This window comes from Microbacterium sp. (assembly GCF_047607465.1).
GTDB lineage: Bacteria > Actinomycetota > Actinomycetes > Actinomycetales > Microbacteriaceae > Microbacterium.
In genome coordinates this window covers 1-56022 of the sequence record NZ_JASGCY010000032.1, presented here as the reverse complement: position 1 = coordinate 56022, position 56022 = coordinate 1, and the positions used below count along the sequence as shown (strand labels likewise).

The following is a 56022-nucleotide window of genomic DNA, read 5'->3' as shown; positions in this document are numbered from 1 at the left end:
GCTACGCGAGCTCGACTGGAGCGAGGCTGCAGCCGACGCCCTGCGCGGCTGGCTCGAGTCCGACAGCGCCAAGGTGCTGCATGATGCCAAGCCCCAGGCGAAGGCGCTGCTGCGACTCGGCATCCGATTCGGCGGTCTCGCCTACGACACCAGCCTCGCGGGGTGGCTGCTGCGTCCGAGCTTCCCCGACAAGACCCTGGGCGACCTCGTCGAGCGCTACCTCGGCGAGAAACTCCCCGAAGCCGATCCCTCGCAGCTCGTGCCAGAGACCGAGGGCGCCACACCGTCGCAGGAGGCGTGGTTCGCCCTCCGGGTCGCCGCCGCTCTGCGTGAGGATCTCCCGGAGCCGGTCGCGAAGGTCCTCACCGACATCGAGCTTCCGACGCTGCTCACGCTCGCGGACATGGAGGTCGCGGGAGTCGCCGTCTCCCATGAGGTGCTCTCCGGGTTCTCCGGCGAGCTCGGCACGCGCGCGGAGGGCCTGGCGCAGGAGGCGTTCGCGCTCGTCGGACGCGAGTTCAACCTCGGCTCTCCGAAACAGTTGCAGGAAGTGCTCTTCGACGACCTCCAGCTCCCGAAGACACGCAAGACGAAGACGGGCTACTCCACCGATGCCGCGGTGCTCGCCGACCTTCAGGAGACGAACCCGCACCCCTTCCTGGGGCTCCTGCTCCAGCACCGCGAGGCGACGAAGCTGCGTCAGATCATCGAGTCGCTCGACACGGCGATCGGCGCGGATCATCGGGTGCACACGACCTACGTCCAGACCGGCAGCCAGACCGGCCGCCTGTCGAGCACCGACCCCAACCTGCAGAACATCCCCGTGCGCACCGAGGAGTCGCGCCGCATCCGCAGCGCGTTCCAGGTGGGAGAGGGCTACGAGTCGCTGCTGACAGCCGACTACTCGCAGATCGAGATGCGCATCATGGCGCACCTGTCCGGCGACGAGGGGCTCATCGAGGCGTTCCACAGCGGCGAGGACCTGCATCGCTTCGTCGGCGCGCGCGTCTTCGGAGTCGAGCCGGGCGATGTCACGGCGGCGATGCGCACGAAGGTGAAGGCGATGTCTTACGGCCTCGTCTACGGTCTCAGCGCGTTCGGCCTGTCCAAGCAGCTGCGCATCGAGCAGTCCGAGGCGAAGCAGCTGATGGTGGAGTACTTCGCCCGCTTCGGCGCCGTGCGCGACTATCTGCGCGCCTCGGTGCTCAAGGCCAAGGAGGTGGGCTACACCGAGACGATCTTCGGGCGCCGCCGGCCGTTCCCCGATCTCTCGAGTCCGAACCGCGTCCTCCGGGAGAACGCCGAGCGTGCCGCTCTCAACGCCCCGATCCAGGGCAGTGCCGCCGACATCATGAAGATCGCGCTGTTCCACATCCACGACGACCTGCGCGCCGAGGGCCTCGCATCGCGCGCGCTGCTGCAGATCCACGACGAACTCGTGGTCGAGGTCGCACCGGGGGAGTGGGAGCAGGCCGAGCGCATCGTCCGCACGCGCATGGGCGACGCCGCCGAGCTCTCTGTGCCGCTGGACGTGCAGGTCGGGCGAGGCGCCGACTGGAACGAGGCCGCGCACTGACGCGAGCGGGGTGCGCCGGTTAGTGTGTACGGATGACCAACAAGCCGCGCACCCCGTCAGCCATCGACCAGATCGCTGACGAGTGGGTCGACACGATCGCCGCGCTCGCACCGACCCTCGGCACCTACATCGGCCGCACCGAGGTGAACGACCGCTTCGGAGACCTCAGCCCCGCCGGCCACGACGAGATCGCCGCGGCCACCCGCTCCACCCTTGCCGCGCTATCGGCGCTCGAGCCGGTCGACGCGATCGATGCCGTCACGAAGGCCGATCTCTCAGCCGAACTGAGCCTCGATCTCGAGCTGCACGACGCGAACTGGCATCTGCGCGACCTCAACGTCATCGCCTCCGCCGCCCAGGACGTGCGCAGCGCCTTCGACCTCATGCCGACCGCGACCGTGGACGACTGGTCGGTGATCGCGACACGCCTCGGCGCCGTCCCCGAGGCGCTGCGGGGCTATGTCGAGACGCTCCGCGCCGGGATTGCTGCCGGTGTGACGCCGGCGCGCCGTCAGGTGACCGAGGTCGCCACGCAGATCACTCGCTACACGGCCGACGACGGCTTCTTCGCCGAATTCGTCGCCCAGGGCGTCCCCGATGACGGCAGCCTCCCTGCCTCGCTCGCGCGCTTCCTCTCCGACAACTCTGCGGCAGCGCGGGTCGCATACGACGGGTTGCGCCGGTTCCTCATCGAGGAACTCGCCCCCGCGGCCACGGAGACCGATGCGGTGGGCCGTGAGCTCTACGCGCTCAACGCCCGCCGCTTCCTCGGCGCCGTGATCGATCTTGACGAGACGTACGAGTGGGGCCGTGAAGAGCTCGCGCGCATGGTCTCGGAGCAGACGGCGATCGCGAACGAGATCCTCCCCGGAGCCACCGTCGAGGAGGCCGTCGCGCACCTCGAGGCCGATCCGGCGCGCAAGCTCGTCGGGACCGACGCTCTGCAGCGCTGGATGCAGGAGACGAGCGACCGGGCCGTCGCCGAGCTGGGTGCGTCGCACTTCGAGATCCCCGAGGAGATCCGCACCCTGGAGTGCATGATCGCCCCCACGCAGGAGGGCGGGATCTATTACACGGGCCCGACCGACGACTTCTCCCGCCCCGGCCGGATGTGGTGGTCGGTGCCGGAGGGAGTGACCGAGTTCGACACCTGGCGCGAGCTCACCACGGTGTATCACGAGGGCGTGCCTGGGCATCACCTCCAGATCGCGCAGGCCGTGTACAACCGTGCCGAGCTCAACTCCTGGCGGCGGCTGCTCGCCGGCACCTCGGGCCACGCCGAGGGATGGGCGCTGTATGCCGAACGCCTCATGCAGCAGCTCGGGTACCTCGACGACCCGGCCGACCGCCTGGGCATGCTCGACGGCCAGCGCATGCGCGCCGCCCGCGTCGTCCTGGACATCGGCGTCCACCTCGGCAAGCCGCGCCTGGACGGCGAGGGCACCTGGGACGCCGTCTACGCCCTCGACTTCATGCGCAAGAACGTCAACATGTCGGATCAGTTCGTGCAGTTCGAGGTGAACCGGTACCTCGGCTGGCCGGGCCAGGCGCCGTCGTACAAGGTGGGCCAGCGCATCTGGGAGCAGGTGCGCGACGCCTATCGCGACGAGCGCGGTGACGCCTTCGATATCAAGGAGTTCCACAAGCGCGCCCTCGATCTGGGCGGGGTGGGACTCGACACGCTCCGCACGGCCCTCACCCGGAAGTAGGGAATACCCGGCTCGGACGACTTCGGCGTGGGGGAGCACCATCTCCCGGTCCTCGCCGCATCGGCGCCCGCGACGGTGCACGCTGAGCGAGGTCGTGCGCGGTCTACGATGAGTCCATGGCCGACAGCGTCCTCCCGAGCCGAGCATCACTCGCACAGCGCATGGACGAACTGCCGTTCACAAGACGGCACCTGCGTCTGCTGTCGGGCTCGGGTCTCGGCTGGGCGCTGGATGCCATGGACGTCGGCCTCATCTCGTTCATCCTCGCCGCGCTCACTCAACAGTGGGGGCTCAGCAAGGGGGAGGCCGGATGGATCGCCTCCGTCGGCTTCATCGGCATGGCGCTGGGCGCGACCCTCGGCGGGCTGCTGGCCGATCGGCTCGGCAGACGGCAGGTCTTCGCGCTGACGCTGCTCGTGTACGGGCTCGCGACCGGGGCGAGCGCCCTCGTCGGTTCCATCGCCCTGCTGCTCGTGCTGCGCTTCATCGTCGGACTGGGCCTCGGGGCCGAGCTCCCCGTGGCCTCGACCTATGTCAGCGAGTTCGCACCGGCGCGCATAAGGGGTCGGCTCGTCGTCGTGCTCGAGGCCTTCTGGGCGGTCGGCTGGACGGCAGCGGCGATCATCGGCTACCTCGTCATCCCGGCATCCGACGACGGCTGGCGCTGGGCGTTCGCACTGGGCGCGATCCCCGCCGCTTACGCGCTCTTCGTGCGCTGGCGGATGCCGGAATCGCCGCGCTGGCTCGCCGTACGAGGACGGATCGCCGAGGCGGAGCGGATCGTGACCTCCCTCGAGCGGGATGCCGGGATCGTCGCGGGCCCGGCGATCAACAAGGAGCCGGCGCCGCGCACGATCACGGCGACGACGCGGGCGCGGGTCATGACCCTCTGGCATCCGGAGTTCCGGATGCGGACGCTGTGCCTGTGGATCGTGTGGCTCGGCGTGAACTTCGCCTACTACGGCGCGTTCATCTGGATCCCCAGCATTCTCGTCGACGCCGGGTTCGATCTCGTGCGCTCGTTCGGGTTCACACTGATCATCACGCTCGCCCAGCTGCCGGGCTACGCGGTGGCCGCCTGGCTCATCGAGGTGTGGGGGCGGCGGCTCACGCTGTCGGTCTTCCTGTTGGGCTCGGCCGTCGCCGCGCTCTTCTTCGGAACCGCGGACAGCGTCGGCGCCATCATCGCGTCCGGGATGACGCTGTCGTTCTTCAACCTCGGCGCGTGGGGCGCGCTGTACGCCGTGACGCCCGAGGTCTATCCGACATCGCTGCGGGCGACCGGCGCCGGGTGGGCAGCTGGCATCGGCCGCCTCGCGTCGATCGCGGCCCCGCTCGCCGTCCCGGTCCTCCTCGTCCAGGGCGGAGCTCCGCTCGTCTTCGTCCTCTTCGGGGTGTGCTTCGTGATCGCCGCTGTCGCCGCCTGGGGGCTCATCGACCGCAGGGGGCAGGTGCTCGATGACCGCTGAGCGCCGGAGGAGAGTCCAGTGACAGGCGTGCGCTTCGTGGCGATCGGCGATTCCTTCACCGAGGGCGTCGGCGATGAGCTTCCCGACGGCCGCGTGCGCGGGTGGGCCGACATCGCAGCGCAGGGGTGGGCGGATGCCGCGGGGCACTCCGTCCAGTATGCGAACCTCGCGATCCGCGGCAGGCTCGCCTGGCCGATCGTGGAGCAGCAGCTCGAGCCCGCCCTCGCCCTCGGCCCCACCCACCTGTCGTTCAACGGCGGCGGCAATGACGTGCTGCGGCCGTCGGCCGACGTCGAGCACATCGCCGACGCCTTCAGCCGCGTGCTACGGCGCTGCGACGAGGCCGGTGTGACGCTGATCGTGCTCTCCGGAGCCAACCCGAGCGGTCAGTTGCCCTTTGGCCGGGTCTTCCACAAGCGCGGCGACCTGCTCTCCGCTGCCGTGCTGCGCCGTCTCGAAAGCCGCCCCGACGTCATCCGCGCGCTGAACTGGCCCGATCGCGAGCTCGCCGCCCCGCAGTACTGGTCCGAGGACCGGCTGCACATGAACGCGGCGGGTCACCATCGGGTCGCGGCACGGGTGCTCCACGCCCTCGGATACGAGCCGCCTGCGTCGTGGTGGGCGTCGCGTGAGCACGGCGTCGCGCGCCCCGGGGGCCTCGCGTACTACCGGGAGTTCGTGGCCCCGTGGGTGAAGCGACGCGTGACCCGCACCTCGTCGGGGGACGGGCGCAGCGCGAAGCTCCCGGGCTGGGTCGAGCTGTCTCCGAGCGCAGCGTGACCGACGTCGAACTGGTCCCGGTATCGGCGGTCTAGTCGACGCCTGCGGCCCCCGTGAACGGCGCCCACGCGGTGATCTTCACCGAGGAGCCTCTGTTGATGTCCAGCACCACGGGCCATGATCCTCGTTCCATGCCGGGAAGCGCAGCCGCGTAGAGCGTGCGGGCGACGAGCGCGCCGTCGGTGGCGTTCGCGTCCCACGTGATCGTGGTGACCGCCTGCCCCTGCGCCGGCACGGTGATGAGCGCAGGCCCTGGGTCGTCTGCCATGAAGCCCGATCCGTGGGCGACGTCGACATCGAGGAGGTGCCCGTTCTGGTCTTCGAAGGCGATGTCGGCGTACCCTTCGATCACGCAGGGCTCCTCCGAGAAGTTCATGAGCGTGAAGGTCTGCATGCGGTGTCCGGTCGCGGCATCCGCTCCGCCGAGGAGCAGCGTCGCCCGGTCCGGAGTGCACCAATCGGGGTCGAGGTCGGGGGCGGCGACGCCGGGCGCTGTGAGCGGCACCGGATCGCCCTCGGCCCGAGGGTCGATGAAAGCGCCGGTGTCGTCGGTCCACCCCTGCAGGGCAGCGTCGTCGCGGGCGATCTGCGCCTGCCAGGCGTCGTTCCCCAGCACCGCCGCGGCGGTGAGGAGCAGCATCGCCAGGGCGACGGCGCCGAGCCGCAGCGCATCCCGCCGCGCGATGGGCGCACGATGCCGGCGGGCGGCGAACGCGGGGATCCACCCGATCACGAGACTCCAGAATGCGGCCTGCATCGTGGACTCGAAGGTCGCTGAGGCGAGCCCGCGGATGCCCGCGAGCTGCACGACGTCGACGACGCTCGCGGCGTCCATGGCGATGCCGGTGGCGGCGCCGGCGAGAACGACGGACATCCAGGTGACGAGGTAGGCGTTGCCGCGCGGCGCATAGCGGTCGGCGAGGAGCATGGTCACCGTCGTGATGACTGCCGCGGTGAGCAGCAGCGCGACGACCGACCAGACCACCGGCCAGCCGAGGAACCGGGCCTGCAGCGGTCCGATGCCGAACACACCGGCGAGCCGGGAGAGCAGGCGGTCGTTCGCGAAGGCGATGTAGAGGACGCCGGAGAGGAGCCAGAGCGCGGCAGCGGCGAGGCCGGCGAGCAGGCCGGGGGAGAGGTGCTTCATCGGCGCCTTCTTTCGGGTGAGAGTCCCATCCGGATGCGGGTGCTGCGGCGCTCGACGAGGATGAGGACGGTGCCGATCGCCCAGAGCGGGATCGGCGTGAGGAAGGCGATTCGGAAGGCGTCGAAGCTGTACGTCGCCGGCGATCCCGCGCCCTGGAGGTCGAGGGCGAGACCGATGAGGAAGATCGCGATCAGGGCCGCGATGAAGCCGCCAGCATTCGTGACGCCGGTGGCGGTGCTGAGGCGGTGCGAGGGGTTGTGGGTGCGGGCGTGGTCGAACGCGATCATGCTCGCAGGGCCTCCGGTGGCAAGGGCGATCGCCAGCAGATACAGCAGCCACAGCGGTGCGGGTCCTGGCAGGGCGATCACCGCGATCCAGGCGAGGAACTGCAGCGCGACCGACGGCAGCACGAGCGCGAAGGAGCGGCGGTAGGGGAGCCTGCGCGACAGGTCCCCGATGATCGGGCCGAGCACCATGCCGGCGATCACGTAGACGGAGATGATGCCTGCGGCGTGCGCGGTGTCGAGCCCCTGCGCGGCCGTGAGGAACGGCATCCCCCAGAGGATCACGAACGCGGTTCCCGCGAACGGCGAGGTGAAGTGCGACCAGAAGGCCAGACGCGTGCCGGGATGGGCCCAGGCGGCCCGGATGCCGATGCCCGTGTCGATCGCCGAGGAGACCACCCGCACGACGCCCGTGTCGGTGTTGACCGAGACGTCGGCATCGCGCTGGGCCGGTCGATTGCGGATGATGAGGAGGATGAAGATGCTGAAGAGCACTCCCATGCCGGCGATGCCGGCGAAGGTCAGCGTCCAGCTCGTCGCATGCAGAAGCGCCGCGAGGGGGACGAGGGCGATGAGCTGGCCGGTCGTGCCGACGATACCGGTGAGCTGCACCATCACCGGCCCGCGTTGCGCCGGGAACCAGGTGGCGACCAGACGCAGCACGGCAGGGAAGATCGCGGCGTCGCCCGCGCCGAGGAGCACCCGCGCCACGAGGGCGATGCCGATCCCGGGGGAGAAGGCCATGGTGAGCTGGCCGACGGCCATGAGCAGCATCCCCGCGGTCATCACCGGCCGGGAGCCGCAGCGGTCCAGGAGCACGCCGATCGGGATCTGCATGCCTCCGTAGACCGCGAGCTGGACGACGGCGAAGAGCGCGAGCGTGGAGGCGTCAGCGTGGAAGCGCTCGGCGGCGTCGACGCCGACGGCGCCGAGGGAGGTGCGGTTCGTGATCGCGAGGACGTAGCCGGCCACCCCGACGATCCAGATCGACCATGCGCGCCACCCCGGCCCTGGTGCGGGGGAGAGGGGAGCGTGCTGCACCATCCCACGCTACTGCCGATCGCGGTGGGTTCGGCGCATGCACGTCGAGGCCCGGCTCCTGAGCGGCGGCGACGACGAGATGTTCGCCGACTGCGGACACTATATACCGTTGCAGGCGCCCGGCCGCCTCGCGCAGCGGCTGCGGATGCTCGCCTCGTAACGGGGTACGTGGGGTATCCGATCGTCCGCTGCTCCTGCCCGAATCGCTGTGTTCAAGTGCTTCAGGCGTGCGGCGATTGGACCCTCGAGAGCCATTCATCGATGATCCGTAGGAACGTGTCTGGTTGTTCGATCCAGGGGTAGTGGCCGCAGTCTTCGATCATCGATAGGCGTGCGCCGAGGGTCGCGGCATAGTCCACGAGTGGCTGGATGCCGGTGAGACAGTCGCGGCTGCCACCGATGACGAGCGCCTGGGGGAGTCGGCGGCGCGGATGCGAGCCGTTGCATCGGCAGGGATGTCGTTGAACCACGCCAGCGCCGGCGCCAGGCTGACTTCACCGAGTGTCGCATGGGCCTCTTCGACGTGGGTCCAGTGGGCGTATGTCGCTGGAGCTTGTCGTCGGAATATCTCGCGGAATGCGTTCTCGGTAGTCGGATCGTCTCTCTCCAGTGAACGGAGCGCCTCAGTCACGGCGGGTACGGTCCTGTCCAGGACGAGGGAATCTCCGTCGTGATGGGTGCCGGTCAACCACGCCACGGGCGGCGTCACCAGAGCCATCGATCGGACACGATGCGGATAACGTGTCGCAACGGCGAGAGCGAGCCCGGTTCCCGCCGAGTGGGCGAGAAGGTCGATCTGGTGACGAGTCGTTTGACAGTCTGACATAATGTGCATTATCGGTTACAAGCGGAAGTCGCTCACGCCCACACGTTGACCCAGCGGCGTTCGGATGGGCGCAGCGCACGGCGGATGCGCGCATCGAACGTCGCGAGGACGCAATCGTTCGCGGCCGCCACGTTGACGAGCTGCAGGTCCGTGACGTGCTGACGGCCGCGCAGCACGTCGACACCGATCCGCCATTGCGTCGGCGACACGTCGTCGGCCAGCCAGCTCCAGCCCGGCGCCGCGCGAAACGCACGCACCTGCGCAACCGCATCGGTGCCATCGATACGCGCGCCGACGACGGCTTCGGTCATCAGCAACCGCACCAGTCCGGTTTCCGTGATCGGCGTCGTGCACCAGGACGACAGCTGCGCGAAATGCTCGTGAGCGATGTCGTGATGGACGTGCTGCGGCGAACTCAAGGCGACGAGCACGTTCACATCGAGAAGAGCGCGCCGCGTCATCCGTCATCTCGATGCAACGCGACGAGTTCATCGGTGATGACGTGCTGCCCAGCCGTCGGAAGCAGCGGAATCCCGTTCCGCACTCCTCGTGGCGCCGCCGCGCCGATCCCGGACCGCTCGCCCTCGATGGCGATGAGATCTGCGAGCAGCCGATCAGGGCTGATCCCCCGCTTCCGAGCATGCTCGATCAGAGCGGCGAGGGTCGTCGATCTGAGCCGACTCTCGAGCTCGCTGCTCTCCTCGTATCCGACAATCCGAGCCACGGGTTTCCCATGGTCGGTGACGGTGATCTCGGCGCCGTCATGGACACGATCGAGATACCGGCTCAGGCCGTTGCGCAATTCACGGACTCCGACGTTCATGCGATCCTCCAAATGTGGCGCTTTCTACATTGTAGCCACATTCATCGGTTGCTCACTCCTCGCCGAGGCTCCCCGGTCACCACCACCGCATCAGCGCACGCCCCCGACGTACGCCGCCAGGTGCTCCCCGGTCAGTGTCGACTTCGCCTTCACGAGGTCTGCCGGTGTGCCCTCGAAGACCACTCGGCCGCCGTCGTGACCGGCGCCCGGCCCGATGTCGATGAGCCAGTCGGCGTGCGCCATGACCGCCTGGTGATGCTCGATCACGATGACCGTCTTACCCGACTCGACGAGGCGGTCGCGGAGCCCGAGAATGTTTTGCACGTCCGCGAGATGGAGACCCGTGGTGGGCTCGTCGAGCACGTAGACATCGCCCTTCTCCCCCATCTGGATCGCCAGCTTCACCCGCTGCCGTTCGCCGCCGGACAGTGTGGACAGCGGCTGGCCCAGCGAGAGATAGCCGAGCCCGACGTCCTCCAGGCGTCCGAGGATCGCGGCCGCCGCGGGCAGCTTCGCCTCGCCGTCGGAGAAGAACGCGCGCGCCTCTGCGACGGGAAGGTCGAGGACCTCGGTGATGTCCTTTCCCGCGAGCTTGTACTCGAGCACTCCCGCTTGGAAGCGCTTGCCTCCGCAGTCCTCGCAGGGCGTCTCGATCGTGTCCATGAAACCGAGCTCGGTGATGATGACGCCGGCGCCCTTGCAGGTCGGGCAGGCGCCTTCGGAGTTCGCGCTGAACAGCGCCGGCTTCACCCCGTTCGCCTTCGCGAACGCCTTGCGGATCGGCTCGAGGAGCCCCGTGTAGGTGGCGGGGTTGCTGCGCCGCGAGCCCTTGATGGCGCCCTGATCGATGGCGACGACGCCGTCGAGATTCGACACCGACCCGTGGATCAGCGAGCTCTTGCCGGACCCGGCCACGCCCGTCACCACCGTCAGCACCCCCAGCGGGATGTCGACGTCGACGCTCTGCAGGTTGTTCGCGCTCGCCCCGCGCACCTCGATGGCGCCAGCACCCGTGCGCACGGCATCCTTCAACGCCACCCGGTCGTCGAGATGCGTGCCGGTCTTCGTGCCGCTCGCCTTCAGAGCCTCGACCGTGCCCTCGAAGCAGATCTCGCCGCCCGCGCTTCCCGCGCCTGGCCCCAGGTCGACGATGTGGTCGCCGATCGCGATCGTCTCGGGCTTGTGCTCGACGACGAGGACGGTGTTGCCCTTGTCGCGCAGTCGCAGCAGCAACGCGTTCATCCGCTGGATGTCGTGCGGGTGCAGTCCGATCGTCGGCTCGTCGAACACGTAGGTGACGTCTGTGAGCGCGGAGCCGAGGTGACGGAGCATCTTGATGCGCTGCGCCTCTCCCCCGCTGAGCGTTCCCGACGGGCGCTCGAGCGAGAGATAGCCGAGCCCGAGCGTCACGAACGCATCGAGGTTGGCGCGCAGCGCCTCCAGCAGCGGCCCGGCACCCGGCAGAGAAAGACCGCGCACCCAGTCGGCGAGATCGGTGACCTGCATGCGGCAGGCATCCGCGATGCTCACGCCCTCGATCTTCGACGAACGCGCACCCTCGGTGAGCCGCGTGCCATCGCACTCGGGACAGGTCGCGAAGGTCGCGACCCGTTCGACGAAGGCGCGAATGTGGGGCTGCAGCGCGTCGAGATCCTTCGAGAGCATCGACTTCGTGATCTTGGGGATCAGGCCCTCGTAGGTCATGTTGATGCCCGAGATCTTCACCTTCGTCACCTCGCCGTAGAGGAAGAGGTGCCGCTGCTTCTCGGTGAACGACGAGATCGGCTTGTCGGCCGGGTAGAAGCCAGACTGCGAGAACCCCTTCACCATCCAGCCGTCGGCGGTGTACCCGGGCACCATGATGGCGCCCTCGTCGAGCGACTTCGACTCGTCGACGATCTGGGCGAGGTCGAGGTCCGACACCGCTCCCCTGCCCTCGCAGCGCGGGCACATGCCGCCGAGGTAGATCGCGTCCTTGATGATCCTCTTCTCGCCTCCGGGGCCGGTCATCACCCCGCTCGCCTTCTGCGTCGGGATGTTGAAGGAGAACGCCGTCGGCCCGCCGATGTAGGGCTTGCCGAGCTTGGAGAAGAGGATGCGCAGCATCGCGTTCGCGTCGGTAACCGTCCCGACGGTCGACCGCGGGTTCGCCCCCATCCGCTCCTGGTCCACGATGATCGCCGTCGTGAGACCCTCGAGGACGTCGACGTCCGGCCGCGGCACCGAGGGCATGAAGCCCTGCACGAACGCGCTGTAGGTCTCGTCGATCATGCGCCTCGACTCGGCGGCGATCGTGTCGAAGACAAGTGAGCTCTTACCCGATCCCGACACCCCGGTGAACACCGTGAGCCGGCGCTTGGGGATGTCGACGGAGACGTCCTTAAGGTTGTTCTCGCGAGCACCCTGCACGCGAATCAGGTCGTGCATGTCGGCGGGGTGCTGCGGCATCCGTTCTTCCTCTGCTGTCGACGGGTCAGGAGTTCTGCTGGAGGCGCACCATGTTGCCGGCCGGGTCGCGGAACGCGCAGTCCCTGATCCCGTAGGGCTGATCGATGGGCTCCTGGACGATGTCGGCGCCCTTCGCCTCGATCTCAGCGTACGCGGCGTCGACGTCATCGGTGGCAAGGACGATGCCGCCGTAGCTGCCCTTGGCCATGAGCTCGAGGATCGTCGTGCGCTCGGCCTCGCTGATGCCGGGATCGACGGCGGGAGGGGTGAGCACGATGGCGGTGTCCGGCTGGCCGACGGGGCCGACCGTCACCCATCGCATCTGCTCGTAGCCGACGTCCTTGCGGACCTCGAATCCCAGCACGTCGCGGTAGAAGGCGACGGATGCCTCGGCATCGGTGTGCGGCAGGAAGCTGGCGTTGATGGTGATGTTCATGACTGCGAGGCTATCGAGCATCGCCTCGGGACACTTCTCGATTCCTGATCGGTCTCGTCGCCTGCTTCTCGATCCACGACGGGATGCCGGGGCCGAGATTCGGCCGGCGGCGGTACTCCCGAGGAGACCTGCCGACGAGCTCCGAGAAGCGGGTGCTGAACGTGCCGAGCGACTGGAAGCCCACCTCGAAGCACACGTCGGTGACGCTGAGGTCGCCACGGCGCAGGAGCGCCATGGCCCGTTCGATGCGGCGCGTCATCAGATAGGAGTACGCCGACTCTCCGAAGGTCTCCTTGAACCGGCGGCTGAGATGCCCTGCCGAGACGCGGATGCCGGCGGCGAGGTCTGCGACGTCGAGGGGGCGCGCGTACTCCCGGTCGATGCGGTCGCGCACCTGACGCATGAGCTGCAGCTCGCGGAGGCGGGCATCGACGTCCGAGGTCATCCCCCGATCCTCCCACGGTGGCGCTACGCTGTCCTCATCCTTCACAGGATCTCCCAGAAGGGCTCCGCTGTGTCCGGTCTCCTCGTTCCCGATGCGCCGTCGGCCGTCAAGTCGATTCGTGTCTCGCTCGCCGTCGCGGGCGCCCTGTCCCTCATTGCCGGGATCGTCCTGCTGGTGTGGCCGGTCAAGTCGGCCGTCTTCGCCACCGGTCTCGTCGCCGCCTACCTGGTCGTCGCCGGCCTCGTCTACACCGGCCTCGGCGTCTTCACGACAGCGAAGGGCGGATGGGTGCGCATCGGGCACATCGCCCTCGGCCTCTTCTATGCCGTCGCCGGCATCATCGCCTTCGCAAACCTCACCGAGGCGGCGCTCACGCTCGCTGTCATCACGGTGGTCTTCATCGGGGTGAGCTGGCTCGTGGACGGCATCGTCTCGCTGACGCTCCTCGGCCGCGACAGCGCGAAGGTGTGGACCGTGCTCTACGCGGCGCTGAGCATCATCGCCGGCGCCTACGTGCTGTTCAACGTGCTCGCCGCCGGCATCGCGCTGTGGATCTTCCTCGGCGCGTCGCTGGTCGTGCTGGGCGTCGTGCAGCTCGTGCGTGCGATCACGCTCGGACGGGCCGCCTCCGCGTGACTCCCTCTCAGCGGGCGCTCACTCCGCGATGAAACCGCTGACGTCACCGACGAGGCGGGTGTTGTCGGCGGGAACGGGGTCGACGGCGGCCTGTGCGACCTCGGCGGCGAACTCCGCGACGTTGTAGAGCCTGCCTGCGGACTCGCGGCGCTCGGAGATCGCGCCGGGGTTGGCGCGCTCCAGCAGCGTCGCGGTGATGGTGCCCTCGATCATGTCGCCCGAGACGACCGTGAAACCGATGCCCTTCTCGGCCAGACTCGGGATGAGTTCGCGCAGCGCGTCCTCGCCGGCGCGCTTGGACAGGGCGACCGGCTCGTACTCCGGCATCGTCGGCGTCGTGCGGATGAAATGCGCCTGGTGGCTGGTCACGAACACGACGCGCGAACCGTCGCCGAGAAGCGGCGTCGCCGCGTTCAGGACGTTGAGCTGGGCGTCGCGGTTGAGGGTGAGCGCGTAGTCCTCGGCCATGCCGGACTCCATGCCTCCCGACGCGTTGAGCACGAGGATGTCGAGGGTGCCGAACTCGTTCCGCACCGCTTCGAACATGTCAGCGACGGATGCCGGATCGGTGAGGTCCGCGCCGACGACGAGCACCCGGCGTCCGAGCGCCCGGAGCTCGTTCGCGAGCTTCTCGGCCCTTGGCGCCTTGTTGCGGAAATTGATGACGACATCGGCGCCGGCCTCGGCGAAATAACGCACGGTGTCGGCGCCGATCCCGCGCGACGAGCCGGTGACAAGAGCGACCTTGCCGTCGAGAGAACCTGCGGGAAGAACGTCGGACACGATGACTCCTAGAGATGCACGGGATGCTGCGAACACGCGGCCTTCCCAGGCTATCAACGACCGCCGACGACCCCCGAGACCGACGCTCGCCGCCGTGATAGGTTGACCGCAAAGGAGGCCGTATGAACGACTTCGCGACATTCATCGAGTTCATCAACCATTGGGCGTGGATCGGATGGCTGGTGCTCATCGCCGCATTCCTCGTCATCGAGATGCTCTCGCTGGACTTCGCTTTCCTCATGCTCAGCGCCGGAGCGGCCGTCGGTCTCATCGCCGATCTCGCGGGCGTGCCGGTCTGGCTGCAGGTGATCATCGCCGCGATCGCCGCCGTCGGGTTCATCCTGTTCCTGCGACCACCGCTGCTCAGACGCCTGCACCGCGGCGAGGACCCCACGAAGTCGAACGTCGACGCGCTCATCGATCTCCGCGGCATCGTGCTCCAGGAGGTCACGCAGCTCTCCGGTCAGGTCAAGCTCAGCAACGGCGACACCTGGACCGCGCGTTCGACCGCGTCCGTCGCGATCCCCCAGGGCGCCCCCGTGGCCGTCATCTCGATCAACGGCGCCACCGCCGTCGTCCGTCCCATCAACGACTAGGAGAGCTCATGAACGCCGCCTCGTTCCTCCCCGCAGCCATCGGCTGGATCCTCGTCATCGCGATCATCATCTTCGCGGTGGTCACCCTCGCCCGATCGATCCGCATCATCCCCCAGGCCACTGCCGGCGTGGTGGAGCGGCTCGGCCGGTATCACAAGACCCTCTCCCCCGGCCTGAACATCCTGGTGCCCTTCATTGACCGGCTGCGCCCCCTCATCGACATGCGCGAGCAGGTCGTCTCCTTCCCGCCGCAGCCCGTGATCACCGAGGACAACCTCGTCGTCTCCATCGACACCGTCGTCTACTTCCAGGTGACCGACGCCAGGGCGGCGACCTACGAGATCGCGAACTACCTCGGCGCCGTCGAGCAGTTGACCACGACGACGCTGCGAAACGTGGTCGGCGGCCTCAACCTCGAAGAGGCGCTCACCAGCCGTGACAACATCAACGGCCAGTTGCGGGTCGTCCTCGACGAGGCCACCGGCAAGTGGGGCATCCGCGTGGGCCGCGTGGAGCTGAAGGCGATCGACCCGCCCGTCTCCATCCAGGACTCGATGGAGAAGCAGATGCGCGCCGAGCGCGACCGCCGTGCCGCGATCCTCACCGCCGAGGGCTCGAAGCAGTCGCAGATCCTCGAGGCCGAGGGCCAGCGTCAGGCCGCGATCCTCAAGGCCGAGGGCGACAAGCAGGCCGCAGTGCTGCGTGCCCAGGGCGAGGCCGAGGCGATCCAGAACGTCTTCAGCGCCATCCACCAGGGTCGGCCGGACGACAAGCTCCTCGCCTACCAGTACCTCCAGATGCTCCCGAAGATCAGCGAGAGCTCCTCGAGCAAGCTCTGGATCATCCCCAGCGAATTGACCGAGGCGCTGAAGGGCATCGGAGGCGCTTTCACCCCGAAGCCGCCGTCGAGCACGCCCGGCGCGTGACGCACCCGTTCTTCGACGGGACCCTCCGCCCCCGCGTCTTCGCCCACCGCGGTCTCGTGACCGCCGAGGGCGGGGCCTCGGGCGTGTGGGAGAACACCGCGGCCGCCTTCGCCTCGGCGCACGCCGCCGGTGTCGAGTACGTCGAGACCGACAGCCACGTGAGCGCCGACGGCGACACGGTGCTCATCCACGACTCCGACCTCGCGCGCCTGAACGGCGATCGCCGCGCCGTCTCCGAGATCCGCACGCGGGAGCTGCGTGCGGTCTTCGCCGATCACGGCGGGCTCCTCACGGTCCCCGAGGCGCTGGACGCCTTCCCCGACCTCCGGTTCAACATCGACGTGAAGGCGGATGCCGCCGCGGTCGCGGTCGGCGAAGCGGTCGCTCAGCACGCGGACCGCGTGCTGCTCACGAGCTTCTCCGATGCCCGTCGCCGCCGCGCGCTGGCCGCCGCGCTGGAGGCGGGCGCTCCGCATCGTCCGGCGACCTCGGCAGGTGCCAGGACGGTGGCGGCGCTCATGGCGATCACCCGCACCGGCCTCTCCCCCGCGCGCCTGCTGCGCGACGTCGACGCCCTGCAGATCCCCGAACGGCAGGGGCTGCTGAGGGTGCTCACCCCGGCGCTGATCCGTGCCGCCCGCCGTCACGACGTGGAGATCCACGTGTGGACCGTCAACGACGCCGAGGAGATGACGCGCATCATCGGCGCCGGCGCGGACGGGATCGTCTCCGATCGCGCAGACGTCGCTCTCCGGGTGCTCCGCCCCGTTTAAGCGTTCGTGCTGGGATTCCGCTGTGAATCCCCGTTCGATCCTCTCTTCTCGGATGAAGCGCACAGCATGGAGCGTTATACCTGACAGCGACGAGAGGACCATACAATGGCAGATCGCAGCCTGCGCGGTATCCGACTCGGCGCCCAGAGCCTACAGAGCGAAGAGGGCGTCGTTTTCATGGAGCGCCGTGAAACCACCTACACCTGTGACGCATGCGGCCACGTCACGAACCTGATGTTCGCGGCGGACGCGGAGCCGCCGCAGACCTGGGAGTGCCGCGCGTGCAGCGCCGAGGCCCGGCTCAACGTCGGTGGCCAGGCCGTCGCGCTCGAGGCGACCGATGAGAAGGCCGCGCGCACCCACTGGGACATGCTCCTGGAGCGCCGTACCCGTGCCGAGCTCGAAGAGCTCCTCGAAGAGCGTCTCGCGTTGCTGCGCTCCCGTCGCGGAGCGGGCGAGGACCCGACGCGGCAGAAGATCGGCGCCTAGGCGCGACGCGCCCGCCACGCTCCGATGAGGAGCGCCGCGAGCCCGCCCCACAGCAGCACGTGCTGAATCCAGGGGCCGAGCACGATGCCAGCCGTGAGGCCGGTACGCAATTCGACATCGTCGAGCAGCGTGCCGGCCTCATCCGCATCCAGGCTCACCGCCGTCGATCCGTCTGGACGAATGATCTGGCTGGTGCCGACGGTGGAGACGTTCACGACGCTGCGCCCGGACTCGATGGCTCTCATGCGCGCGAACGACAGCTGCTGGAGGTTCTCGCCGGTGCCGCGGAAGTCGGCGTTGTTCGTCTGGAAGACGAGCACCTCGGCGCCGCCTCTGACCCCTTCGCCCACGAGATCGTCGTAGATAACGTCGAAGCAGATCGACAGCCCGACCGAGACACCGTCGACGTCGACGACCGGCGGGTTCGTGCCCGGCGCGTACTCGCGTCCGAGCAGGCCGATGAGGTCGGGAGCGAGGGCGAAGTAGAAGTCGCGATCGGGGACGTACTCCCCGAAGGGCACCGGGTGGCGCTTGTCGTGCAGCTGCGCGGCTGTGCCGTCGGGCATCCACAGCATCGAGGTGTTGAAGACGTGCTCGTCGCGCTCGGTCGCCGCGTTCGCGAGCAGCGGCGCCTCCACGCGGGCTGCGACCCGGGTAAGCCGCCGAGCGGTCGAGGCGTCCTGGAACGGATCGTATTCCACCGACCCCTCCGGCCACACGAGCAGGTCGACATCTTCGCCGTAGAGCCCCTCGGTGGCGGCCGTCTGCGCGTCGATCACCGAGTAGGGCTCGCGGTGATCGAAGTAGCCGGTGGGGCCGTTGCCCTGCACGGCGGCGATGCGCATGGTCCCCGCGTCGACGGTGGGGAACTGCGGAGTCACCACGAGTATCGCGGTCAGGAGCGCGGGCGCGATGAGTCCGATGGGACGACGCCACGATCCCCGCCTGAGGATCTCGATCGTCAGTGCGACCACGAGCACCATCGCGAAGCCGAGGCCGGTCACTCCGAGCCACGAGGAGACCGTCGCCAGCGGGCTCTCCGCCTGCGTCATACCCAGCCGCGCCCAGGGGAACCCGCCATACGGCCACATGCCGAGGAACAGCTCCCGACCCGCCCACAGCGCGGCGATCGTCAGCGGCAGCAGCACGACACGCCCCGCACGCCCGGGGAAGGCTCTCGGCAGCCAGCGGTACGCGAGCGCGATCGGCACCGTGGCCACGGCGGTGAGGGCGCCCTCGACGACCGTGAGGGCCGCCCAGGGCACGGGGCCGAGGTAGCGGCCCACCCAGAACACGAGCACGGCGTAGAAGACGAGTCCGTACACGAGCCCGACGAGCAGTGCGCCCCCGAGGCGTCGTCCGATGAGGGCGAGCAGCAGCAGGGCGACGGCGGGGAAAGCTGCGATCCAGACGGATGCCGCAGGGTACGCGGCGCTCATCAGCAGCGCGGCGATCGCCGCGGAGACCGCCGCCGCCCACAGCGGCAGCGGCGGTCGTGCGCGCGCGGCGCTGCCTGGCATCCCGATCCCGTCCGTCACATCGAGGAGTAGGCGACGATGCCCCTGCGCACGCCGTCGAGGGCGACGCGGGCGTTACGGGCGAGGGCTGGATCGTCGGTGACGATCGACAACTGGTCGAGGAGATCGATCGTCTGCTTCGCCCACCGGACGAAATCACCCGCCGCCATGTCGGCGTCCACGAGCACGCGATCGAGCGCGCCCCCGCGCGCCCAGGAGTGCATCGCGCCGGCGAGGCCGGCCGCGAGCGGCTCGGTGCCGGGGAGATGATGGTCCTTCTCGAGGTCGTCGAGTTCGGCCCACAGCGTCGTGGTCCTGTCGTAGGCGGCGCGGAAAGCGCCCCGCGGCAGGTTCCGCTCCCCCGCGTTTGCCTCGTCACGCCGCGGCTCGTAGACGAGGCAGCAGGCCATGGCGGCGAGCGAGGGCGCGTCAAGCCCCCTCCACAGGCCCTGACGCAGTGACTCGGCCACCAGGAGGTCGCGTTCGCCGTAGATGCGGCGCATCGTGCGACCGGCATCCGTGAGGCTCGTCGAGCCGTTCTTCGAGACGGTGAGGTAGTCGAGGGTCTCGAGCACTTCGACAACGCGGTCGAACACGCGCGCCACCGTGCCAGTGCGCGTCTCGATCTGTCGGCGCACACGATCGGTCTGCCGCTTGAGCTTCCAGTAGCGCTCGGCCCAGCGCGCATGTGCTTCGCGGTCGGGGCAGCGATGGCATCCGTGCCGCTGCATCTGTCCGCGCAGCGACTGGATCCGCTTCATCCGCTTATCGCGCGCGGAGCGCGGAGCGTGCGAGTCCTGCCTGGTCTTCTTCTCGAGATCGCTGAGCTCTCGCCGAAGCGCGCCGTACTCGGCGAAGTCTCCGTGATCGCATGCCATCGACCTCTGATAGCCGACGAGCGACTCCTCGGCCTCGCGCACCTGTCTGGCAAGGCCGACGACGGCGCGGTCGGCCTGGAACTGGGCGAACGACGACTCGAGGATCTGCCGAGCCCGCTCCTTGCCGAAGAGGTCGATGAGGTTGACGGCCATGTTGTAGGTAGGCCGGAAGCTCGAGTTCAAGGGGTAGGTGCGCCGCGAGGCGAGCGCGGCGACGGCCTGCGGGTCGATGCCCTCCGACCATTGCACGACGGCATGCCCCTCGACGTCGATGCCGCGTCGGCCTGCGCGGCCGGTGAGCTGGGTGTACTCCCCCGAGGTGATCGCCACGCGGGCCTCGCCGTTGAACTTCTCCATCTTCTCCAGCACGACGGTGCGCGCTGGCATGTTGATGCCCAGCGCCAGAGTCTCGGTGGCGAAGACGACCTTGACGAGTTTGCGCTGGAAGAGCTCTTCCACGACCTCCTTGAAGGCGGGAAGGAGTCCAGCATGGTGCGCGGCGACGCCCCGTTCGAGGTTGTCGACCCATTCGAAGTAGCCCAGCACGCCCAGATCCTCGTCCTGCAGCGACCGGGTGCGCTCCGCGACGATGGCGCGGATCTCGGCGCGCTCCTCGACGCTCGTCAGCCGCAGTCCCGACCGGCGCACCTGCTGCACCGCAGCGTCGCAGCCGACGCGGCTGAAGATGAAGAAGATCGCGGGAAGCAGATTCGCGCGATCGAGCAGCTGCACGACCTCTGGCCGGTCCGACCGTTCGATACGACGCGCGTTCGGACGCCGACCGCCGCGCTGCGGCCGTTGCACAGACCGGCCGGCGTGCCTGCCGCTGCTGTACGCCTGAGCGCGACCGTTGCTGTCGTATGTGGAGCCGGTGAAGGAGCGCATGCGCACGAGCTCTTGGTTGACCGTCGTGGTCGCGAGCCCCGCACGCTCGTCGAACAGCGGCAGCAGATCGTCGCGAACGAGCACGTGCTGCTCGAGGGGCACCGGCCGGATCTCCGAGACGATCACCTCGGTGTCTCCGCGGACGGTGTCGAGCCAGTCTCCGAACTCCTCGGCGTTGGAGACCGTCGCGCTGAGCGAGACGAGGCGCACATGCTGCGGGAGGTGGATGATGACCTCTTCCCACACGGCGCCACGGAACCGATCGGCGAGATAGTGCACCTCGTCCATCACGACGTACCGCAAGTCGCGCAGCGCCTCGGAGTCGGCGTAGATCATGTTGCGCAGCACCTCGGTGGTCATCACCACGATGCGGGCGCTGCCGTTGATGTTCGTGTCGCCGGTGAGCAGACCCACCTCGTCTGCGCCGTAGACGTCGACGAGCTCGCGGAACTTCTGGTTCGACAGCGCCTTCATCGGCGTCGTGTAGAACGCCTTGTCGCCCGGGGTCTGCATGGCGAGATGGATCGCGAACTCCCCGACGATCGTCTTGCCGGCCCCGGTGGGAGCCGCGACCAGCACGCTTCGTCCCCGTTCGAGCGCATGGCATCCGGCGATCTGGAACGGATCGAGGTCGAAGCGCTGACGGGCGGCGAACAGGCCGGTCTGCGGATGCTCGGGCGCCTCCTGCGCCGCTGCATAGCGCTCAGCGGGCGAGGTCATACGGTTCCTGGCACGAGGCCCTCGGCCTCCTCGCGCTTGCGCTTGCGACGGTCGAACAGCAGCGATACGAACGTCGCAGCGAAGTAGAGCACGACCATGGAGGCCATGAGCAGCAGCATCGAGAACACATCAGCGGGGGGCGTGACGATCGCCGCGAAGATCGTGCAGATGAGCACTGCTGTGCGCCAGCCCTTGAGGATGGCCCGGCCGCTCATGACGCCCGCGAGGTTGAGTGCCACGAGGAAGACCGGCAGCACGAACGCGATGCCGACGATGAGCAGGAACTTGAAGACGAAGTCGTAGTACTCCGAGTAGCCGTAGAACTGCGCCATGCCCGCTGGCACGAACTTCGCCATGATCTCGATGACGTGCGGAAGGACGAAGAACGCCACCGTGCACCCCGCGAAGAAGAGCGGGATCGCGGCACCCAGGAAGCCCCAGGTGTAGCGGATCTCCTTCTTGGTGAGCCCGGGCATGATGAACGCCCAGACCTGCCAGAGCCACACCGGAGCCGAGATGAGCAGACCGATGGCGAACGCGATGCGCATGCGCAGATCGAAGCCACTGGTGATGGTCGTGAAGTTCAGACCGACGTACGTGCGGCCCTCCTCCTTGGCGATGTCCATGATCGGGATGGCCAGCAGGTCGATGATCGGCTCTGTGATGACGAACGCGATGATCATGCCCACGATGAGCGCGGCGGCGGCGATCGCGAGGCGCTTGCGCAGCTCGAGCAGATGCTGACCGAGTGTCATCCGCCGATCGCGGTCCGGCGACGTCGCGTCTGCGGACTTCGATGCGGTCACGGATCTATGCGGATCGAGGTGGCTGACCCTCGTCACCGCTCGGGGCCGTGCTGTCGGGAGCTGCGGGGGCGGCAGGAGACGACGTCGTAGCCTGCACATCGCTCGCTTCTTCGTCCTTCATCGCCTTGATCTCGCCCTTGAATACACGGGCGGACTGCCCGAGGCTCTTGGCCAGCGCTGGCAGCTTCGCCGCGCCGAAGAGCAGGATGATGACAGCGAGGATGATGAGCAGATGAGGCCAACCGAATGCGCCCATGATTCTCTCCTTCGGGGTTTCCCCGAGTCTAACCGGCCGCGCCGGAGCTCGGGGTCTCGTACATGGCGAGTCCTGCGGCGGCCCAGTCATGCGTGGCACGACGGGCGGCGGCAGGAAAGACGACCTCGAGCGCGCCGCCGAAGCGTCCGGCGATGCGCTTGATGCCGCGAGGGTCGGCCAGACGCAGTCGCGCGGTGACCGTGCCGTCGGCGGCCTCGACCTCCGCGGCCGTGAACAGGGCGCTCAGCAGCGGCTCGAGCCGCTCGGGCACCCGCACGACGACCTCGTCCTCCACGCTCGACATCGAGAACGCCTCTGGAATGCTCTCGGTGCGGTGCGCGATGGGGATCTCAGAGAGGTGGGGATCGCTCACCCGATCGAGGTGGAATGTCCGCATCGCGCGTCGCAGATGACACCAGCCCTGCAGGTACCATTGGCCGTTCGTGATGAGGATCTGCACAGGATCGACCGTCCGCGTCGTCGGCTCGGCATCCGGCGCCTGATAGGTGAACGAGACGGCGACGCCGTCCTGCACCCCGCGGGCGACGACCGCGCGGACCTCGTCGACAGCGTCGGGGGCGATCACGACGTCGGCGGGGGCGTCGGCAGCTCCGCGGGCGAGCTTGGCGATGAGCCCCTGGACGAGCCCGGTATCGGAGACGGCGGGGACCGCGGCGACCATCTGGAGTCCGGCGAGCAGAGCCGCGGCCTCGCGCGCGGTGAAACGCGGCACCCGGCGCAACGCCACATCGTTGGTGATCTCGATGACGTCCTCGTCGTCGAGCAGATCCCAGTTGATGTCGAACATCTCCTGCGGCTGCTGCCAGTACCCTGAGTCGCCGGGAAGCCCGATCACCGTGAGCTTCTCGACCATCGCGCGCATCGCCTCACGGCTCACGCCGAACTCGGCGGCCGCCTCGTCGAGGGGCACCTGGCCGCGCTCGAGCAGGTAAGGCACGAGCGTGAGATAGAGCCGCACCCGATCGGCGGCCAGGAGCGGTCTCGAGGCGTTCATCGCTCCCCCTCCGCGTTCGCACCGACGACCGCGGTCAGCCGGGCGACGACGGCGTCGCGCAGCACCTGCGGCTCGACGACCCGGACCTCGGGTCCGTAGGAGGCGAGCTCGTCGGCGAAGATGTGCACGTCGACGAACGGCACGGTGATGCCCTGGACCGCCGGCGTCGCCCGCCGCCCGAGACGCAGCGCCGCCTCGGTGCCCGGTGTGATCTCGAGCAGTGCGCGGTTGCGGGCGGCCACCTCCTGCAGCCCCGAGAGCGCCCGATCGCCCGCACCGTCGCGCAGCGCGGCGTCGAAGGCGGTCGCGGTGACCTTCACGGCACCCACGATACGGCTGAGGAGGAAGGTGCGATCCTCGCCGGCGTCGACGTCGATGCCGAAGACGTGCCAGCGGGCCTCGTAGTCCACCAGGGCGAGCGGGCGGATGCGACGGGGGCGAGCCGCGTCCTCACCGGGCTTCAGATAGTCGAAGGCGACCTCACGCGACTTCTCGATCGCCTCCTGGAGAGGGCCGAAGGACTCCTCCCTGGCGGTGATGCGCGGCGCGAATCCGATGATCGGCTCATCGCCGTCGATGCCGAGGGCGCGGATCTTGCGCACGCCCGCCTGGGCGTCGCCCGAAGCCGACTCCGCGCTCCAGACGCTGCCGGCGAGCCGCAGCACAGCGAGCTCAGCCGCCGAGAACTCGATGTCGCCGGGAAGATCGTATTCCGCTTGCGGAATACGATACCTCGCCTCGCGGAGGTCGTTCGGATCGGATGACTCGCCGATCGTCTCGATCGGGATCCCGAGTTTGCGCAGCTCGTCCTTGTCCCGCTCGAACATCTTCTCCAGCGCATCGCTGCGGGCGCCGGCATCCGCTCGCTGGCGGTACCCCGAGACGTTGTCGAGGATCTGCTGCCTGGTGAGGCCGATATCCGTGGCCATGAGCGCCACAATGAGATTGGTCAGGCGCTCTTCGGCGGGGATCGCGGCGGCCATCACTGCTGTTGCTGCGGCGCGGTGGGAGAGATGCCGAGGATATCGACCACGACGACCTGCGCTGAGGCGTCGTCCTCCCCGGGGATGATGATCATCAGCTGGGAGCCGACCGTGGCGCCGACCATCTCGGGCAGGGGGGCGGTCACGAGCGAGGCGCTCCCCCAGGTCGTGGTGGCCACCTGCTTGTCATCCCAGTTCAGCACCGTGTGGTTGACGACGACGAAGTCGTCCTCGGTCACGATCGGGCCGTCGCCGCGGATGAGCGTCTGCGCGACGGTCTCGGTCGGCGCGGGGGTGTCAGGGATGATGACTCCCGGCGTCCCGTCGGGAGCACGCACCACGGTGGGAAGGCCCCGCGCGTCGTTGAACTGCGGGTCCCCCTCCGCCTTCGAGAGGAAGACCTCCGGGATGTCGAAGACGAACACGACCGAGCCCTGATCGGCCGTGCCGCCCAGGTCCTCGGCGGTGACGGCCGCCACGACGCGGCTACCGCCGGTGGCGCACTGGAGCGCCGCTCCGAGCGCCGGGGAGAGCTGGTTCCAGTACGCGATGTCGTGCGGCGGGGTGGCGTCGCGGTCGTAACCGGTGGTCTGCATCTCGTCGCCCGTCGTGCCGTCGTAGGTGGTGACGTTGGCGAGGAAGGGCTGGCTCTCGCTGACGATGACGGTGCCTTCGCCCACGACGGCGTCGGCGAAGGAGGACTTCTTGCCCGCCAGCGGCGTGACGATGTCGACCTCGGGCGCTGCTCCGATCTCGCCGGTCGCCGTCACCGAGTCGGCCAGCGCGCGCGATGACGCGGCGGCGCGGTCGCACGTCTCCCCGTCGAAGGCAGCCGTCGAGCTGCTGCATCCGGTCAGGGCGAGAGCGGCGAATGTGAGGGTGGCCAGAGCGGCTGACGTTTTACGCACGCGGTCGATTCTATTGCGTCGTTGCGGCGGAATCGCGCGCCGCGGCGGCGAGGCGTGCGCCCTCGGCGGCCTTCGCAGCCTCCCTGGCGCGCTTGCGGAGGTTCTTGTCCGTGATCTCCCTGTCCCCGACCGCGCCCGGCGTCCACAGCTCGACATCCTCATCGCTGTAGCTGCTCTTCGACGCGCGGCGCTTGACCGACGGAGCGACCGATCCCGGTGCGAGTCGGCGCGCCGTCAGCAGGAATCCCGTGTGCGCGACCATCCGATGATCGGGGCGCACCGCGAGGCCCTCGACATGCCAGCCGCGCACCATGGTCTCCGACGCATCGGGGTCCGTGAACAGCCCGGTGGCGCGGATGTACTCCGCGACGCGGGAGAGCTGGGTCGCGGTGGCGATGTAGCAGAGCACGACGCCGCCCGGAGTGAGCGCGTCGGCGACGGCATCCATGCATTCCCAGGGGGCGAGCATGTCGAGCACGACCCGGTCGACGGTACCGGCGGCGAACCGCGACGGCAGCTGCTCCGCGAGATCGCCGACGACGACGTCCCAGGTGGGCGGGGTGTTTCCGAAGAAGGTCTCGATGTTCCCGCGGGCCACATCGGCGAAGTCCTCACGGCGTTCGAAGGAGACCAGCGAGCCTTCCGATCCGATCGCGCGGAGCAGGGCCAGCGAGAGGGCGCCGGATCCGACGCCCGCTTCGACGACCACGGCCCCGGGGAAGACGTCCGCCTGCATGACGATCTGGGCGGCGTCCTTCGGGTAGATGATCGCGGCGCCTCGGGGCATCGACATCGCGAAGTCGCGCAGCAGCGGACGCAACGCCAGATAGTCGTGGCCCGAACTGTTCTGCACGACCGAGCCGTCTGGGAGGCCGATGAGGTCGCGGTGGCGCAGCACCCCGTGATGCGTGTGCAGTTCGCCGTCGTCACGCAGCGTGACGGTGTGCAGGCGGCCCTTTGGACCAGTCAGTTGCACCCGGTCACCCTCGCGGAACGGACCGCTGGGGCGGCGTGCGACGGAATCGGTCATCGGGTGGCTCCTGTCAGGGATGTGTGACGGGCGAAGAGATCGACGAGGTCGGCCGCGCTGCGCCCGCTGAGCGTTGGCCACAGCTCGTGCGCGCCGCGGCCGTCGAGGGGGACGATGTGCGGCACGCCGAGCACAACCGCTCCGGAGGCGATTCCGGCACCAAGACCGGTCGGGGAGTCCTCGATGACGACGGCCTCCGCGGTGTCGATCCCGAGGAGGGCCGCCGCCTGCAGGTACGGCTCAGGGTGGGGCTTGGGCTTGTCGACGTCGTCGCCGGCGACGACGACGTCGAACGCCTCGAATCCGAGGAGATCGACGACTCCCAGCGCCATGCGCCGCAACGACATGGTGACCAGTCCAGTACGGATGCCGGCGACGCGGAGGTCCTGCAGAAGCTCGCGCGCGCCGGGGCGGAAGGGAACCCCATCGGTGCGCAGGAGCTCCTGGACGGTGTCGGTCAACCGGTCGATGATCGCCACCGCGTCCAGCTCGACCCCCGCGTCCTGGAGGATCTTCGCGCTGTCCTCGAGACCGTTGCCGACGAGCTGCAGCGCGTCCTCGTGGCTCCAGCTCCCCCCGAAGGATTCGACGAGCCGGGTCTCGGCGTCCATCCAGTACGGTTCGGTGTCGACGAGTGTTCCATCCATGTCCCAGAGGACCGCGCCAGGCTGTCTGCTCACCGCACCATGTTAGCCGTGGTGCCGCCCTCATCCGGCGGGCGGGGCTAGCCTGAGAGGAGCACTCGACCATCGCCACGAAGGGAGTCCCGGGTGGATGTTCTCGGATCTCGCATCATCATCGCCGCTTTCGACGGCTGGAACGACGCGGGTGAGGCGGCCAGCGGCGCGATCGCGACGCTGCGGGCGATGACCGAGTACGACCTGGTGCATTCGGTCGATCCGGAGCTCTACTTCGACTACCAGTACACGCGGCCCTCGACGAGGCTCGACGCCGAAGGGCGCCGCGGGCTCACCTGGCCCGAGGCCGGGCTCTGGCGCCCGCGCTCCCCCGGCGAGGGTCCTGAGCTCTGGCTGCTCACCGGCTCGGAACCTGCCAGGGCCTGGCAGGCGTTCGCCTCGGAGTTCATCGACGTCGCCCTCCGCGACGACGTCACCGGCCTCATCACCCTCGGGGCGATGCTCTCCGATGTGCCGCACACCCGGCCGATCTCGATCTTCGCCTCCAGCGAGGATCCGGCGGCGCGCGAGGCCTATGGACTCGAGAGGTCGACCTACGAGGGCTCCGTGGGGATCCTCAGCGTCTTCGACCACTACGCCGAGAACGCCGGCATCCCGACCGCGAGCCTGTGGGCGAGCGTTCCGCACTACGTCGCGACCGCCACGCCGTCTCCGAAGGTCACCCTCGCCCTGCTGGATCGGCTCGAGGAGCTGACCGGCGTTGATGTGCCGCGCGACCAGCTGCGCACGGAGGCCACCACCTGGGAGGCTTCGATCGATGCGGCGGCCGCCGAAGACGAGGACATGGCCGAGTACATCCGCCAGCTCGAGCGCACCCGAGACACCTGGGACTCGCCGGAGGCGTCCGGCGACGCGATCGCGCAGGCCTTCGAACGCTACCTGCGTCGCCGGGGCGACGGGCCGGGCGACCTCAAGCGCTGAGCACGCCGGTGCCGAGGAGCACCAGCAGCGTGGCGCCCAGGAGCACCCGGTAGATCACGAAGGGCAGGAAGCTGCGCTTGGAGATCCAGTTCATGAAGAACGCGATGACGCCGAGCGCGACGACGAAGGCGATGCCGGTCGCTGCGAGCGTCTCGCCGAACGCGAAGTGCTGGTTCGGCTCGTCCCAGCTCTTGAAGAGTTGATAGAAGCCGCTGCCGAACACCGCGGGGATCGCCAGCAGGAAGGCGTAGCGGGCCGCGGCGGCGCGCTCGTAGCCGAGGAACAGCCCCATGGTGATCGTGCCACCGGAACGGGAGACCCCGGGGATCAGCGCGAGGGCCTGGGCGAATCCGTATGCGATGCCGTGCGGGTAGGTCAGATCTCCCAGCGCGCGCCGCTTGGCGCCGACATGGTCGGCGATGCCGAGGAGGATGCCGAAGACGATGAGCATGCTCGCCACGACCCACAGCGAACGCAGCACGCTCTCGATCTGATCCTGGAAGAGCAGGCCGAGCACGACGATCGGGATGCTGCCGATGATGATGAGCCAGCCCATGCGCGCGTCGGGGTCGTCGCGCGGCACCTTCCCCGCCAGCGACCGGAACCAGTGCGAGACGATGCGCACGATGTCGCGCCAGAAGAACACCACCACGGCCGCCTCCGTGCCGATCTGGGTGATCGCGGTGAACGCGGCCCCCGGGTCCTCCCCGGAGGGCAGGAACCCGCCGACGATGCGCAGGTGCGCACTGGAGGAGATGGGGAGGAACTCGGTGAGACCCTGGACGATGCCGAGGAGGAGTGCTTCGAGCAGGTGCATGGATGTCTTTCAGTATGAGCGGAGGAGATCGGCCAGTACCCGCTGTCCGAAGACAAGCGAGTCTACGGGCACACGCTCGTCGACCCCGTGGAACATGCCCGTGAAGTCGAGATCGGCGGGCAGACGCAGCGGGGCGAACCCGTAGCCGGTGATGCCGAGGGAGGCGAGGGCCTTGTTGTCGGTGCCGGCGCCGAGCAGATACGGGATCACCGGCACTCCGGGATCGTGCGCGCCGATGCTCGCGACCATCGCCTCGACGAGCTCGCCCTCGAAGGCGGTCTCCATGCCGATGTCCTTGACGACGATCTCGATAGCCACGTCGTCGCCGACGATGCGCTGCAGCTCGGCGAGCACGTCGTCCTCCGTGCCGGGGAGCACGCGGACGTCGATGAGCGCCTCAGCACGCTCGGGGATCACGTTGTGCTTGTAGCCGGCGCTGAGCACCGTCGGGTTGGTCGTCGTGCGGAAGGTCGAGCGCAGGAAGGCCTCGGCGGGCCCCGCGGCGCGGGCGAGCGCGTCAGGGTCGTCGACGGACCGCCCGGTCAGCGTGCTCAGGCCCTCCAGGAGCGCCCTGGTGGTGTCGGTCAGCCGCAGGGGCCACCGGGTGCGTCCGATCGCCGCGACCGCCTCGGCGAGCCTGGTGACGGCGTTGTCGTCGTGCAGGCGGCTCCCGTGGCCGGCGCGTCCCTTCGCCACGAGGCGGATCCAGATCATCGCCTTCTCGCCGACCTGCAGCAGGTAGGCGCGGCGGTCGTCGACGGTGATCGAGTATCCGCCGACCTCGCTGATCGCCTCGGTCGCTCCCGCGAACCACTCCGGCCGGTTCTTCACGACGAGCGCCGAGCCCTCGACGCCGCCGTTCTCCTCGTCGGCGAAGAATGTCAGGATGAGGTCGCGCTCCGGCTGCTCCCCCGCCCGGAAGATGTCGGCGACGGCCGTGAGGATCATCGCGTTCATGTTCTTCATGTCGACGGCGCCGCGCCCCCACAGCATCCCGTCCTGTACGAGGCCCGCGAAGGGATCGACCGTCCAGTCCTCGGCGACGGCCGGGACGACGTCGAGGTGTCCGTGCACGACGAGCGCCGGCTTGCTGCGGTTGCGCCCCGCGACGCGCGCCATCACGTTCGTGCGCCGTTCGATCGGCTCGTAGTACTCGACCTCGAGTCCGAGCTCCTCCAGATAGCGCCCGACGTACTCGGCGGCTTCGCGCTCCCCCTTCGCATTGCCGCCGCCGTAGTTCGACGTATCGATGCGGATCAGATCGCCCGCGATGCGGACGACCTCGGGTAGCGGCTCGGCACTCATGGCATCAGGCTATCGAACACCGCGGGCGCGCCCGGGCGACGCCCTCGGTTTCGAAGACCCCCTCTGCCCGTGCTAATGTGAATCTTCGTTCGGCAACGAACATCCAACACCTGCGCGGGTGGCGGAATGGTAGACGCGCTAGCTTGAGGTGCTAGTGCCCGATAGGGCGTGGGGGTTCAAGTCCCCCTCCGCGCACAGGACGAAGAGCTCCGGTCATGGCGACCGGAGCTCTTTCTGCACGTGCGTGATCATCTGAGGGCGGGAACCGCGGCGGGCAGTTCCTCCGGCGCATCCCGACGCCGCGCGAACACGTATCCGCGCTGCAGCAGGAATCCGCACACGTACACGGCGCCGTCGGCGACGACCTTCGCGATGACCAAGGGGACGCCCCACTCGGTGAGCAGCGCCAGTCCCGCATACCCGGCGGCGAGCATCGCCACGGCGATGAGTCCGTATCGCATCAGCTGCGTGCGCACGTCGCCGGCCGCCGCGGCCCGGAAGACGAACGAGCGGTTGAGGGCGAAGTTGACGACCCCGCTGAGCACCCGCGCGCCGATGGCCGAGAGCAGGAGCTGCCCGCTGGCGACGTACAGCAGCTGCAGCGCGACGACATCGAGCACGAACGATCCCAGCGACACGAGCAGGTAGCGCAGCATCGGCCGCAGCACGGCGAGGGAGTCCCGCAGCGGGCGGAAGTGCGATGACGCGTTCCCGTCGAGGTAGACCGTCTCGATCGGGATCTCCTTGATCGGGATGCGGCGCCGGCTGAAATCCATCAGGACGTTCATCTCCCAGGCGAACCTCTCTCCGCCGACCGAGAGCACATCGGGGATGCGGGAGGACGGGATGCCGCGAAGACCGGTCTGGGTGTCGTGCACGCGCTGACCGGTGGACGCGCGGAACAGCATCCTCGAGAAGGCGTTGCCGACCCTGCTGCGCAACGGCACCTCTCCGGTGAACGCCCTCCCGCCCAGCACCAGCGCATCGCCCTGCGCGGTGACGGCCGCGACCGCCTCGATATCGTGGGGACGGTGCTGCCCGTCGCTGTCCGCCGTCACGACGTCCTCCCCCGGCCACCGTCCCGCGATGTAGGTCAGTCCCCTCCGCAGAGCCCCGGCCTTGCCGGTGTTCGAGCACTGATGAAGCACCGGGATCCCGCGCGAGCACACGTCGTCGAACAGCGGTTGGTAGTCGTCGCCGCTGCCGTCATCGACCACCAGCATCCGGCATCCGTCCTCGTCGAGGGCGTCGACGAGTTCCAGCATGCGCTCGTCCGGCTCGTACGCCGGGATCAGGACGATCATGCTGAGCTCCCGGCGATGTAGAGGATGTCGCTGGTGCCGCGCTCGCCGCCGTTGGACGGCTGGTTGATGACCTCGCCATTGAAGTACATGGTCGATGAGCCCCCGCCGTCGAGGTTGTACGCGGTGGTCGCGCCGAGCGAGATCATGATCTCCGCGGCCTCGGTCAAGGTCGCACCCTTGCTGTAGCCGGTGTCGCGCCCGTCGATGACGACGAACACGAGGTGGTTGTCGTCGATCACTCCGACGAGGGTCCGGGGCTGGTCGCCCTGGATGGAGTGGTTGCCGAAATTGGTGTCGATCTCGACGTCCTCGATCCCGTCGACGATCTGTCCGTCCACGACGATGGCCGGCCCGAACGACAGCGTGTTCCAGGCGCCGTCCGCGAGCAGCTCATCGGCCGTCGTCGACGTCTCGTCGTACACCTCGACCGTTCCATCGGTGTAGAACACGAGTCCCTCACGGGCGCCCTCGTCGCGGTAGACGACGCCGTTGCGGATCACGATCCCGGTGTCGCGGAATCCGTAATAGTCGCCGTTGATCGCGAAGATCGCGTTGTTGTCCTCGGCGATCTCGCTCGTGGTCTCGGTGATGTTGGTGCCGAAGGCGTCGCCGGCGAAGGCGGATCGCAGCGCCGTGGCGTCCGTGAGCGTCACGTCGGCCACGTAATACGTGACGGTGTCGTCGCCGCTGCCCGTGGTGACCGTGGAGATCGTGATGTCGGCCTGGTCCGAGCTGTAGGTCGTGTCCGTGACCGTCGCGTTCGTGGTCTCGGTGATCGCGCCGGCGGTCTCGGAGTTCTCGGCCTCGTACTCCGAGACGTCGCTGATGCTGACGTGCTGGATGAGGTACCGGTCCATCGCCCAGGCCGCGCCGCCGCCCAGCGAGAGGGCGACCGCGAGAGTCGAGGCGATGATGATGCGTCGCCGCCGTCGCGGCTTCCTGGGGGCGTCGTGAGCGGTGTCCATGATCCATGGATAGGGAGTGCGGCTATCGACGGCATATCCGTCTCCTGTGCGGACGCGAGGCCGCTCCTCTGAGGTTGCTGGGGCGCCCGTGATTCAGAATCGCGTCATCGGGATCGCATAGAACTCGCATAGGTTGACGCGGCTGACTGTACGGGAACCTCCACCCGATAAAAGGAGCCTCCTCGTGTCATCGCTCGTCATGATCACCGCCGACCTCGTCGCGATCGTCATCCTCGCCTTCGGCATCTACTTCAGCCGCCACCGCCGCCGTGACCTCCTTGTCGCCTTCGTCGGCGTGAACGTGGGTGTGCTCGCCGTCTCCGTCACGCTCGCAGGGTCGTCGGTCGCTCTCGGACTCGGGCTGGGGCTGTTCGGAGTGCTCTCGATCATCCGCCTCCGCTCGTCCGAGATCTCGCAGCGCGAGGTGGCCTACTACTTCGCTTCTCTCGCCCTGGGTCTGATCGCGGGCCTCGCCGCAGACGTCTCCCCGGTCGCGCTCGGGCTCATGGCCGTGATCATCGTCGCCATGTTCGTCGCCGATCATCCCCGCCTGCTCGCCGGCTCCCGACATCTCACCATGACCGTCGACCGTGCGATCGGCGATGAGGGCGAGCTCACCGACCATCTCGAGCGCCTGCTGGGCGGACGGGTGAAGAACCTGACGATCCTGCAGCTCGACCTCGTCAACGACACGACCCTCGTCGACGTGCGCTATCACGCTGCGCCCGCCCGGGTGGGCGCCGTCTCGCAGCGAGCGCTGCGATGATCGCCCGGCTCGAGCCGATCTCGCTCGACGAACTCCTGGACCAGGCCGCGCTGCTCACCCGCGTCGACCGGAAGTACGCGATGACGGTCGCGGATGCCCTCGAGGTGCTCGCCGAGCTGCCGGAGACGACCAGAGTGCTCACGATGGATGACAGGCGCGCCTTCTCCTACGAGTCGTACTACTTCGACACCCCCGATCTGCTGAGCTTCCGGATGGCGGCGCTGGGACGGCGCAGGCGCTTCAAGCTCCGCACCCGCAGCTATGTCGACACGGAGGACGCGTTCCTCGAGCTGAAGACGCGCGGAGCGCGCAGCGCCACGGTCAAGGAGCGCATCGAGTACGGCTTCGACGACCGGGAGGAGCTCACCGACGAGGGTCGTGAGTACGCCGCCGAAGGTCTCTCAGCGCTCGGCATCCCCGCCCCCGACGAACTGGAGCTGCGCCCGACGCTCGCGACCCGCTATCGCCGCACGACACTGCTCGCCCCTGACGGCGGCGGGCGCGCCACGATCGATACCGGCCTCTCCTGGGAGCTCGCCGACGGGACGACCATGACCCTGTCGGATCTCGTCATCATCGAGACCAAGTCCGGGCAGCGCACGGGAGATCTCGACCGGCTGCTCTGGCGGCACGGCATCCGTCCTTCGACCATCAGCAAGTACGGCACGGGGCTCGCGGCTCTGCGCCCCGATCTACCACGGAACAAGTGGGCGCGCGTCCTGCGCCGCAGCTTCCACCACACAGCGATCGCCGCCTGACCGAGAGAGAGACCATCATGCGTAACCGGAACCGGATCATGCTCGCCGCCGCACCCTTCGCCCTCGCCGGCGTCATGCTGGCCGGGTGCGCCGCCACCAGCGCCACCGGCGCCGCCACCAGCGGCGCCCAGACGGCATCCGACGTCGTGAGCGTCGAGGCATCGCTGACCGCTGAACAGGTGATCGCCGATAATGACGATGCGACGACCGTCACCGTCGACGAGGTCGCCTCGACGACCTCCACGACCATCACCCTCACCGGAGACTCCGCCACTGTCGAGGGCGAAGGCGTGAGCGTCGACGGCAGCACGGTCACCATCACCGCGGGCGGCTCCTACACCGTCACCGGATCCCTCGACGGCGCGCTCGTCGTCGCCGCCCCTGAGGACGCCGTCGTGGCGATCACGCTCGACGATGCGACGATCAAGAACTCCGAGGGTTCGGCGCTTGCGATCACCGGAGCGGATGACGTCGTCCTCGTCCTCGCAGAAGGCAGTACGAACACGCTCTCCGACGGCGGCTCGTACGCCGAGGACGCAGAGGTCAACGCGGCGCTGTACAGCGCCGCTGACCTCACGATCAGCGGAGACGGAGCGCTGATCGTTGAAGGGAACGGCAACGACGCGATCACGAGCAAGGACGATCTGAAGATCCTCGGCGGCGACATCTCGGTGACGGCTGCCGACGACGGCCTGCGCGGCAAGGACTCGCTCACCATCGAGGGCGGAACCGTGACCGTGGAGGCGGGCGGCGACGGCCTGACGAGCGATCAGGACGAGGATGAGACGCAGGGATACGTATGGATCTCGGGCGGAACCGTCGACATCACGAGCGACGGCGACGGCATCTCAGCTGTCACCGATGTCGTCATCACCGGAGGCGAGATCACCGTGACCGCCGGCGGGGGCTCTTCGGCGACGGTCTCCGAGGACGTGTCGGCCAAGGGCATCAAGAGCGGCATGTACCTCGTGATCGAGGGCGGGACGGTGACGGCGGATGCCGCGGACGACGCCGTGCACTCGGACGGCGCCGTGCACATCAACTCCGGCACCCTCACGGCCGGCTCCGGCGACGACGGCGTGCACGCGGAAGCCGCACTGTTCATCGACGGCGGAGAGGTCACGATCTCGACGTCGTACGAGGGACTGGAGAGCGCCCAGATCGAAATCGGAGGCGGCGTCGTCTACATCCGCGCATCGGATGACGGGATGAACGCCTCGTCCGGCACCGGCGCGATGCAGGCCGACGGCTCGACGATCACCATCACCGGCGGCGAGATCACGCTCGACGCCGACGGGGACGGCTTCGACTCGAACGGCTCGGCGACGATGACGGGCGGGACCCTCACCATCTGGGGCCCGACGGGCGACGGAAACGGGGCGATCGATGTGAACGGCACCTTCGACGTGTCCGGCGGCACCCTGTTGGCCGCGGGCAGCGCGGGTATGGCCGTCGCCCCGTCGGCGGACTCCGCTCAGGGCTGGGTCTTCGCCTCGGTCTCCGGCTCCGAGGGAGACACCGTGCAGATCGTCTCGAACGGGACGGTGCTCGCGGAGTACACGGCGCAGAAGGACTTCGCGACGGTCGTGTACTCCGGCGAAGGCATCACGAGCGGGTCGAGCTACGACGTGGTCGTGGACGGCACCGCGACGACGGTGACCGCGGGCGAGGGCGGCGCAGGCGGAATGGGCGGCGGCCAGCCCGGTGGTCAGGGCGGTCAGGGCGGCGGCCAGCCCGGTGGCGGGGGCGGCTTCGGTCAGGACGGCCAGGGCTCGTCGTCGGGCGGGCGCTCCTAAACGGCGCCGACGCCGAAGAGCAGACCGAGCAGATACGTGACCGCCGCTGCGCCGAATCCGATCGCCAACTGGCGAAGGGCCCGGCGCAGCGGCGGCCCGCCGGAGAGGATGCCGACCATCGCGCCCGTCGACAGCAGCGCGACGCCCACGAGCACAAGAGCGACAATGATGGCGGTCGTGCCCTGCAGGCCGAAGATCCATGGCAGTACGGGGACGACCGCGCCGGAGGCGAAGAGCAGGAAGCTCGAGATCGCCGCCGTCCAGTCGCTGCCGACGATCTCGTGCTCATCCCCCGCATGCGTGCGCACGGGACCGGTGGCCGTGTGCTGCACGCCGGCCCGCGCTGCCGCCACGATGCGCCGCGCCCGCCGCAGCGCCTCCTCGTGGTCGATCCCCCTGGCCCGGTAGACGAGGGCGAGCTCGTTCTCGTCGATGTCGAGGTCGGCGGCGGATGCCGCGGCGTCATCGTTCGCCTCGGTCGCCGCCAGCAGCTCGCGCTGGGAGCGGACCGAGACGAACTCTCCTGCGCCCATCGACAGCGCGCCGGCGAGCAGACCCGCGATGCCGCTGAAGAGCACGAATCCCCCGCTCACCCCGGTCGCGCCGATGCCGAGCACGAGCGCGAGGTTGCTCACCAGCCCGTCGTTCGCGCCGAACACCGCGGCGCGGAACGACCCGGACAGTCGCCGGCGCCCTCGCGCCGCCAGCCCGCGGACGACCTCGTGGTGCACCTTCTCGTCGGCGCGCATGGCGGGGGTGGCCCACTTCTCGGTGTCATAGGGCGAGCGGGCTTCGGCGTTCTGGGCGAGCGCGAGCACGAAGATCGAGCCGAACCGGCCCGCCATCCAGCTGAGCAGGCGCGAGCGCAGGCCGGCATGGGGCAGGCGCGCGGGCTCCGCGCCGAGGAGATCGAGCCAGTGCTGCTCGTGCCGCCGCTCGGCATCCGCCAGACTCTGCAGGATCTCGCGCTCCTCGCCGTCCTTGCGGGCGGCGAGCCGCTGGTAGACCATGCCCTCGGCGCGCTCCTCCACGAGGTAGCGGGCCCAGCGGCGTCGATCGGCGGCGGTGGGCGCAACGGCGACGGGGGCTGTCATGCGGGTCTCCTGAACTCGGTCAACCCTTCAACGGTATCGACGCCGCCGACGCGAATCCCCGGCGGCGGCGGGATTGACAGGATTTCGGGATTCCGAACCCGCGCTGCGGTTTCTGAGCCAGACGTCCTTCGTCTCGCTTCGCGGTTCCTGAGCGAGGAGCGCAGCGACGAGACGAAGGGCGCTCAGGAGCGCACGCGCTTGCGCAGCACCTCGATGCGCGACTGCAGTTGGGCGACGGTCGCCTGCGCGACAGCCGGGCCGCCGCACACGCGCCGCAGCTCGGCATGCACGGATCCGTGCGGCTGCCCCGTCTGGCGTGCGTAGAGGCCCACGAGGCTGTTGAGCAGCTGTCGCTGCTCCTTGAGGGTGCGGTGCAGCGGTGCCGGAAGCGTCGTGGTCTCGGCGGGGGCGGCCTTCGACTCCCGCTCGGTGCGCAGTCGCGACTGCCGAGCCGCACGCTGCATGAGCAGTTCGTGGACGTGTTCGGGCTCGAGCAGGCCGGGGAAGCCGATGAACTCCTCCTCTTCGGGGGTTCCAGGCTCGGCGAGCTGGCCGAACTCCTTGCCGTCGAAGACCACCCGGTCGAAGTGCGCCACCGAGGAGATCGCCTGATAGCTGAACTCCTGGGTGAGCGCGTCGGAGGCGTCATCCTCGCGGTTCGCGCTCTCCAGCAGCGAGTCGTCGAGTCCGTCGGCGTCCTTGTCCGGAGGATCGAGCGCGTGGTCGCGCTGCTTCTCGAGCTCGTTCGCGAGCCCCATGAGCACCGGCACGTTCGGGAGGAAGACGCTGGCGGCCTCGCCGCGGCGCCGTGCGCGCACGAAACGACCGATGGCCTGTGCGAAGAAGAGGGGCGTGGACGACGAGGTCGCGTAGACCCCCACGGCCAGACGCGGCACGTCGACGCCCTCCGACACCATGCGCACTGCGACCATCCAGCGCTCGTCGCCGGCGCTGAACTTCTCGATCCGCTCGGAAGCGGAGGCGTCGTCGGAGAGCACGACCGTTGGCATTCGCCCGGTGATGCCCTGCAGGATCTTCGCGTACGCCCTGGCGACGCTCTGATCGGTGGCGAGGACGAGTCCGCCCGCATCGGGGATGTGGTGGCGGATCTCGGTGAGCCGACGATCCGCAGCAGAGAGCACGGCCGGCATCCACGACCCCTCGGGATCGAGCGCGGTGCGCCATGCCTGAGCGTTCACATCCTTGGTGTTGTCCTGGCCGAGATGCGCCTCGAGCTCGTCGCCGGCGCTCGTGCGCCAGCGCATCCTGCCCGCGTAGATGTGGAAGAGCACAGGCCGCACGACGCCGTCGGCGAGAGCACGACCGTAGCCGTAGGCGTAGTCGGTGCTCGAGATGCGGGCCCCCGACTCGTCGGGCAGGTACTCGACGAACGGGATCGGCGCGGTGTCGCTGCGGAACGGGGTCCCGCTGAGCAGGAGCCGTCGCTTGGCGGGGCCGTAGGCGTCGCGGATCGCATCGCCCCAGCTCAGCGCGTCGCCCCCGTGATGGACCTCGTCGAGGATCACCAGCGTCTGCGCGTCTTCGGTGAGGTGGCGGTGCACGGACGACTTCGCGGCGACCTGCGCGTAGGTGACCACTGCGCCGTGGTAGTGCCGTGCGGGAGCCCAGTGACTGTTCTTGAAGTGCGGATCGAGGCGGATGTGCACGCGGGCTGCAGCATCCGCCCACTGCGTCTTCAGGTGCTCGGTGGGAGCGACGACGATGATCCGGTTGACCTCGCCCTGGCGCAGCAGCTCGACGGCGAGCGTCAGGGCGAAGGTCGTCTTGCCGGCGCCCGGAGTCGCCGCGACGAGGAAGTCGCGCTTGTCGTCGCGGAAGTACTGCTCAAGCGCCTCCTGCTGCCACGCTCTCAGCTTGCTCGCGGTACCCCAAGGGGCGCGTTGCGGGAAGGACGGTGAGAGCATCCCTTCAACGATAAGGCGTGCCACCGACACCCGGTGCGCACGGCCCGACGTCTCCTTCGAAGGGTAGGCTCGTGCACGGCGTCGCCGCAGCTCGCGGACGACCGCTGACGAAGGAGAGCCGGATGACGGATCAGGATTCGACCAGGGCCCCTTTCGTGGCCAACGACACCGCTCACCCCTGGCGCCGCTTCGTCGCCGTCGGCGACTCCTTCACCGAGGGCATCGGCGACCCCGATCCCTCGGTGCCCGGCGGCCACCGCGGCTGGGCTGACCGCGTCGCCGATGTGCTCTCGCAGCAGGTCGACGACTTCGCCTATGCGAACCTCGCCGTCCGCGGCAAGCTCATCGCCCAGATCGTCGAAGACCAGATCGAGCCCGCCGTCGCCCTGCATCCGGACCTCGTCTCGATCTGCGCGGGCGGCAACGACGTGATCCGCCCTGGTACCGATCCCGACGCCATCGCCGAGCAGCTCGATGACGCCGTCGCGCGGCTGTCCTCCACCGGGGCCGCCGTCGTGCTCTTCACCGGCATCGACACCGGGTTCACACCCGTCTTCCGCCCGTTCCGTGGCAAGATCGCCATCTACAACGAGAACGTGCGCGCCATCGCAGACCGACACGACTGCATCGTGGCGGACCAGTGGGCCCTGAAGGTCGTGCAGGATCAGCGCTTCTTCGACGACGATCGGCTGCACTTCAATGCTCTCGGCCACCACGAGGTCGCGCGCATGGTGCTGCGCGCCCTGAACGTGCCCAACGACCTCGAAGCGATGGAGCCCGCGCCGCTGCCGCTGCGGACCTGGCGCGAGGCCCGCGCCGAAGACCTCGGCTGGGCGAGGGAGCACCTCGTGCCCTGGGTGCTGCGTCGCCTCAGGCATCAGTCGTCCGGAGACCACATCGAGGCCAAGCGTCCAGAGCCCACGCCGGTCCTGTTCCCCGAGAACGACTGAGCCCTGCACGGCGTGGCGGATCACGGTCTCGAAGGCGCCATGGATCCTCAGCCCCGCACCCTCGTCGCATAGAACACGACGGCCGACGATGCCGCGACGTTCAGCGAGTCGACACCGCCGGCCATGGGGATCGTGATGCGCCGGTCGGCGAGCTGCTCGGTTTCGGCGGCCACGCCGTCGCCCTCGCTCCCGAAGACGAGCGCGATCCGCTCGTGCCCCTCCTCGACGAAGTCGTCGAGGGCGATGGCGCCCGCCCCGAGCGTCGTCGCGGCGACGACGAACCCCGCCTCCTGCAACCAGGCGAGCCCGCCCGGCCAGCTCTCGAGGCGCGTCCACGGCACCTGGAAGACCGTCCCCATCGACACCCGCACCGATCGGCGGTAGAGCGGATCCGCGCAGCGAGGGCTGACCAGGATCGCGTCAACGCCGAGAGCTGCCGCAGAACGGAAGAGCGCGCCGATGTTGGTGTGATCGAGGATGTCCTCGATCACGGCGACACGTCGGGCGCCGGCGATGAGCGCGTCGACGGCGGGCAGCGCCGGCCGATGCATGGAGGCGAGGGCGCCGCGGTGCACGGCGTACCCGGCCACCGCCTCGGCGACCGCATCGGGCACGAGGTAGACGGGTGCATCGCAGCCGTCGAGGAGGGAGCGGATGCCGTCGACCCATCGACGCTGCACCATCACCGAGCGCGGCCGGTGGCCGGCGGCGACGGCGCGGGCGATCACCTTCGAGGACTCGGCGATGTACAGCCCGCCAGCGGGCTCGGAGAGAGCGCGCAGCGCCGTGTCCGTGAGTCCGCGGTAGTCGTCCAGCCGCGGATCCTCCTGATCGGTGATCTCGATGAGTTCCATAGGCCTCCACTGTGTCACGCCGTCCGACGGTCGGCATCGGGCATCGTAGACTCGCACGGGGAGGTGCCGTGACCGCGACGACGGATGCCAGGCTGCGCACGCAGGTCGACCAGGCCGTCGCCCTGCTCCGCGGGCGTCGCATCGCGATCCTCACAGGCGCCGGCCTCTCGACCGATTCGGGGATCCCCGCGTACCGGGGCGAAGGCGTGCGCCCGCGCTCGGATCCGATGACCATCGACCGCTACCTCGGCGACGAGGCGGCACGGCGCCGCTACTGGGTGGGCGGGCATCTCGGCTGGCAGGCGTTCGCCCGCGCCGAGCCCAATCCGGGACATCTCGCCCTCGCGGCCCTGGAGCACGCCGGCCACGTGACCGGCGTCATTACCCAGAACGTCGACGGACTGCACCTGCGCGCCGGGAGCTCGCACGTCATCGAAGTGCACGGGACCATGCGCCGCGTGCACTGCCTGCACTGCGGCCAGGTGTTCGACCGCCGGGACATCGCCCGTCAGATCGAAGAGCTGAACCCCTGGATCGCGGTGCCCGAGAACGTCGCTCTCGCCCCCGACGGCGACGTGCTCCCGGAGAGCACCGAGGGATTCGTCATCCCGTCCTGCACGGTCTGCGACGGCATGCTCAAACCCGATGTCGTCTTCTTCGGCGAGTACGTCCCCCAGGACCGCTTCAAGGCGGCGGAGTCGCTGCTGAGGGCGAGCACCGCCCTCGTCGTCGCTGGGTCTTCGCTCGTCGTCAACTCCGGCATCCGCCTCATCGAGCGGGCGCGGCGACGCGGCATCCCGCTCGTCATCGTCAACCGCGAGCCCACCCGGGCCGACGTCTGGGCGCACCTCACGATCTCGGCGGGCACGAGCGACGTCCTGCCGGCGATCGCCGAGCGGCTGCTCGATCGCACCATCGACGAACACGCACCCGACGAACGGAAGGAGCCGAGATGACGCTCATCACGCTCGTACGGCACGGACAGACCGACTGGAACCTCGATCGGCGGATCCAGGGCACCTCCGACATCCCGCTCAACGACACCGGCCGCGCCGATGCCCTGAAGGCTGCGGCGCTGCTGGCCGGCACGACGCATCAGGCGATCTTCGCGAGCCCTCTCGCCCGCGCGCGGGAGACGGCCGAGATCATCGCGGAGGCGCTCGATCTGCCCGCTCCGCGCCTCGTCGACGGCATCCGCGAGCGTTCCTTCGGCGCGGGCGAAGGCATGCTCGTCGCCGACTACCTCGACACCTACGGCGACTGGCAGGCGCCCGTACCGGGGGCGGAGTCCCTCGCGGAGGTCGCGGTACGAGCGCTCGACGCTCTCGCGCAGATCGATGCCGATGCGCGTCGCCGGTCGGCACCGAAGGCCGAATCGGTCATCGTCGTCGCGCACGGCGGGGTGATCCGCGCCCTTATCGCTCACGTCTCCGGCGGCACCCTCCCCCGGGTCGGCGAGATGCTCGCCAACGGCTCCGTGCACCGCTTCGCCGCCTCCCCCGGCTCGCTGCGGCTGCTCGAGGAGTCGGTGCTCGTCTGAGAGCGCCGCTCACCCGGTCGCGGGCAGCCGATGGACGAGAACCGTGCGGGTCGCTCGCGCCACGATCACCTCGTCCTGATTGCGTCCGATGTGCGCGATCGTCACGATGCCCTGCGCTGGGCGCGACGACGACGCGCGCTTGGAGATGACGGTGCTCTCGGTGTAGAGCGTGTCCCCGGCGAAGAGCGGATGCGGGAACGAGACGCCCTCCAGCGCCAATTGCGCGACGAGGGTCCCCTGGGTGAGCTGGGCGACCGACATTCCCACCATGGTCGACAGCGTCCACATCGAGTTCATAAGGCGCCGGCCGAACTCCTGCGTCTCGGCGAAGGCCGCATCCAGGTGCAGGGCCTGGGTGTTCATGGTGAGCGTGGTGAAGTGCACGTTGTCCGACTCGGTCGCCGTGCGCCCCGGTCGATGCAGATAGCGGGCGTCGAGGGAGAACTCCTCGAAGTAGAGTCCGCGCTGAACGATGTCGTGGGTCATGGCGGTCACACCATTCCCATCGATCGGGCGATGACGAGCAGCTGCACCTCGGTGGTGCCCTCGCCGATCTCGAGGATCTTGGAATCGCGGTAGTGCCGGGCGACGGGGTACTCGTTCATGAAGCCGTTGCCGCCGAAGATCTGCGTGGCGTCTCTGGCGTTGTCCATGGCGGCTTCGCCGGACACGAGCTTGGCGATCGCCGCCTCTTCCGCGAACGGACGGCCCGCATCGCGCAGGCGCGCGGCGTGCCGCCAGGCCAGGCGCGAGGTGTGCACCCGCGCCCGCATGCGCGCGATGGTGAACTGCGCGTTCTGCCGGGTGCTGAGGGCGCTGCCGAAGATCGTACGGCTCTTGGCGTAGTCGACCGCTGCCTCAAGGCACCCCTCTGCGGCGCCCGTGGCGAGGGCCGCGATCGCGATGCGCCCCTCGTCGAGGATGCTGAGGAAGTTGCGAAACCCGCTCCCCCGCTCGCCGAGCAGGTTCTCCTCGGGAACGCGGACGCCGTCCAGCGTGAGCGGATGCGTGTCGGAGGCGTGCCAGCCCACCTTGTCGTACGCGGGCTCGACGGTGAACCCCGGTGTCGCGTTCGGCACGATGATCGTGGAGATCTCGCGTCGCCCGTCCGACGAACCGGTGACAGCGGTGACGGTGACGAAGCGCGTGATGGGCGTGCCGGAGTTCGTGATGAACTGCTTCGACCCGTTGATCACCCATTCGCCGTCCTCCAGCCTGGCGGTGGTGCGCGTCGCGCCGGCGTCGCTACCAGCCTCCGGCTCGGTGAGCCCGAAGCCGGCCAGCGCCCGCCCCGCGAGCAGGTCGGGCAGCAGTTGCTGCTTCTGCGCATCGGTTCCGAAGCGGAAGATCGGCATCGCCCCCAGACTGACGCCAGCCTCCAGCGTGATCGCGATGGACTGGTCGACGCGGCCGAGCGCCTCGATCGCGAGCCCGAGCGCGAGGTAGTCGCCGCCCTGCCCGCCGTGCTCCTCCGGGAAGGGCAGCCCGAACAGGCCGAGCTCCCCCATCTGCGCCACAACGTCCATCGACAGGGTGTGCGTGCGATCGGCCTCGTACGCCTGCGGCGCGACGACGGTGTCGGCGAACTCGCGCACCATCGCGGCGAGTTCGCGCTCCTCTGCGGTCAGGTCCTCCATCAGTTGCTCTCCTCTTCGGATTCGTCGTCGTGCGGCGTCACACGGGCGATCACCTGGTCGCGGCGCACCTGATCGCCGACCGTGACCAGGTGCGCCGCGACGCCGTCGTGCGGTGCCGTCACGAGGTGCTCCATCTTCATCGCCTCGATCGAGACGAGCGGCGCCCCCGCGATGACCTCGGCGCCGTCGGCGACGTGCACAGCGACGACCGCGCCGGGCATCGGGGCGCGCACCTCGGGCTCGATGGCGCGGGCCTCGACCGCGCGGGCGGCGAGGCGCCGCAGCATCCGTCCTCGTCGATCGAGCGGATGCAGCCGCATCGTGCTGCCGCCCTCGCTCACCCAGATCGCTCCCGACCCGTCGACGGCCGCCGCGCACGCGACGCCTTCTGCCGCATCCGCCTCTCCGCCCACTTCTCCGGCCGCCGCATCCGCCTCTCCACCCGCCGCAACGAACTCCCGCCCGTCGTCCGTGACGACCCCGACCCACCGCGCCGCATCGTCGCGCGCCGCCGCCCACACCGCCCCCGCACGGCGAGAAACCATGTCCGGCGCGAGACACCACTGCCCGGGGTGTGTCTCGCGCTCGAAGTGGTTTCTCGCCGCCGCCAGCATGGCCGGTGACGGGACGGCGGGCTCCAGCGGCAGGAGTGCGTCGATGAGTCCGGTGTCCAGGTCGCCGGCGATCACGCGCGGATCCTGGCAGAGACGGCGCAGGAAGGCGATGTTCGTCTCCACGCCGAGGACGACGGTGCGGCCGAGCGCCTCGTCGAGCAGGCGCAGCGCCGTCACACGGTCATCGGCCCTGGCGATCACCTTGGCGATCATCGGGTCGTAGAACCCGGTGATCTCGCTCCCGGTCTCGACGGCGGAGTCGACGCGCACGCCCTCGGCAGCGGCGAAGAGCAGCACCTGCCCCGTCGAGGGCAGGAAGGCGCGCTCAGGCGCCTCCGCGTAGATCCGCGCCTCCACCGCGTGCCCTCGGACGACCGGTTCCGCATCGAGCGGGAGGCCTGCGGCCACCCGCAGCTGCAGAGCGACGAGATCGATTCCAGTCACCTCCTCCGTCACCGGATGCTCGACCTGCAGACGCGTGTTCATCTCGATGAAGAACACCTCCTCGGGCGCGTCGGCGTCGATGAGGAACTCGACCGTGCCTGCGCCGACGTACGAGACGCTCTCGGCCGCCAGCACGGCGGCGTCCCGCAGCCGCTGACGGGTCTGTGCGGGGATGCCTGCCGACGGCGCCTCCTCGATCACCTTCTGATGCCGGCGCTGCAGCGTGCACTCGCGCTCGCCGAGGGCGATGAGCGTGCCCTGGACGTCGCCGAAGACCTGCACCTCGATGTGGCGCGGCCGGCGGATCAGGCGCTCGAGGATCAGCGCATCGTCGCCGAAGGCGGCCGCCGCGATGCGCCGCGCCGACGCGAGCGCCGCGACGAGTCCCGCGGCATCGGACACGATCTCCATGCCCTTCCCGCCGCCCCCGGCGCTGGGTTTGACGAGCAGCGGGTATCCGACGGCATCCGCCTCCTCGGCGATCTCGGCGTCGGAGAGCCCGCGCGCGTCGAAGCCGGGTACCACCGGAACGCCGTGACGCCGCACGTGCTCGCGCGCCTTCGCCTTGTCGCCCATGATCTGCAGGGCCGAGACCCCGGGGCCGATGAAGACGATCCCGCTCTCGGCACAGGCTTCGGCGAGCCCGACGCTCTCGGAGAGGAAACCGTAGCCTGGGTGGATCGCCTGCGCCCCCGTCGCCCGCGCGGCGGCGATCACAGCATCGATGTCGAGGTACGACGCGGCCGCGGGCGCCGGTCCGATCCGCACGGCCTCGTCGGCCTCCCTGACGTGCGGCGCCCCGGCATCGGCGTCGCTGTAGACGGCGACGCTGCGGATGCCGCAGCCACGCAGGGTCCGGATGACGCGGCGCGCGATCTCGCCGCGGTTCGCGACGAGGACGGTGCGGAAGATCGGTCCGGTCATCGCGTTCACATCCGGAACAGGCCGAAGCGGGGCTCGGGCAGCGGGGTGCGGCTGACGACGTCGAGCGCGAGCCCGAGGATGTCGCGGGTGTCTGCGGGGTCGATGATGCCGTCGTCCCACAGCCGTGCGGTGGCGTAGTAGGGCTCGCCCTGGGTCTCGTACTGCTCGCGGATCGGCGCCTCGAACGCCGCCCGCTCGTCGGCGTTCCACGCCTCGCCGCGCGCCGTCTGCTGCTCCTCCTTGACCGTCGCCAGCACCGAGGCCGCCTGCGCGCCGCCCATGACCGAGATGCGGCTGGCCGGCCACGTCCACAGGAACCGCGGGCCGTACGCGCGCCCGCACATCGAGTAGTTGCCGGCGCCGAAGGAGCCCCCGATGATCACGGTGAGCTTGGGCACGCGGGTCGTGGCGACGGCGGTGACCATCTTCGCGCCGTCCTTCGCGATGCCCCCGGCCTCGGCATCCGATCCGACCATGAATCCGGTGATGTTCTGCAGGAACACCAGCGCGATGCCGCGCTGGTCGCAGAGCTCGATGAAGTGGGCGCCTTTGAGCGCGGATTCGCTGAAGAGGACGCCGTTGTTGGCGACGATGCCGATCGGATGCCCGTGCAGTCGTGCGAAGGCCGTGACGAGGGTCGTGCCGTACTCGGGCTTGAACTCGCGCACCGAATCGGCGTCCACGAGCCGGTCGATCACCGCGCGCACATCGTAGGACGCGTTCACGTCGACGGGGACGACGTCGTAGACCGATCCGGGCTCGGCCGGAGCCGATGCCGGCTGGACCTCCCACGCGGGGTATGCGGGAGCCGGGAGCGTGGCGACGATGTCGCGGAGGATCTCGAGCGCGTGCTCGTCGTCCTCGGCGAGGTGGTCGACGACGCCGCTGCGGCGGGCGTGCAGCTCTCCTCCGCCGAGCTCCTCCGCCGAGACGACCTCGCCGATCGCCGCCTTCACCAGGGGCGGCCCTCCGAGGAAGATCGTTCCCTGCCCCCGAACGATCACCGTCTCGTCGCTCATCGCGGGGACGTAGGCGCCGCCGGCGGTGCAGGAGCCGAGCACAGCGGCGAGCTGCGGGATGCCGGCGGCCGACAGCCGCGCCTGGTTGAAGAAGATGCGGCCGAAGTGATCGCGGTCAGGGAAGACCTCGTCCTGCTTCGGCAGGTACGCGCCACCCGAGTCGACGAGGTACAGGCAGGGCAGCCGGTTCTCGAGGGCGATCTCCTGCGCGCGCAGATGCTTCTTGACCGTCATCGGGTAGTAGGTGCCGCCCTTGACGGTCGCGTCGTTGCACACGACCATGACGTGCCGCCCCTGCACGAGACCGATACCAGCGATGACGCCGGCACCGGACGCCTCTCCCCCGTACATCCCCTCCGCGGCGAGAGGGGCGATCTCGAGAAACGGGCTCCCCTCGTCGAGCAGCCGCGACACCCGCTCGCGCGGCAGCAGCTTGCCCCGGGCGAGGTGCCGTTGCCTGGATGATTCCGACCCCCCGCGCGCGGCCTCGGCGAGGCGGAGGCGGAGCTCTTGCGCCAGCTGCGCCTGGGTGGCCGTCATCGTTGACTCCTCCTCGAGTCGCGAGCGCCGGCCGAGCGGTGGCGCCCGGACGAGCGTTTCGGTTAGTGTTCACCAACCCGACAATTCAGGTTAGCGAGGATTAACCGAGATGACAAGCACGCTCACCGCACGTGATCGCGCCAAGGCCGAGCGCTCCGACGCGATCATCCGCGAGGCCGCTCATCTCTTCGCGGCACGCGGGTACAACGGCGTCAGCCTCGAGGACATCGGCGCCGCCGTCGGCGTGTCCGGCCCCGCCGTCTACCGTCATTTCGCGGGCAAGCAGGCCCTCCTCGGCGCCGTGCTCGTGCAGGTCAGCGAAGACCTCGTCTCCGGCGGCACCCTCGTCTTCACGTCGGTCGCCGACGACGCAGAGCGGATGCGGGCGCTCATCCGGTTCCACGTCGACTTCGCCCTTGGGCACGCCGATGTCATCCGCGTTCACGATCGCGACGTCGCCCATCTCTCCGCCGCCGATCACGAGGCGGTCCGCCGGCTGCAGCGCGAGTACATCACCCTGTGGATCACGGCCCTCGGTGCCCTCCTCGACGCGCCGACCGATGAGCTGCGCCTGCGCGTGCAGGCGTGCTTCGGCCTCATCAACTCCACCCCGCACTCGACCAAGAAGGCGGCCAGAAGCCAATCGACCACCGCTGCGGTGCTCGCCGCGATGGCCGAATCCGCGCTGCGCGCGGCTATCTGAGCAGCATCGCCCGACCGGGCTCCCGCAGCACGTCGGCGACGTCGCTGAGGAACCGGGCACCCTCCGCACCGTCGACGAGACGGTGATCGAACGACAGGCTCAGAGTCATCACATCGCGCAGCGCGATCTGCCCGCGATGCTCCCAGGGCTGACGGCGCACGGCGCCGACGGCGAGAATGCCCGACTGCCCTGGCGGCAGGATCGGCGTACCGGCGTCGACGCCGAGCACGCCGACGTTGGAGATCGAGAAGGTGCCGCCGGCGAGATCCGCCGGAGTCGCCTTGCCGGCCCGCGCCGTCTCGGCGAGACGCTGCAGGGCGTCGGCGAGTTCGACGAGGGTGAGCTGCTCCGCATCGCGGATGTTCGGCACGATCAGCCCTCGGTCGGTGGCCGCGGCGATGCCGAGGTCGACGTAGTTGTACTGCACGATCTCCCCGGCCTCGTCGTCCCAGTGCGCGTTGAGACCGGGAGTGCGCGCGAGGGCGAGGCACGCGGCCTTCGCGACGACGGCGAGCGGGCCGATGCGGTGCTCCGCGAGCGTGCGGTCCTCGCGCAACGACGCCAGCAGCTCCATGGTCGCCGTCACGTCGACGGTGAGGAAGACCGTGACGTGGGGCGCCGTGAAGGCGCTGTGCACCATCGCGGCGGCGGTGTGCTTGCGCACGCCTCGGATCGGGATGCGCAGTTCGCGCTCCGAGGAGTGCAGAGCGCCAGCGGATGCCGGGGCAGCCCCTTGCTGGCCCGCTTCGGCCGACGGGTCGCTGATGCCGATGCGCTGCGCGTACTCATCGACGTCCGCTCGCGTGATGACGCGGTCTCCCGCCTCGGCGGCGACGAGCGCGAGGGCGATGCCGAGCCGCTTCGCGTGCGCGCGCACCGGCGGTGTCGACCGCGGCCGCTGGATCACCGTTTCCCGCTCGACGCTCGGCGCCGCGTCGTGCGGGGCCGCCTCGAGCACCGCGGTGTCGGCCGCGCTGGGGGTGCCTGCGCGACGCGCCCGTCGCACGGGTCGCGCGCCGTGCACGGGTGCGGCGCCGTAACCGACGAGGTTCGGTTGCGCCTGCTCCTCGGCATCCGATCCGACGGGGCCGTCGTCTGCGGCGTCCGCGACGTCGAAGGCGATCAGCGGCGCCCCGACCGCCACCGTCTGACCGGCCTCGGCGTGCAGCCTCGCGACCGTCCCCTCGTACGGCGACGGGAGTTCGACCACGGCCTTCGCGGTCTCGACCTCGGCGAGCGTCTGGTTCAGCGCGACGGCATCTCCGGGGGCGACGAGCCATTGCACGACCTCGGCCTCGGTGAGGCCCTCGCCGAGGTCGGGGAGACGGAACTCGGTGATCATGCTCCCGCCCCCGTCAGGCTGTTCGGCCCGTCGAGCACGCGATCGACGGCGTCGAGGATCCGGTCGAGGTCGGGGAGGAAGTACTTCTCGAGCTTCGCGGGCGGATAGGGCACGTCGAGCCCTGTGACACGCAGCGGCGCCGACTCGAGATACTCGAAGCAGCGCTCGGTGATGCTCGCGATGACCTCCGCGGCGACCCCGGCTTCGCGCGAGGCCTCGTGCGCGACGACGACGCGGCCGGTCTTGCGCACGGACGCTGCGATCGAGTCGTAGTCCACCGGCGACAGCGAGCGCAGGTCGATCACCTCGAGCGAGAGCCCATCGTCTTCCGCGGCTTCGGCGGCCTGAAGCGCGGTCGTGAGCATCGCGCCGTAGGCGATCAGCGTCGCATCCGTCCCCGCGCGCACGACGCGCGCCAGCCCCATCGGCGGGGCGTCGGCCGGCGGGGCGTCGAGATCGACCTCGCCCTTGTGGTGGTACAGGCGCTTCGGCTCGAAGAAGATCACGGGGTCGTCGCACGCGATCGCCTGGCGGAGGCTGCGATAGGCGTCTTCGGGGTTCGACACCGCGATGACGCGGAGCCCGGCCGTGTGCACGAAGTACGCCTCGGGCGATTCGGAGTGGTGCTCGGCCGCGCCGATGCCGCCCGCCCAGGGGATGCGGATCGTGATCGGCATCTTCACGCGGCCCTGCGCGCGGTAGTGGAGCTTCGCGACCTGCGACACGATCTGATCGAACGCGGGGTACACGAAGCCGTCGAACTGGATCTCGACGACCGGACGGTAGCCGCGGAACGCGAGGCCGATCGCCGTGCCGACGATCCCCGATTCGGCGAGCGGCGTGTCGATCACGCGCTTCGCGCCGAATTCGTCGATGAGCCCGTCGGTGATGCGGAACACGCCGCCGAGCCTGCCGATGTCCTCGCCCAGCAGCACGACCTTCTCGTCGTCGCGCATGGCGCGGGCAAGGCCCGCTCCGAGGGCTTTGCCCAGGGTGAGCTCGACCATGTTCACGCCTCGCCTTCGAATGCCGCCAGATACGCGGCGTACTCGTCGCGCTGCCGCTGCAGGCCCGTGTGGGGCTCGGCGTACACACCGTCGAAGACGGCGAGCGGCGGACGGGTCACCATGCCGAGGCACGCCGCGCGCAGGTCGCGAGCCGCGGCGTCCGCCGCCGCGCCGATCTCGGCCGCGTGCTCGTCGCCGAACGCGCCGAGACCGCGCAGGTGGGCCTCGAGACGCGCGATCGGATCGCGTCGGCGCCACGACTCGACCTCCTCGGGGTCGCGGTAGCGGATGGGGTCGTCCGCCGTGGTGTGCGGGCCCATGCGGTAGGTGACGGCTTCGATGAAGGCCGGTCCCTTCCCCGCTCGCGCGTGCTCGAGCGCCCAGCGCATCGCCGCCATGCATGCGAGGACGTCGTTGCCGTCGACGCGGACGCTGGGGATGCCGAAGCCCGGCGCGCGTCCGGCGATCGGGAACTGCGACTGCACCGCGACCGGCTCCGAGATCGCCCAGTGGTTGTTCTGGCAGACGAAGACGACCGGCACCTCGTAGGACGCTGCGAACACCATCGCCTCGTTGACATCGCCCTGGCTCGACGCCCCGTCTCCGAAGTAGGTCACCGCGACCTCGTCGGCCCCCTCGTGCTTGATGCCCATCGCGTAGCCGACGGCGTGGAGCGTCTGTGCGCCGATGATGATCTGCACCGGCGCGATGCGCAGCTCCCGAGGGTCGTACGACGACCCCTCCTCTCCGCGCCAAGCGCGCACGAAGTCACTGGCATACCCGCCGCGGGCGAAGATCACCCCCGTCTCGCGATAGCTCGGGAACACGTAGTCCTGCGCGGCGAGTGCCCGGGCGGTGCCGATCTGGGTGGCCTCCTGCCCGTTGCACGGCGCCCACAGGCCCAACTGCCCCTGTCGCTGCAGGGCGATGCCCTCGGCGTCGATGCGCCGGAGCACGGTCATGTCGCGCAGCAGCCCGCGCAGCTGCTCCGGTGCGACGTCGGCGACGAAAGGATCAAGGCGCGGGTTCGCGATGCGCGTGCCGTCGGGGGCGAGGATCCGCTCGGAGAGTTCGAGATCCTGCGCGGTATCGGCGATCGGGGTCAGTTGCGGTGACATCATCGTCCTCCTGTGTCGCGCGCGCCCTTGTGAGGCCTTGCGCGTCGTCCACCGGCGTCTTCGTCGGTGCTTCGAGGGTACGTCTGCTCATCACCCCGCTCAAGCAATCGCGTAGCCGTTGAGCATGTTGCTCAGTCGGTCGAGGGTACGCAGTGCTACTCTTTGGCACTATGCCAGGCCTCGACCGCATCGACCTCGAGCTTCTCGCCGCCCTCGCCGACGATCCCCGCGTCACCATCGTCGCTCTGGCCGAGGCCCTTGGCCTGTCGCGCAACACGATCCAGGCCCGGATGTCGCGGCTGGAGCAGACAGGCGTCTTCCTCTCCTACGAGCGCTCCTTCTCCCCCGACGTCCTCGGCTTCCCGCTCCAGGCGTTCGTGAGCATCGGCGTGCGGCAGACCGAGCTGCCCCGCATCACCGCCGAGCTCGCGCGCATTCCCGAGGTGCTGCAGGCCCACGGCCTCAGCGGCTCCGTCGATCTGCTGGCCCGCGTCGCCTGCCGCGACGCCCGCCACCTGTTCGACACCGATGCGCGGATCCTCTCCATCGAGGGCGTCGAGCGCACGGAGACCTCGCTCGCGATGGGCGAGGTGATCCCCTACCGGGTGGCGGGGCTCATCGGGCTGGCGCGACGGGAATCCTGAGGAAGCGCCGGATCGCCGCTGCCGCCTCGGCGGGGGTCTCGTAGTGGATGAGGTGCCCCACGTGGGCGATCTCGACGAGGTCGGCCTCGGCGAACATGCCGGCGAGGGCGCGTTCGGCCTCGATCGGCGTGATGTCGTCGCGCTGCGCCGCGACGAGCAGGGTCGGCACGTCGATGCCCGAGGCGAACTCGCGCACGTCGTGCGACACGCTGGCGACGAACGCGTCCCTGAGCACGTCGCGATCGGCGAAGCCCGAGAAGTACCGGTCGTGCTGATTGTGGATGAAGCGGCGCAGCGCAGCATCCTTCGTCTTCGCCATGGTGACGCTCATGACGCGCACGATCAGCGGATGCCGCAGCAGCGCGGTGCCGAGACGCTCTGGCAGCCGTGCCCCCAGCGCGTAGTAGAGGATCGCCAGGCGCGTCATCAGTCCCTTCGGCCCCTCGAGAGCGGGCGCGCCGATGGGGTTGACGAGCACGAGGCGCGGCGTCCGCAGCCCCGCGGCGACGGCCGCGGACGTCACGATCGAACCGAAGGAGTGGCCGAGGATGATGGCGCCGGGGGCGACGGATGCCGTGAAGTCGATGAGCCAGGCGGCGTACTCGTCGAGATCGTAGGTGCGACCAGGCACCGGTGCGCTCTCCCCGAAGCCGGGGAGGTCGGGGGCGATGACGCGCGCCTCGGGCAGGAACGCGAAGACGGGTTCGAGGCCGTGGTGGTCGCCGCGGAAGCCGTGCACGGCGACGATCGTCACCGGCGCGTCCGGGGCTCCGTACTCCCAATAGACCGTCGTGCCGCCGCGCACCTCGGCCTCGTGGCGCCCGACCGGCAGTCGGGCGAGGCGGTCGGCGTAGGGCGATGGCACGGTCATCCTCCGAGTCTATTCAGACGCCGTGCGCCCTCCCGGCAATGTCCGACGCTCCCATTAGCGTGAAGCCATGGCATCCGATCCCGCACTCCCGCACTGGCTGAGCCGCGTCGGCGTCTTCGATCTGGAGACCACCGGCGTCGACGTCGAGCACGATCGCATCGTGACCGCGCACGTGGGCGTGCTCGATGCGAAGGGCCGCGAGATCGCCTCCCGCGACTGGCTTGCCGATCCGGGCATCGAGATCCCCGACGGCGCGACGGCCGTGCACGGCATCACGACCGCGCACGCACGCGCGCATGGCAGGCCCGCGTCCGAGGTCGTCGCCGACGTCACCGGCGCGCTGCGCTCACTGCTGTCGCAAGGGGTCCCGGTCGTCGCCTACAACGCCTCCTACGACTTCTCGCTTCTCGCGCACGAGGCCCATCGTCACGGCCTCGACGCTCTCATCGATCCGTCGCCGATCATCGATCCGCTCGTCATCGACAAGGCCTACGACCGCTTCCGCCGGGGTAAGCGCACCCTCGAGGTGGTCGCCGCCCACTACGCCGTGCCTCTCGAAGGGGCGCACGACGCGTCGGCGGATGCGGTCGCCGCCGGACGCATCGCTCAGGCCATGGCGCGGCAGTTCGAGCTGCCGACGAGCCTGAGCGCGTTGCACACCCAGCAGATCTGCTGGGCACGGGCGCAGGCGGCGAGCCTCACCGACTACTTCATCAGCATCGGCCGTCTCGACCCGGAGGAAGCGCTCGACGGCTCCTGGCCGGTGCGCAGCGCCCGCTGACAGGCACCGGCCCGAGGCATTCGACGGCAAGCTCGGCAGCGCCTCCGAGATCGGCGGCGTGTAAACGACCGCCAGGCGCACACAGTCGTAGATCGTCACGGCTTCAGTCACCCGGCGATGCATCACGGCATGGACGGTGACCCACTGGAACGATGCGTCGGCGCGAGGCATGGTGACCTCCGCCCCGAAGAACCGTCCTCGGCATCGGAAGCGGCAAGAGCGGTGGTTCTCGGGAGCATCGGGTCAGTTGGTCGGGCAACGCACTATCCAGACTCGTTTGGTCGCGCGTGAAAGGGCGACATAGAGGTCGCGGGCGCCACCGGACCGTGCGGCTTCAATGGCGTCGGGGCCGACGATGAGCACACTGTCGAACTCCAAGCCCCTCGCATCCGGCGCTGCCACGATCCCCGCACCGGTATCGCCAAGCACGATGCCGAGCGTGGCAACGCTCTCGGCCGCACCGATGACACCGATGAGTTCGCCGGGAAAGTCGGCAGCCGCCTGCGTGACCAGTTCCCGCAGTACGTCATCTCGTTCGTCGTCAGTCACGGTGATGGTGTGCGGCTGGTCGCCGTGCCGGATCGACGTGGAGAGCTGCTGGTCGGGGGCGATCCTCGCGAGCAGTGGTGCGGTCGCGTTCAGGATCTCGGCCGTCGTGCGGTAGTTGATGGTGAGTCGGTGGTGCTCGAACCGTTCGCCGACGAAGGGGCCGACAGCATCGGCCCAGGATCGGATCGTCGTCGCTGATCCCGCCTGGGCGAAGTCGCCGACGACGGTCACGGATCGGGCCGGGCAGCGGCGCATCAGCATCCGCCATTGCATCTCGGAGAGCTCTTGGGCTTCGTCTACGACGATGTGGCCGTAGGTCTGTTCGGGCGGCCCGTCGATCAGAGCGCGCGCTTCATCGAGCAGCGCGACCTCTGACCTGGTGAACGCGCCTCGGCGCGGACGGAGGGTCGATACCAATTCATCGGACGCAAATTCGGGCAGCGACGTGGCAAGCGCGGTGTGATCGCTGAGGAAGTCACGCAGCGCCTGTTCGGCGTGGAGCCGTGGCCATATCGCGTCGATAGCGGTGTCGAGGCCGGGGTCCTCGATGAGCTGTTCCCGGATGGCATCCCAGTCGATCTCAGGGTCGGTGTGGAGGATCGTTTCGTCCAGCCCGAGTGCGCGCAGGTCTTCGGCGACAGCCCGGTCGAGGTCGACCCCCAGGAGAGCGGCTACCTCGTCGTCCGTCGCGGTGAGGGCTTGCGTCGTCCGCTCCTCCAGCACGGTCACAACATCACTTGCGATGAACTCCTTGAAGACTTCCCGTGCCTGGCTGTGCGCTTGTCCACCGCTGATGGCGTGACGGTGCGCTTCCGCGACCAGCTCGGCGGGAACGGTGATCGTCTCCGAGCCGACCTTGACATCGAAGGCTGATCGTGACGGTTGCCGGTCTCGCACCCAGCGGGCGAGCACCGTTGCCAGTTCCGCCCGCCCTTTGATGCGTGCGGCTTCGTCGGACTCCGTGGCCGCCCCCTCCGTGCCGGCGAGGTCGGCGAGTGTTGCCAGTGTGACGTCGTTCTCCCCCAGCGAGGGCAGCACGTCGGAGATGTAGTCCAGGAACCGCCTGTTCGGTCCGTAGACAAGGACTCCACGTTCAGCGATTGCAGGGAAGGCATAGAGCACGTAGGCGGCGCGGTGCAGCGCGACGATCGTCTTGCCTGTCCCCGGGCCACCGTCTACCACCATGACCCCACGATGAGGGGACCGAACGATCGCGTCCTGTTCCGCTTGGAGCGTCGCTGCGGCTTCCCGCATCCGTCCGGTTCGGGCACCGCTGAGCGCGGTCACGAGGGGACCGTCTCCCACCACGTCCCCGTGTCGCGGTGCGGAACCATCCAGGATCTCGTCGCTGACACCGACGACCGTGCGGCCCGTCAGTCGCAGGTGTCGGCGGCGGCGCAGGCCGAGCGGCACGGCGGGTGTCGCCGCATAAAAGGGACGCGCGGCCTCGGCACGCCAATCCACCAGCGGCAAGGCATCCGATTCCGAACGGATCCCGATCCTGCCGATGCGGATTGTCTCGCCCGACTCATGGTCAATCCGCCCGAAGCACAGCGAACGTTCCGCAGCCCGCAGCTCAGCGACCCTGCGAGTGAGGCGGCCGACCTCCACATCGCGGGCGTAGAGCTCGTGCGCGCCCTCCACGGGGTCGGCGAGTACGCGCTCACGCGCGGAGATCGCCCCCACGACCTCGGCGTCGAGCCGCGCATACATGGCACCCACCGCCCGCTGCTCGACCCCGATCTGCCGCGCCGTGTCGCCGCCCAACCGCATATCTGCTGACTCCTCCTCGTCCGAACTATCCAGTATGCGAAGGGAAAGGGTGGGACTGCTGCACGGATAGGTGACAGGTTGTAGTCACGCCGCCAGTGTGGCGGTCGTGTTCATGATGGTCTCGAACTCGATGGGCGTCAAACGGCCCAGGCGGCGCTGGCGTCGGCGACGGTGGTAG

Annotated in this window: 54 protein-coding genes and 1 tRNA gene (1 of these 55 only partly in view); 21 read left to right on the top strand and 34 right to left on the bottom strand. The window is 69.2% G+C overall.

From position 1 onward, the window contains the following. The 4 genes from polA to QM568_RS03945 form a co-directional block, all read left to right on the top strand. Positions 1-1576: the 3' portion of a DNA polymerase I gene (gene polA, locus QM568_RS03960; protein WP_415136037.1), read on the top strand. The gene continues 1058 nt to the left of window position 1, outside the view; the window shows 1576 of its 2634 coding nt (coding positions 1059-2634); the start codon falls outside the window, past its left edge; it ends in the stop codon at positions 1574-1576. A gap of 32 nt (positions 1577-1608) precedes the next feature. Beyond that, entirely contained in the window at positions 1609-3285 is a 1677-nt protein-coding gene (locus tag QM568_RS03955) for a DUF885 domain-containing protein (RefSeq protein ID WP_415136035.1), read from the top strand. A 116-nt stretch (positions 3286-3401) separates the two neighbouring features. Further along, positions 3402-4754: an MFS transporter gene (locus QM568_RS03950; RefSeq protein WP_415136033.1), complete on the top strand. Its 1353-nt coding sequence runs from the start codon at positions 3402-3404 to the stop codon at positions 4752-4754. 27 nt (positions 4755-4781) lie between these two features. Beyond that, the gene (locus QM568_RS03945) at positions 4782-5534 is read left to right on the top strand and encodes an SGNH/GDSL hydrolase family protein (RefSeq protein ID WP_415136075.1); all 753 of its coding nucleotides are present in this window, start codon (positions 4782-4784) and stop codon (positions 5532-5534) included. A gap of 31 nt (positions 5535-5565) precedes the next feature. On the opposite strand, the gene QM568_RS03940 is transcribed toward QM568_RS03945, so the two are convergent. Together QM568_RS03940 and QM568_RS03935 are read right to left on the bottom strand one after the other, a co-directional pair. Then, complete coding sequence (locus tag QM568_RS03940; protein WP_415136031.1) at positions 5566-6681, bottom strand: DUF4232 domain-containing protein; 1116 nt, start codon at positions 6679-6681, stop codon at positions 5566-5568. Further along, complete coding sequence (locus QM568_RS03935) at positions 6678-8006, bottom strand: MFS transporter (protein WP_415136029.1); 1329 nt, start codon at positions 8004-8006, stop codon at positions 6678-6680. The genes QM568_RS03940 and QM568_RS03935 overlap by 4 nt, the downstream gene beginning before the upstream one ends. Positions 8007-8043: 37 nt before the next feature. Here QM568_RS03935 and QM568_RS03930 point away from each other — a divergent pair, with 37 nt between their 5' ends. Next, positions 8044-8166 carry a hypothetical protein gene (locus QM568_RS03930; RefSeq protein ID WP_415136027.1) on the top strand — a complete coding sequence of 41 codons (123 nt, stop codon included), beginning with the start codon at positions 8044-8046 and terminating at the stop codon, positions 8164-8166. Positions 8167-8325: 159 nt separating this feature from the next. On the opposite strand, the gene QM568_RS03925 is transcribed toward QM568_RS03930, so the two are convergent. The 6 genes from QM568_RS03925 to QM568_RS03900 all read right to left on the bottom strand — a co-directional run bounded on the left by QM568_RS03925 (position 8326) and on the right by QM568_RS03900 (position 12984). After that, entirely contained in the window at positions 8326-8832 is a 507-nt protein-coding gene (locus tag QM568_RS03925) for an alpha/beta hydrolase (RefSeq protein WP_415136025.1), read from the bottom strand. A gap of 32 nt (positions 8833-8864) precedes the next feature. Next, positions 8865-9293 carry a TA system VapC family ribonuclease toxin gene (locus QM568_RS03920; protein WP_415136023.1) on the bottom strand — a complete coding sequence of 143 codons (429 nt, stop codon included), beginning with the start codon at positions 9291-9293 and terminating at the stop codon, positions 8865-8867. Further along, positions 9290-9655, bottom strand: a complete 366-nt coding sequence (locus tag QM568_RS03915; protein WP_415136021.1) for a type II toxin-antitoxin system Phd/YefM family antitoxin — start codon at positions 9653-9655, stop codon at positions 9290-9292. Before QM568_RS03915 ends, QM568_RS03920 begins: the two co-directional genes overlap by 4 nt. 90 nt (positions 9656-9745) lie before the next feature. Continuing rightward, a complete protein-coding gene (locus QM568_RS03910; protein WP_415136019.1) occupies positions 9746-12103 on the bottom strand; it encodes an ATP-binding cassette domain-containing protein in 2358 nt (785 codons plus the stop codon). Positions 12104-12128: 25 nt separating this feature from the next. Then, entirely contained in the window at positions 12129-12539 is a 411-nt protein-coding gene (locus QM568_RS03905) for a VOC family protein (RefSeq protein WP_415136017.1), read from the bottom strand. Positions 12540-12549: 10 nt separating this feature from the next. Continuing rightward, complete coding sequence (locus QM568_RS03900; RefSeq protein ID WP_415136015.1) at positions 12550-12984, bottom strand: helix-turn-helix transcriptional regulator; 435 nt, start codon at positions 12982-12984, stop codon at positions 12550-12552. A gap of 69 nt (positions 12985-13053) precedes the next feature. Between QM568_RS03900 and QM568_RS03895 the strand changes: the two genes are divergently transcribed. Then, a complete protein-coding gene (locus QM568_RS03895; RefSeq protein WP_415136013.1) occupies positions 13054-13620 on the top strand; it encodes an HdeD family acid-resistance protein in 567 nt (188 codons plus the stop codon). A gap of 18 nt (positions 13621-13638) precedes the next feature. On the opposite strand, the gene QM568_RS03890 is transcribed toward QM568_RS03895, so the two are convergent. Then, positions 13639-14403 (bottom strand): SDR family oxidoreductase, encoded by a 765-nt coding sequence (locus QM568_RS03890; RefSeq protein WP_415136011.1) that lies wholly within the window; start codon positions 14401-14403, stop codon positions 13639-13641. Between the two features lie 122 nt (positions 14404-14525). Between QM568_RS03890 and QM568_RS03885 the strand changes: the two genes are divergently transcribed. The 4 genes from QM568_RS03885 (at position 14526) to QM568_RS03870 (ending at position 17187) form a co-directional block, all read left to right on the top strand. Beyond that, positions 14526-14999 carry an NfeD family protein gene (locus tag QM568_RS03885; RefSeq protein ID WP_415136009.1) on the top strand — a complete coding sequence of 158 codons (474 nt, stop codon included), beginning with the start codon at positions 14526-14528 and terminating at the stop codon, positions 14997-14999. Positions 15000-15007: 8 nt separating this feature from the next. Beyond that, complete coding sequence (locus QM568_RS03880) at positions 15008-15925, top strand: SPFH domain-containing protein (RefSeq protein ID WP_415136007.1); 918 nt, start codon at positions 15008-15010, stop codon at positions 15923-15925. Next, on the top strand, positions 15922-16698 hold the full coding sequence (locus QM568_RS03875) for a glycerophosphodiester phosphodiesterase family protein (protein ID WP_415136005.1): 777 nt from the start codon (positions 15922-15924) through the stop codon (positions 16696-16698). Before QM568_RS03880 ends, QM568_RS03875 begins: the two co-directional genes overlap by 4 nt. A 105-nt stretch (positions 16699-16803) precedes the next feature. Then, a complete protein-coding gene (locus QM568_RS03870; RefSeq protein ID WP_415136003.1) occupies positions 16804-17187 on the top strand; it encodes an RNA polymerase-binding protein RbpA in 384 nt (127 codons plus the stop codon). Here the strand turns inward: QM568_RS03870 and lnt are convergent. Genes lnt through QM568_RS03825 form a run of 9 tightly spaced genes read right to left on the bottom strand, consistent with a single transcriptional unit; the run spans position 17184 to position 26865 of the window. Then, positions 17184-18707 carry an apolipoprotein N-acyltransferase gene (gene lnt / locus QM568_RS03865; protein ID WP_415136001.1) on the bottom strand — a complete coding sequence of 508 codons (1524 nt, stop codon included), beginning with the start codon at positions 18705-18707 and terminating at the stop codon, positions 17184-17186. The genes QM568_RS03870 and lnt overlap by 4 nt on opposite strands. A 14-nt stretch (positions 18708-18721) precedes the next feature. Further along, entirely contained in the window at positions 18722-21187 is a 2466-nt protein-coding gene (locus QM568_RS03860) for a DEAD/DEAH box helicase (protein ID WP_415135999.1), read from the bottom strand. Next, positions 21184-21942: a twin-arginine translocase subunit TatC gene (tatC, locus tag QM568_RS03855; RefSeq protein ID WP_415136073.1), complete on the bottom strand. Its 759-nt coding sequence runs from the start codon at positions 21940-21942 to the stop codon at positions 21184-21186. Before tatC ends, QM568_RS03860 begins: the two co-directional genes overlap by 4 nt. A 55-nt stretch (positions 21943-21997) precedes the next feature. Beyond that, a complete protein-coding gene (tatA, locus tag QM568_RS03850) occupies positions 21998-22249 on the bottom strand; it encodes a Sec-independent protein translocase subunit TatA (RefSeq protein WP_415135997.1) in 252 nt (83 codons plus the stop codon). Between the two features lie 28 nt (positions 22250-22277). Further along, positions 22278-23264, bottom strand: coding sequence for a helix-turn-helix transcriptional regulator (locus QM568_RS03845; RefSeq protein WP_415135995.1), 987 nt, complete (start codon positions 23262-23264; stop codon positions 22278-22280). Then, positions 23261-24247: a helix-turn-helix transcriptional regulator gene (locus tag QM568_RS03840; protein WP_415135993.1), complete on the bottom strand. Its 987-nt coding sequence runs from the start codon at positions 24245-24247 to the stop codon at positions 23261-23263. The genes QM568_RS03845 and QM568_RS03840 overlap by 4 nt, the downstream gene beginning before the upstream one ends. Beyond that, entirely contained in the window at positions 24247-25155 is a 909-nt protein-coding gene (locus QM568_RS03835) for a hypothetical protein (protein WP_415135991.1), read from the bottom strand. Before QM568_RS03835 ends, QM568_RS03840 begins: the two co-directional genes overlap by 1 nt. Before the next feature lie 10 nt (positions 25156-25165). Then, entirely contained in the window at positions 25166-26185 is a 1020-nt protein-coding gene (locus QM568_RS03830; protein ID WP_415135989.1) for a tRNA (adenine-N1)-methyltransferase, read from the bottom strand. Further along, complete coding sequence (locus QM568_RS03825; RefSeq protein ID WP_415135987.1) at positions 26182-26865, bottom strand: HAD family hydrolase; 684 nt, start codon at positions 26863-26865, stop codon at positions 26182-26184. The genes QM568_RS03830 and QM568_RS03825 overlap by 4 nt, the downstream gene beginning before the upstream one ends. A 90-nt stretch (positions 26866-26955) precedes the next feature. On the opposite strand from QM568_RS03825, the gene QM568_RS03820 reads away from it, so the two are divergent. Next, positions 26956-27804, top strand: coding sequence for a PAC2 family protein (locus QM568_RS03820; RefSeq protein ID WP_415135985.1), 849 nt, complete (start codon positions 26956-26958; stop codon positions 27802-27804). Here QM568_RS03820 and QM568_RS03815 read toward each other — a convergent pair. Further along, positions 27794-28621, bottom strand: a complete 828-nt coding sequence (locus QM568_RS03815; RefSeq protein WP_415135983.1) for an undecaprenyl-diphosphate phosphatase — start codon at positions 28619-28621, stop codon at positions 27794-27796. The genes QM568_RS03820 and QM568_RS03815 overlap by 11 nt on opposite strands. Before the next feature lie 9 nt (positions 28622-28630). Then, positions 28631-29926, bottom strand: a complete 1296-nt coding sequence (locus tag QM568_RS03810; protein WP_415135981.1) for a M20/M25/M40 family metallo-hydrolase — start codon at positions 29924-29926, stop codon at positions 28631-28633. Positions 29927-30038: 112 nt separating this feature from the next. On the opposite strand from QM568_RS03810, the gene QM568_RS03805 reads away from it, so the two are divergent. Then, positions 30039-30121 (top strand) — tRNA-Leu (locus QM568_RS03805). A gap of 53 nt (positions 30122-30174) precedes the next feature. Here the strand turns inward: QM568_RS03805 and QM568_RS03800 are convergent. Together QM568_RS03800 and QM568_RS03795 are read right to left on the bottom strand one after the other, a co-directional pair. Beyond that, the gene (locus QM568_RS03800; RefSeq protein WP_415135979.1) at positions 30175-31230 is read right to left on the bottom strand and encodes a GtrA family protein; all 1056 of its coding nucleotides are present in this window, start codon (positions 31228-31230) and stop codon (positions 30175-30177) included. Then, a complete protein-coding gene (locus QM568_RS03795) occupies positions 31227-32195 on the bottom strand; it encodes a phosphodiester glycosidase family protein (RefSeq protein ID WP_415135977.1) in 969 nt (322 codons plus the stop codon). The genes QM568_RS03800 and QM568_RS03795 overlap by 4 nt, the downstream gene beginning before the upstream one ends. A gap of 184 nt (positions 32196-32379) precedes the next feature. Between QM568_RS03795 and QM568_RS03790 the strand changes: the two genes are divergently transcribed. The 3 genes from QM568_RS03790 to QM568_RS03780 are packed head-to-tail and all read left to right on the top strand — an operon-like array spanning position 32380 to position 35515. After that, positions 32380-32961: a DUF4956 domain-containing protein gene (locus tag QM568_RS03790; protein ID WP_415135975.1), complete on the top strand. Its 582-nt coding sequence runs from the start codon at positions 32380-32382 to the stop codon at positions 32959-32961. Next, positions 32958-33719 carry a polyphosphate polymerase domain-containing protein gene (locus tag QM568_RS03785; RefSeq protein ID WP_415135973.1) on the top strand — a complete coding sequence of 254 codons (762 nt, stop codon included), beginning with the start codon at positions 32958-32960 and terminating at the stop codon, positions 33717-33719. The genes QM568_RS03790 and QM568_RS03785 overlap by 4 nt, the downstream gene beginning before the upstream one ends. A gap of 17 nt (positions 33720-33736) precedes the next feature. Continuing rightward, on the top strand, positions 33737-35515 hold the full coding sequence (locus QM568_RS03780; RefSeq protein WP_415135971.1) for a carbohydrate-binding domain-containing protein: 1779 nt from the start codon (positions 33737-33739) through the stop codon (positions 35513-35515). On the opposite strand, the gene QM568_RS03775 is transcribed toward QM568_RS03780, so the two are convergent. Then, complete coding sequence (locus QM568_RS03775) at positions 35512-36609, bottom strand: VIT1/CCC1 transporter family protein (protein ID WP_415135969.1); 1098 nt, start codon at positions 36607-36609, stop codon at positions 35512-35514. The genes QM568_RS03780 and QM568_RS03775 overlap by 4 nt on opposite strands. Positions 36610-36791: 182 nt before the next feature. Then, a complete protein-coding gene (locus tag QM568_RS03770) occupies positions 36792-38534 on the bottom strand; it encodes a DEAD/DEAH box helicase (RefSeq protein WP_415135967.1) in 1743 nt (580 codons plus the stop codon). A 122-nt stretch (positions 38535-38656) separates the two neighbouring features. Here QM568_RS03770 and QM568_RS03765 point away from each other — a divergent pair, with 122 nt between their 5' ends. After that, entirely contained in the window at positions 38657-39484 is an 828-nt protein-coding gene (locus tag QM568_RS03765) for an SGNH/GDSL hydrolase family protein (protein ID WP_415135965.1), read from the top strand. Positions 39485-39531: 47 nt separating this feature from the next. Here the strand turns inward: QM568_RS03765 and QM568_RS03760 are convergent, their stop codons facing one another. After that, on the bottom strand, positions 39532-40338 hold the full coding sequence (locus tag QM568_RS03760; RefSeq protein ID WP_415135963.1) for a TrmH family RNA methyltransferase: 807 nt from the start codon (positions 40336-40338) through the stop codon (positions 39532-39534). Between the two features lie 68 nt (positions 40339-40406). Between QM568_RS03760 and QM568_RS03755 the strand changes: the two genes are divergently transcribed. Next, positions 40407-41294 carry a Sir2 family NAD-dependent protein deacetylase gene (locus tag QM568_RS03755; RefSeq protein WP_415135961.1) on the top strand — a complete coding sequence of 296 codons (888 nt, stop codon included), beginning with the start codon at positions 40407-40409 and terminating at the stop codon, positions 41292-41294. After that, positions 41291-41878 (top strand): histidine phosphatase family protein, encoded by a 588-nt coding sequence (locus QM568_RS03750; RefSeq protein ID WP_415135959.1) that lies wholly within the window; start codon positions 41291-41293, stop codon positions 41876-41878. Before QM568_RS03755 ends, QM568_RS03750 begins: the two co-directional genes overlap by 4 nt. 9 nt (positions 41879-41887) lie before the next feature. Here QM568_RS03750 and QM568_RS03745 read toward each other — a convergent pair whose 3' ends face one another. Genes QM568_RS03745 through QM568_RS03730 form a run of 4 tightly spaced genes read right to left on the bottom strand, consistent with a single transcriptional unit; the run spans position 41888 to position 47056 of the window. Beyond that, positions 41888-42364, bottom strand: coding sequence for a MaoC family dehydratase (locus tag QM568_RS03745; protein WP_415136071.1), 477 nt, complete (start codon positions 42362-42364; stop codon positions 41888-41890). Positions 42365-42369: 5 nt separating this feature from the next. Beyond that, positions 42370-43515 (bottom strand): acyl-CoA dehydrogenase family protein, encoded by a 1146-nt coding sequence (locus tag QM568_RS03740; protein WP_415135957.1) that lies wholly within the window; start codon positions 43513-43515, stop codon positions 42370-42372. Then, positions 43515-45497, bottom strand: a complete 1983-nt coding sequence (locus QM568_RS03735) for an acetyl/propionyl/methylcrotonyl-CoA carboxylase subunit alpha (RefSeq protein ID WP_415135955.1) — start codon at positions 45495-45497, stop codon at positions 43515-43517. The genes QM568_RS03740 and QM568_RS03735 overlap by 1 nt, the downstream gene beginning before the upstream one ends. A gap of 5 nt (positions 45498-45502) precedes the next feature. Further along, entirely contained in the window at positions 45503-47056 is a 1554-nt protein-coding gene (locus QM568_RS03730) for a carboxyl transferase domain-containing protein (RefSeq protein ID WP_415135953.1), read from the bottom strand. Between the two features lie 109 nt (positions 47057-47165). Between QM568_RS03730 and QM568_RS03725 the strand changes: the two genes are divergently transcribed. After that, positions 47166-47759, top strand: a complete 594-nt coding sequence (locus QM568_RS03725) for a TetR/AcrR family transcriptional regulator (RefSeq protein WP_415135951.1) — start codon at positions 47166-47168, stop codon at positions 47757-47759. On the opposite strand, the gene QM568_RS03720 is transcribed toward QM568_RS03725, so the two are convergent. Genes QM568_RS03720 through pdhA form a run of 3 tightly spaced genes read right to left on the bottom strand, consistent with a single transcriptional unit; the run spans position 47752 to position 51226 of the window. Further along, the gene (locus QM568_RS03720) at positions 47752-49101 is read right to left on the bottom strand and encodes a dihydrolipoamide acetyltransferase family protein (protein WP_415135949.1); all 1350 of its coding nucleotides are present in this window, start codon (positions 49099-49101) and stop codon (positions 47752-47754) included. The two genes, QM568_RS03725 and QM568_RS03720, sit on opposite strands and share 8 nt — an antisense overlap. Then, a complete protein-coding gene (locus tag QM568_RS03715) occupies positions 49098-50108 on the bottom strand; it encodes an alpha-ketoacid dehydrogenase subunit beta (protein ID WP_415135947.1) in 1011 nt (336 codons plus the stop codon). Before QM568_RS03715 ends, QM568_RS03720 begins: the two co-directional genes overlap by 4 nt. Positions 50109-50110: 2 nt before the next feature. Further along, a complete protein-coding gene (gene pdhA / locus QM568_RS03710) occupies positions 50111-51226 on the bottom strand; it encodes a pyruvate dehydrogenase (acetyl-transferring) E1 component subunit alpha (protein WP_415136069.1) in 1116 nt (371 codons plus the stop codon). Between the two features lie 170 nt (positions 51227-51396). Here pdhA and QM568_RS03705 point away from each other — a divergent pair, with 170 nt between their 5' ends. Next, on the top strand, positions 51397-51870 hold the full coding sequence (locus QM568_RS03705) for an Lrp/AsnC family transcriptional regulator (RefSeq protein ID WP_415135945.1): 474 nt from the start codon (positions 51397-51399) through the stop codon (positions 51868-51870). Here the strand turns inward: QM568_RS03705 and QM568_RS03700 are convergent. Continuing rightward, positions 51842-52741 carry an alpha/beta fold hydrolase gene (locus QM568_RS03700; RefSeq protein WP_415135943.1) on the bottom strand — a complete coding sequence of 300 codons (900 nt, stop codon included), beginning with the start codon at positions 52739-52741 and terminating at the stop codon, positions 51842-51844. The two genes, QM568_RS03705 and QM568_RS03700, sit on opposite strands and share 29 nt — an antisense overlap. A 67-nt stretch (positions 52742-52808) precedes the next feature. Between QM568_RS03700 and QM568_RS03695 the strand changes: the two genes are divergently transcribed. Beyond that, positions 52809-53522, top strand: coding sequence for a 3'-5' exonuclease (locus QM568_RS03695; RefSeq protein ID WP_415135941.1), 714 nt, complete (start codon positions 52809-52811; stop codon positions 53520-53522). A gap of 243 nt (positions 53523-53765) precedes the next feature. On the opposite strand, the gene QM568_RS03690 is transcribed toward QM568_RS03695, so the two are convergent. Then, on the bottom strand, positions 53766-55844 hold the full coding sequence (locus tag QM568_RS03690; protein WP_415135939.1) for a HelD family protein: 2079 nt from the start codon (positions 55842-55844) through the stop codon (positions 53766-53768). Positions 55845-56022: the final 178 nt, after the last annotated feature.

What these genes read in the sequence shown, in the direction of transcription:
- QM568_RS03795 (WP_415135977.1), bottom strand. Translation starts at nt 32,195, where the DNA reads ATGGACACCGCTCACGACGCCCCCAGGAAGCCGCGACGGCGGCGACGC.
- QM568_RS03810 (WP_415135981.1), bottom strand. Translation starts at nt 29,926, where the DNA reads ATGAGTGCCGAGCCGCTACCCGAGGTCGTCCGCATCGCGGGCGATCTG.
- QM568_RS03880 (WP_415136007.1), top strand. Translation starts at nt 15,008, where the DNA reads ATGAACGCCGCCTCGTTCCTCCCCGCAGCCATCGGCTGGATCCTCGTC.
- QM568_RS03925 (WP_415136025.1), bottom strand. Translation starts at nt 8,832, where the DNA reads ATGTCAGACTGTCAAACGACTCGTCACCAGATCGACCTTCTCGCCCAC.
- QM568_RS03910 (WP_415136019.1), bottom strand. Translation starts at nt 12,103, where the DNA reads ATGCCGCAGCACCCCGCCGACATGCACGACCTGATTCGCGTGCAGGGT.
- QM568_RS03715 (WP_415135947.1), bottom strand. Translation starts at nt 50,108, where the DNA reads ATGGTCGAGCTCACCCTGGGCAAAGCCCTCGGAGCGGGCCTTGCCCGC.
- QM568_RS03705 (WP_415135945.1), top strand. Translation starts at nt 51,397, where the DNA reads ATGCCAGGCCTCGACCGCATCGACCTCGAGCTTCTCGCCGCCCTCGCC.
- QM568_RS03775 (WP_415135969.1), bottom strand. Translation starts at nt 36,609, where the DNA reads ATGACAGCCCCCGTCGCCGTTGCGCCCACCGCCGCCGATCGACGCCGC.
- QM568_RS03845 (WP_415135995.1), bottom strand. Translation starts at nt 23,264, where the DNA reads ATGAACGCCTCGAGACCGCTCCTGGCCGCCGATCGGGTGCGGCTCTAT.
- QM568_RS03800 (WP_415135979.1), bottom strand. Translation starts at nt 31,230, where the DNA reads ATGATCGTCCTGATCCCGGCGTACGAGCCGGACGAGCGCATGCTGGAA.
- QM568_RS03870 (WP_415136003.1), top strand. Translation starts at nt 16,804, where the DNA reads ATGGCAGATCGCAGCCTGCGCGGTATCCGACTCGGCGCCCAGAGCCTA.
- QM568_RS03840 (WP_415135993.1), bottom strand. Translation starts at nt 24,247, where the DNA reads ATGGCCGCCGCGATCCCCGCCGAAGAGCGCCTGACCAATCTCATTGTG.
- QM568_RS03725 (WP_415135951.1), top strand. Translation starts at nt 47,166, where the DNA reads ATGACAAGCACGCTCACCGCACGTGATCGCGCCAAGGCCGAGCGCTCC.
- QM568_RS03730 (WP_415135953.1), bottom strand. Translation starts at nt 47,056, where the DNA reads ATGACGGCCACCCAGGCGCAGCTGGCGCAAGAGCTCCGCCTCCGCCTC.
- QM568_RS03780 (WP_415135971.1), top strand. Translation starts at nt 33,737, where the DNA reads ATGCGTAACCGGAACCGGATCATGCTCGCCGCCGCACCCTTCGCCCTC.
- QM568_RS03700 (WP_415135943.1), bottom strand. Translation starts at nt 52,741, where the DNA reads ATGACCGTGCCATCGCCCTACGCCGACCGCCTCGCCCGACTGCCGGTC.
- tatC (WP_415136073.1), bottom strand. Translation starts at nt 21,942, where the DNA reads ATGACACTCGGTCAGCATCTGCTCGAGCTGCGCAAGCGCCTCGCGATC.
- QM568_RS03905 (WP_415136017.1), bottom strand. Translation starts at nt 12,539, where the DNA reads ATGAACATCACCATCAACGCCAGCTTCCTGCCGCACACCGATGCCGAG.
- QM568_RS03770 (WP_415135967.1), bottom strand. Translation starts at nt 38,534, where the DNA reads ATGCTCTCACCGTCCTTCCCGCAACGCGCCCCTTGGGGTACCGCGAGC.
- tatA (WP_415135997.1), bottom strand. Translation starts at nt 22,249, where the DNA reads ATGGGCGCATTCGGTTGGCCTCATCTGCTCATCATCCTCGCTGTCATC.
- QM568_RS03765 (WP_415135965.1), top strand. Translation starts at nt 38,657, where the DNA reads ATGACGGATCAGGATTCGACCAGGGCCCCTTTCGTGGCCAACGACACC.
- QM568_RS03760 (WP_415135963.1), bottom strand. Translation starts at nt 40,338, where the DNA reads ATGGAACTCATCGAGATCACCGATCAGGAGGATCCGCGGCTGGACGAC.
- QM568_RS03920 (WP_415136023.1), bottom strand. Translation starts at nt 9,293, where the DNA reads ATGACGCGGCGCGCTCTTCTCGATGTGAACGTGCTCGTCGCCTTGAGT.
- lnt (WP_415136001.1), bottom strand. Translation starts at nt 18,707, where the DNA reads ATGCCAGGCAGCGCCGCGCGCGCACGACCGCCGCTGCCGCTGTGGGCG.
- QM568_RS03745 (WP_415136071.1), bottom strand. Translation starts at nt 42,364, where the DNA reads ATGACCCACGACATCGTTCAGCGCGGACTCTACTTCGAGGAGTTCTCC.
- QM568_RS03785 (WP_415135973.1), top strand. Translation starts at nt 32,958, where the DNA reads ATGATCGCCCGGCTCGAGCCGATCTCGCTCGACGAACTCCTGGACCAG.
- QM568_RS03950 (WP_415136033.1), top strand. Translation starts at nt 3,402, where the DNA reads ATGGCCGACAGCGTCCTCCCGAGCCGAGCATCACTCGCACAGCGCATG.
- QM568_RS03900 (WP_415136015.1), bottom strand. Translation starts at nt 12,984, where the DNA reads ATGACCTCGGACGTCGATGCCCGCCTCCGCGAGCTGCAGCTCATGCGT.
- pdhA (WP_415136069.1), bottom strand. Translation starts at nt 51,226, where the DNA reads ATGTCACCGCAACTGACCCCGATCGCCGATACCGCGCAGGATCTCGAA.
- QM568_RS03930 (WP_415136027.1), top strand. Translation starts at nt 8,044, where the DNA reads ATGCACGTCGAGGCCCGGCTCCTGAGCGGCGGCGACGACGAGATGTTC.
- QM568_RS03940 (WP_415136031.1), bottom strand. Translation starts at nt 6,681, where the DNA reads ATGAAGCACCTCTCCCCCGGCCTGCTCGCCGGCCTCGCCGCTGCCGCG.
- QM568_RS03830 (WP_415135989.1), bottom strand. Translation starts at nt 26,185, where the DNA reads ATGACCGATTCCGTCGCACGCCGCCCCAGCGGTCCGTTCCGCGAGGGT.
- QM568_RS03885 (WP_415136009.1), top strand. Translation starts at nt 14,526, where the DNA reads ATGAACGACTTCGCGACATTCATCGAGTTCATCAACCATTGGGCGTGG.
- QM568_RS03815 (WP_415135983.1), bottom strand. Translation starts at nt 28,621, where the DNA reads ATGCACCTGCTCGAAGCACTCCTCCTCGGCATCGTCCAGGGTCTCACC.
- QM568_RS03740 (WP_415135957.1), bottom strand. Translation starts at nt 43,515, where the DNA reads ATGGAGGACCTGACCGCAGAGGAGCGCGAACTCGCCGCGATGGTGCGC.
- QM568_RS03690 (WP_415135939.1), bottom strand. Translation starts at nt 55,844, where the DNA reads ATGCGGTTGGGCGGCGACACGGCGCGGCAGATCGGGGTCGAGCAGCGG.
- QM568_RS03720 (WP_415135949.1), bottom strand. Translation starts at nt 49,101, where the DNA reads ATGATCACCGAGTTCCGTCTCCCCGACCTCGGCGAGGGCCTCACCGAG.
- QM568_RS03735 (WP_415135955.1), bottom strand. Translation starts at nt 45,497, where the DNA reads ATGACCGGACCGATCTTCCGCACCGTCCTCGTCGCGAACCGCGGCGAG.
- QM568_RS03860 (WP_415135999.1), bottom strand. Translation starts at nt 21,187, where the DNA reads ATGACCTCGCCCGCTGAGCGCTATGCAGCGGCGCAGGAGGCGCCCGAG.
- QM568_RS03915 (WP_415136021.1), bottom strand. Translation starts at nt 9,655, where the DNA reads ATGAACGTCGGAGTCCGTGAATTGCGCAACGGCCTGAGCCGGTATCTC.
- QM568_RS03695 (WP_415135941.1), top strand. Translation starts at nt 52,809, where the DNA reads ATGGCATCCGATCCCGCACTCCCGCACTGGCTGAGCCGCGTCGGCGTC.
- QM568_RS03955 (WP_415136035.1), top strand. Translation starts at nt 1,609, where the DNA reads ATGACCAACAAGCCGCGCACCCCGTCAGCCATCGACCAGATCGCTGAC.
- QM568_RS03750 (WP_415135959.1), top strand. Translation starts at nt 41,291, where the DNA reads ATGACGCTCATCACGCTCGTACGGCACGGACAGACCGACTGGAACCTC.